This is a genomic window from Paenarthrobacter sp. AR 02 (genome assembly GCF_021538675.1).
Classification (GTDB): domain Bacteria; phylum Actinomycetota; class Actinomycetes; order Actinomycetales; family Micrococcaceae; genus Arthrobacter.
In genome coordinates, this window is record NZ_JAJUKH010000002.1 from 628711 (window position 1) to 684070 (window position 55360).

Genomic DNA, 55360 nt, shown 5'->3' on the forward strand with positions numbered 1-55360 from the left:
CCCATCCGTTGCCAGGGAGATGCGTTTGACGTCGTCAAGGGTGCGGAGGAAGGGATGGGTTGCCTGGGAGGCGAAATTGAAGGGGATGTGGGTGATGACGTTGTCCGGGGTCTGTTCGCCCTTGTTGGCGCTGACCTGGATGGACCTCATGGCGATGGCCGCGTCCTGCCAGTCCACGCCGCCGTCCGCGTTGGCATCTGCTGTGATTGCCACCCGGGTCCACGGCAGTTCCTCTGTACGCTCGGAGCCGTCGGCCCGGTAGAGCCATTGTCCGCTCGCCAGGCCCATGGAAACCCCTCCGGCGCCGTCGCTCACTGCCTGGCGCCAAAAGCGTCCGCGGTCTTTGGCGCCCGGCCCGGACGATGTGTCGTAGAGGGCGTTGGATTCAACGGCCGCGCCCAGCGATGCGGTGTTGGCCAGCGCATATGCGGAGCTCTTGGCCGCAGCATCAAGAGGGGTCGAGGCCGTGATGGGTGTGAACTCATCGCCGGTGACGCTCCGGTCCACGGAAAGGTTTGCCGTGGACACCTGGGCGCCTGGCTGCGTGGAGCTGACGGTCACCAGGTTCAGCCGGGGGAGTTGCAGTGTTTTTACTTGGTGCTCCGCCGTGTCCTTGATCTCCGTGACGTTGAACGAGACCACGTTCTTCTTCACGGACAGCCGGGCTTTGATCACGGTATTGCCGAACCCGGGCACGGTGAGGACGTAGTCCCTTGCATCTTTGCCGGAGGCGGTCGAGGTGCCGCTGACGCTGTACTCCGTGCCGTTGATGGTGATGGAGGCAAGCCGTGTGGTGGTTCCGTCCAGGCGGGCCTTGGTGGCTGTGTCGGTGTAGCCGAGGACTTGAGGAAAGGTGGTGGCCACGTCCACCCGGAGTTGTCCGGAGGTGATGGTGGTGGTGTCGGACGCGCTGATGGTTTCGGCGGGTTGGGTGGTGGCAGAGGCCGCTGCGGGTGGGAGGGCCATGAGGCCCAGCGATGATGAGGCGACGACGCACGCCAAACTGAGCGAGGCGAGCCGTCCGGGGGATGACAAGCGGGGCATGATGCTCCTTCTTGATTTTTCCAAGCTATTAACAGTCATGTTCTTGCGGACTCAACCAAGACTGCTGCATCGGACAGAAGTTGACAAGAGTTAACAGGTAGTTAACTAAAATGCACACGAAACCACATGATTTTCGTTGTCCGACACACATCGCACCAATGCGCGGTTCATGAGCAGTCTTCTCCCATGGATGATCCTTGTGAGATCGAAAATGATCGTTTAGTGTTTCTATAGATCAGAAAACGTCATTAACTTGAGCGGGAACGGGAACACGATGAGCGAGAACACACTGGGCGCCTTCATGGAGGAAGAGCTGGTTTCCCAGCCCGACGTTTGGCAGCGGGCCGTTGAACAGGCGGGATCGGAGCAACTGCTCCCCGCCGACGGCCAGCGCATCGCCGTCATCGGCTGTGGAACATCCTGGTTCATGGCCCAGAGCTACGCGGCTGCCCGCGAATCTGCCGGCAAGGGCGTGACCGATGCGTTCGCTGCCTCCGAGGCTTTCCTGAACCACAACAGCGCCGATCGCCAGTACGACGCCGTTGTGGCCATTACGCGTTCCGGCACCACCACTGAGGTACTTGAGATCCTGGCCGATTTGAAGGGGATCGTTCCCACCGTCGCGATCATTGGTGACACGACGTCTCCGATCATTGACTTGGCAGACACTGTGATTGGCCTGCAGTACGCCGATGAGCGTTCCGTGGTCCAGACCCGCTTCGCCACCACGGCTTTGGTCTACCTGCTCAGCAGCCTCGGGATCGACGTGCAGCAGGCCATCGAGGACGCCCGCGACGCCGTCAGCGCCCCTGTCTCCCAGGAACTGTTGGACGCGGAGCAGTTCACCTTCCTTGGCACTGGCTGGACAGTAGGCCTCGCCCACGAGGCCGGTTTGAAAATGCGCGAGGCAGTCCAGGGCTGGACCGAGTCGTACCCCGCCATGGAGTACCGCCACGGCCCCATCTCCATCGCTGCCCCCGGTCGTGTCACCTGGTTGTTCGGTGCCCAGCCCGAAGGCCTTGACCACGACATGGCAGTAACCGGAGCCCTGTACGTCCACACGGACAAGCACCCCCTGGCCGAATTGGCCCGCGTGCACAAAGTCACCCTGGAACGCGCACGCGTCCGCGGACTCAATCCGGATCTGCCCAGGAACCTGACACGCTCCGTCATTCTCGACGCCTCAGCCTAGGTACCCAGCATGGTTCTCGGAGCCGCGGAATCACCCGTCCTGTCCTTCGACGTTGGCGGGACCGACATCAAAGCTGGTTTGGTGGATGCACGGGGTGAAGTCCTTGGCATGCGCCGGGTCCCGACGCCACTGGACTCCTCCCGGCCGGGCGAGGCAGTGCTGGACCGGCTCGCGGAGCTTGCTGCCGAGTTGGCTACCGAGTTCCCGGGATCACCCGCCCGGGCAGCCGGCATCATTGTTCCCGGCATTGTCGACTCGGTGGCCGGTGTTGGTGTCTACTCCGCAAACCTTGGGTGGCGTGACTTCCCGTTCACAGCCGAAGCCGAGAGGCGGCTGGGCATCCCGGTCGCTTTCGATCACGACGTCCGCTCCGCCGCCGCCGTAGAACACAGCCTGGGTGGGTCCAGGGAGTTCAATGACGTTGTGGTGATGGTAGTGGGAACCGGCATTGCCGCCGCTGTCTTCTCCGGCGGCAAGCCCGTGACAGCGGGCGGGTTCGCAGGGGAGCTGGGCCACGCCCAGGTCCCGGACCCTGATGCCGCCCCTGGCACCGCGGGCTCCACGATCCTCGAAGCCGTCGGCTCGGCAGGGGCCATCGCCAAGCGCTACCACCGCGCCTCGGGCAACAGGGTGAACGGCGCCCGCGGTGTTCTGCTCCGTGCAAACGACGGCGACCAGCTGGCGGCCCGCATCTGGGCCGACGCCGTGGACGCCCTTGCCTTCACCATCTGCCAATGCGTCAACATCATCGGAACCGAAGCCGTCGTGATCGGCGGTGGGCTCGCCGAAGCGGGCGAGGAGCTGCTGGAGCCCCTCCGCGCCCGAGTTGACCACATCCTCGATTTCCAGCGACGTCCACAACTGATCCGAGCCCAGTTGGGACAGGACGCCGGCCTGTTGGGTGCGGCCTTGAACGCCAGGGCTCTCCTGGGAGGCAAACAGTGAACCGAGCCGCCGTGAACCGCATCATTACCGTCACGCCCAACCCGGCCATCGACATGACCTACACCGTGCAGGGCATCACCGAGGGTGCCAGCCACCGCGTCCCGACCCCCTTGAGCAGGGCAGGAGGCAAAGGCATCAACGTGGCCCGCGTGACCCACCAGCTCGGATATCCGGTCCTCGCGATCGCCCCGACCGGCGGTGCGGCGGGGCAAACCCTCGCCGCTGAACTCTGGACCAGCGGGGTTCCGCACACCCTTGTGGGAGTTGCCGCCGAGACGCGGCGAAGCATCGCACTGGTGGACACCGTCGCCGGGGAAACCTCGATCTTCAATGAGGAGGGCCAAGCTCTGCTGCCCGACGATTGGCGCTCGCTCCGGATTGCGGTGGTGGAAGCCGTGAGTGGCAACCGAAACCTTCCCGCCTCGGTGCTGGTCGGCTCGGGGAGCCTGCCGCCGGGCGCGCCTGCTGATTTCTACCCGGAGTTGGTGCGGTTGGCCCACGACGCCGGTATACCGGCCATCATCGACACCTCCGGTCCCGGGATCATCGCTGCCGCCAAAGCAGGCGCCGACATCCTGAAACCGAATCACCACGAACTTGCCGAAGCGACCGGCGAGTCCAGCCTTGAAGCGGCTGCCCTGTCGCTGATTGCCATGGGTGCCCGCACGGTGCTGGTCAGCGCCGGCGCGGACGGCATGCTCGCCTTCGACCATGCGGCCCCGGGCGGCTACTGGAGCGCCCGCTTGCCTGAGGCGCTCAGCGGCAACCCCACAGGGGCGGGCGACGCCGGTGTGGCGGCGGCCGCCGTCGCACTCGCCGAAGGCGTCACTGAACCACGCGAAATCCTTCGGCGGGCCACCGCCTGGTCCGCCGCGGCGGTGCTCATGCCCGCAGCGGGCGAAATTTCGCCGCGCTACCAGGAACTTCAAGACCAACTGATCGTGACATGGAAGGAGACCCGGTGACCCTGGTCAACACACGGGAGCTGATGGACTCAGCCGCAGCCAACGGCACAGGCCAAGGCGCGTTCAACATCATCCACATCGAGACAGCCGAGGGCCTGGTTGCCGGCGCGGAAGCGGCGGGGGTCCCGCTCATCCTGCAGATTTCCGAAAACTGCGCGAAGTATCACGGCGGCTTGGAGCCCATCGCGACGGCGGCCCTTGCGATCGCACGCGCCGCTTCCGTTCCCGTCGCCCTCCACCTGGACCACGCCGAATCCGAGGACCTCGCGCTCGCCGCCGTCGACCTTGGCTTCGGTTCGGTGATGTACGACGGCGCGCACCTCCCGTATGAGTGGAATGTCGAAGTTACCCAGCGTGTTGCCGAATACGCCCACGCAAAGGGCGTCTACGTTGAGGCCGAGCTCGGTAAGGTCGGGGGCAAGGACGGAGCCCACGCGCCAGGCGTCCGGACCGACCCTGCGGAAGCCCAGGCATTCGTTGAAGCTACGGGTGTGGATGCCCTGGCAGTGGCTGTTGGCTCGTCCCATGCCATGACCGAACGCAGCGCCGCCCTGGACCTGCATCTGATCTCCCGATTGAAGTCAGCGGTAGGTAAACCATTGGTCCTCCACGGCTCCTCCGGTGTCACAGACGAGGTGCTCGTAGCCGCTATCGCCTCGGGTATGACTAAAATCAACGTATCCACACATTTGAACGGGTTCTTTACCCGCGCCGTCCGTGAGTACCTCGATGCCAACCCTGCAGTGGTGGATTCCCGGAAGTACATCAAGGCCGGCCGGGATGCCCTGGTGCTGGAGTCCGCACGTATGCTGACGCTGTTCGCCAAAGCGAAATAGCAAGGAACCCGCGAAAGGCTCGTCATGACCCGCACCGATCGGCTGACCGCCATCCTCGATCTCCTGGCCGAGTCCGGCCATGTGGAAGTCGAGGACATCGTGACGCGTTTGGGCGTGTCGCCTGCAACGGCCCGGCGGGATCTCGACAGCCTAGCCAAGCAGCGGCTGCTCAGCCGAACCAGGGGAGGCGCCACCACCGGGTCCGTTGCCTACGACCTCCCCGGGCGGTACAACCGGGACGATCACGCCGAGGCCAAGCAGGAAATCGCATTGGCCGCGTCGTCGTTGATCCGCCCCGGTGCCGTGATCGGCCTGAGTGGCGGAACCACCAACACGGCCCTGGCCCAGCTTCTCTCCACCCGTGAGGACCTCAACGCGCCGTCAAACAGGCCTACGTTGACCGTCGTGACCAACGCCATCAACATCGCCTCCCAACTGGCAGTCCGGCCCAATATCAAGATCATGGTGACCGGCGGGATCCTGAATCCCCGTTCCTACGAACTTGTGGGCCCCTACACCGATGTCATCATGCAGAAGGTGGCGCTGGACATCGCCTTCATCGGCGTCAACGGCGTGGATCCGGACCTAGGCCCCACCATCACCGATGAAGGCGAAGCCATGGTCAACACGGTGATGGCTCGCCGGGCCACGGAGTCCTACGTCGTGGCGGACTCCTCCAAAGTGGGCAGGCGCTCTTTCGCGGCCATGTCCGGCTACGATTTCCGGCACCTCATCACCGATTCGGGCATCAGTGCCGAGCACAAAGCCGCGTTTGAGGCCAAGGGCACCGAAGTCATCGTCGCGCCTGCCGGCTAGGGTCTGCTGCTAGAACCGCATCCTTGGCGCGTGCAGTACCGAATCGTCCACGTCCCTGGGCACCCACTGGGTGAACGGCAGGTCCAAACTGTACTGGTCGTCGTCGTTCTTGATCAGCGTGCGTAACTCGGCGTTCTCCGGGTTGTTCAGCGACTCGAAGTACTCCACCGTCCAGTGGAACCAGCGCATGCAAAACAGGCGCATTGTCAGGCCGTGCGTCACGAGCAGCGTGTTCGGTGCATAGGTGGGCTTCTGCCAATGGCGGTACAACGTTTCCATGAACGAGGACACGCGGTCGTACACGTCCGAGCCTGACTCACCCTCGCGGAAGCGATAGAAGAAATGGCCGTAGAGGTTGCGGAGCTCCTTTTGGTCCTCGATGTCTCCGGCTATCTGGAAGTTGGCCCAGTCCTGTTCCCGCAGCCGGGGCTCCTCGACCACCCGCTCCACCAGTGAACCAAGGTTCATGGCTTCAAGAGTCTGATACGCCCGCAGGTACGGTGAAACGTAGACGCAGACCTGCTCGCCGTCGAGCCTCCGGCGAAGGTCCTCACCGGCGATCCGTGCCTCCTGCAGACCTTGGTCCGTCAGGGGGATCCGATAGTCCGGCACACGGTTGTAGATGGACGTGTCGGCATTCGCGGCGGACTGGCCGTGCCGAATCATGAAAATTCTCCCAGGGGCACCCATCCCACCAAGCATAGGGCGGCGGTTCCCGGCAAAGTGGCAGGAACTGCAGGCAAGATAGGTACATGTTCCTTGCCTCCCAACGCCGGCTGCGCGCCGAAGTGCTGATTGTGCTTGGTCTTTCCCTGGGGCAGTCGGCCGTCTATTCGGTGGTGCAGCTGCTGGACAAGATGACCCGGGCGCCGTTGGCGGATGCGACCTCGACCTTGAACAGGTCCCAAAGCACCCGCGAATACTTCGACCTCACGTACCAGTTGCTGGACATCGTGTTCGCCCTGGTGCCTGTGGCGCTGGTGTTCTACTTCCTGTCCACGCATGTCCAGGCAAACCGGAACGGCGACAACGGATCAGCGTTCGCCCGGCTGGGGTTCAATTTCGCCCGGCCCGGCAAGGACCTGCTCCACGGACTGGGACTGGCTGCAGCCATCGGTATCCCTTCGTTGGGCCTTTACACGGCAGGAAGGGCACTGGGCATCACCACGGCGATTGTACCCAGTGGCCTGGACGCGTACTGGTGGACGGTGCCTGTGCTGATCCTGTCCGCGATCCGGCACGGGATCGTGGAGGAAGTGATCGTGGTCGGTTACCTGATGGACCGCTTCGGCAAATTCGGGTGGAGCACGCCGGTGGCCATCGCTGTCAGCGCAGTCCTGCGCGGGAGTTACCACCTTTACCAGGGCTTTGGGCCCTTCATTGGCAACGTCGTGATGGGCCTGGTCTTCGCCTGGATCTACACCAGGACCAAGCGGGTGATGCCCTTGGTCATCGCCCATGCGTTGCTGGACATCGTGGCGTTCGTTGGGTTCAGCCTCTTCGGGAAGGCAGTGGGGCTGGGGTAGGCGGCCGTTAAAAATATCCGGCCGCCATCGGTGCGTGACGTCATTGGCACCCGCTGATGGCGGCCGAAGCTTTTGTGGAACGGTCAGATGGTAACGGCCCCGGAGGCTGTTTCGAAGGTCACAGCCATGATGCCCGGAGTACCCCGCGGTGCGATCCACTGGACGGCTACGTCCTCCAGCGGCTTTTCCACGGGTTCGCCCAACCACTCGGTCACACGTTCCGCCGAGCCCGCAATGGTGAGGCTGGACATCTTCACGTCACTTTCGTAGACCTTTGAAGGATGCAGGGTGGGGTCGCCCTCCCACTTGAGGAGGTAGGGGACCTGGGGATCGGCGATCAGGCCAAGGATGCCGATCTGCTGCCACACCAGCTCGCGGCCGTCAGGGAACTTGCGGTTACCGGGTACGGCGGCACGGCCGAGGCGCTCCTCGAAGGGGGCGAGGTCGTCAACGGCGACGCACCAGCCCATCCAGCCGCCACCGGCAGCCGAGCGTGCACGCACTGCCTGGCCAAAGGGGGCTTTGTCGGAAGCCGGGTGGTCCAGGACCTCCACGACTTCCAGGTACTTGTTATCCGCGAGGGGAATGATCATGTTCCGGGTTCCGAAGCGCGGGTGCACTCCGCCCCGGACTGCGTCCACTCCCAATGCCGCGGAAATTCGTTCGGTAGTGGCCAAAAGGCCATCTCGTTCACAGGCGTAAGAGACGTGATCCATGCGCATGGCATCATCTTGGCACTTTGTGATCGGCGTCTCAGCTAAGCCAAGCCTTACCAACATGGGATGTTATGGCACAAGGGTGCAACAGTGTCACAAACGTACGCCGGGGGACCGAATCATTCCACCGGCGTCACAAAGCTGTCCAAGGCCCGCAGGGTGTTCCTAGACTGGCCCCAGTTCACACCACTCCATCAATTCCGTTGAAACCATGTGCCACGAACAGGAGAACTCCATGTCCCAAGGATGGTCTTTCGAAACCCGCCAGATCCATGCAGGCCAAGAGCCTGACGCCGCCACCGGTGCTCGTTCGCTGCCGATCTACCAGACCACGTCCTTCGTGTTCCCCAGCGCCGAAAGCGCAGCCAACCGCTTCGCACTGGCCGAGCTCGCGCCGATCTACACGCGCATCGGAAACCCCACCCAGGATGCCGTTGAACAGCGGATCGCCAGCCTTGAAGGGGGCCTCGGCGCGCTCCTGCTCAGCTCCGGACAAGCGGCGGAGACGTTCGCCATCCTGAACATCGCCGAGGCGGGCGACCACGTTGTGGCCAGCCCCAGCCTCTACGGCGGGACCTACAACCTGCTCGCGCACACCCTGAAGAAGTTCGGTATTTCGGTCACCTTCGTCGCGGACCCGGACAACCTGGACCAGTGGCGTGACGCAGTGCAGCCGAATACCAAGCTCTTCTTCGGCGAAGTAGTGTCCAACCCGCGCCAGGACGTCCTGGACATCGAAGGTATCGCAGGGGTCGCGCACCAGGCCGGGGTGCCGCTCATTGTCGACAACACCCTGTCCACTCCCTACCTGATCCGTCCCATCGAATGGGGCGCCGACATCGTGGTGCACTCCGCCACCAAGTACCTCGGCGGACACGGCTCGGCAATTGCCGGGGTGATCGTGGATTCGGGGAACTTCGACTTCGGCAAGGACCCCGAGCGGTTCCCGGGCTTCAACACCCCCGATCTCAGCTACAACGGCCTGGTCTACGCCCGCGACCTCGGCAAGGACGGGGCGCTCGGCGCAAACCTCTCCTACATCCTCAAGGCCCGCGTCCAGTTGCTCCGGGACCTGGGCTCCGCCGTCGCGCCTTTCAATGCCTTCCTGATCGCCCAGGGGCTGGAAACCTTGAGCCTTCGCGTGGAACGCCACGTCGCCAACGCCACCAAAGTGGCGGAGTGGCTTGAAGCGCACGACGACGTCGAATCGGTCGCCTACGCGGGTCTGCCGTCCAGCCCGTGGTACCAGCGCGGCAAGAAGTATGGCCCCAACGGCACCGGCGCCATCGTCGCGTTCAACATCAAGGGCGGCGTCGAAGCCGGCAAGCGCTTCGTGGACGGGCTGGAGCTTCACTCACACGTGGCAAACATCGGCGATGTGCGTTCGCTGGTCATCCACCCGGCCTCCACCACGCACAGCCAGTTGACCGCGGAGCAGCAGGAGATCGCCGGCGTCAAACCAGGCCTGGTGCGCCTGTCTGTTGGCATCGAGCACGTGGACGACATCATCGCCGACCTCGAAGCAGGCTTCAGGGCGGCCAAGGGCGCTTAGTAGCCCGCCTGATCCAGTAACGAACACCCTTTGTGGGGCGCCGCCCCGCGCCGTCGAATATTCGAAGGGCGGCGCTCCACAGCGTCCACTCGCGAACGATGTGACCCGAAACCGTCACAGTGTTGTCATATTCTTCGCCAGAGCGGCCCTGTTTTTCCTACACTCTTTCTATAGGTCACGAGTGCCAGCATGTAGCCCCGGCTTGCTGGCCGGCAACCCTCCTCCGCGGTGGGGTGCCCCGGGTGAAGACCTGGCCCGTTCGCGCGCAAGGCGACGGGCAAGCGCGAGGAATAGGTGTCAAAGGAATGACCATCACTGCAACAGCCATACCCACAGCCGAGGAAGCGGACGGCACGGTTAGGTACGCCAGCATCGGTTCGCTCGAACTCGAGGCCGGTGGTTTCCTTCCGGACGTTGTCCTGGCCTACGAAACGTGGGGCCGGCTCAATGCGGATGCCTCCAACGCCGTGCTCATCGAGCATGCGCTCACGGGCAGCACCCATGTGGCCCGCGGAGCAACCGACGAGGAAGGATGGTGGGAACAACTCGTCGGACCTGGCGCCACCATCGATACCACCAAGTACTTCGTGGTCTCCATCAACATCGTGGGCGGCTGTTACGGAAGCACGGGCCCGTCCTCCGAAGCACCGGACGGCCAGCCCTGGGGCTCCCGGTTCCCGCTGATCACGCTGCGCGACAGCACTGAGGCTGAAGCGCGACTCGCAGACACCTTGGGAATCAAGGCCTGGCATGCCGTACTGGGCGGATCCATGGGAGGTGCCAGGGCCCTGGAATGGGCCGTGACATTTCCCGAACGGGTTGAACGGTGCGCTGTGATTTCGGTCGGCGCCTACAGCACGGCCGAGCAGATTGCGTTCGCGCAGGCCCAAACCCTTGCCATCCGGCAGGACCCGAACTTCAATAACGGTGACTACTACGGCGGCCCAGCCCCGGAAGAGGGCCTGGCATTGGCCCGCCGGATTGCGCACATCACCTACCGCTCGGCCCTGGAACTGGATTACCGGTTTGGCCGGGAGCCGCAGCACCAGGAAACGCCGCTTGCTGCCGCCGTCCTCGCGGAGCGGGGCCGATACCAAGTGGAGAGCTACCTGGACCACCAAGGGAACAAGCTTGTCCGCCGCTTTGACGCGAACAGCTACGTTGCCATCACCGAAGCCCTGATGTCCCACGACGTGACCAGGGGGCGTGGCTCACTCCGAGACGCACTGTCCCGGACCACTGCGCAGTTCTTCATTGCGGCGGTGGACAGTGACAGGCTTTACTTCCCCGCACAATCGCGGGAATTGGCGGCCGCGCTTCCCGGGAAGGTTCCGGTCCACGTCATCGAAGCCCCGATTGGCCACGACGGCTTCCTGACCGAAATCGGCCAACTGTCCGCGCAACTCCACCAGGCCTTCTTTTCCCAGTCCGCCTCCTGAAGCGGCATTTAGCCGTTCATGATGTCGCCGCGCTGCTTCATGTAATCCTCCATGGCGATTTCGCCGTTGCTGAACTTCGCGTCAAGCTCGGCCAGCTTCCGTGCCCTAAAGCCATGCGGCTCCGAAGGGGTGGGTGGGGGTGTTGGCATCGGGGATGAAGGGCTCGACGGCGGAGCCGCCTGCGGTGCCTGATCAGCCGGGCGGATGACGGCCGGGTCGGTGGGGTACCCAGGGTAGCCCTGCTGCGGATAGCCCTGGGGTGGATATCCGGTGCCGGGGAGGTTCTGCTGCGGATAGCCCTGGGGTGGATATCCGGTGCCGGGGAGGTTCTGCGGCGGGTAGCCCTGGGGTGGATATCCCGGCCCGCGGAAGCTATTGTCCTGGAGCCTGCGGGCGCGCGAGCGGTTGTACATGCGGATCCCAAAGGGAATCACCCACGAGCAGACGATGATCCAGAAGATCAGATTGTTCACGGTTCAGGCCTCCTAGGTCTGATCCCAGCTTAGCCCTGACGCCTCATGCCCTTTTGGTCGGGAGGCCAAGGAAGCGTCCGTATCGCTCCACTTCGGCGTCCAGGGCGGTTTGCTCATCCGGCGTCGTGGGCCGGTCCATCCTGATGTCGAGTTCGCAGACGCCGTTGATGAATCCGTGCCGCCACCACCCTGCCAATCGTCCGTCCACCAGCACAACGTGCAGGGGGCTGTTGTCCGTGGAAAGGTACGGTGCCGTTCCGCCGAGGTAATGCCGTGACTGGGAGTAACCCATCACGTACTCGTCATAGCACTGGATGAGGTCAACGCGTGGGAGTGCCGCCTCGTGGCGCGGCCCGGAAAGCCCCTCGACTTCTTCGGAGGCGAGGTGAAATTCCAACCCATCGAAAGAGGCCGACCCGAGCGTTCCGGGAGCGAGCTCTCGGGCAACATCGAGCCCCAGCTTTACGTCCTTCATGGTGAGCCCGGACCAGGCTGCGCAGTCCTTCACGGTGGCAGGTCCGCGGCTGGCGAAGTACCGCAGGGCCAGCTGCCCGAGGGCCTGTTCACGGTCCGTGCCGGTCAGTGGCCCGCCCGTGGAACCCGTGATCCGTTCGTCGAACAGGGCATAGGTCTGTTTCAGCGCACCACCCGAGGATCGGACGGGGGTGCCGCTGACCAGTATCCGGCTGATTTCCGCGTGCATGAGTTGATAGATGAAGGGCAGCCCCTTGTTGGGTAAACCGGCGGCACCGAGGATCGTGGCGAGTTCTTCGCGGGTTTTGTGGGCCCCGCCTTCCACCGCTTGTGCCAGGATCTGCCCGCTCCGTGCTGTGGCTTCCTGGTCAAGGCCGGTTTGCCGGTACATCCCCTTGTTTCCCTGATGGAGCCGATCGGCGGACAGCCCCATCAGCCAGCCGAGATCGTCCCGGTGAACAAAATGCCAGGTGGGACGGAGGATGTGGGTGCGCAGGATGGCGCCGTCCGCCACCGCCTGCTCGACATCGGCTGCGGTGGCGGCCGCGTGGGGTTGGCACCTTTGGGCGAGCGTCCACCGCGCGTAGGGAAATTCCTGTGACTGGACTGCCAGCAGGTTGCGGAGGGCTTCGGCCGGCGAACCGGCATGGGGAGCACGTAGCTGCTGCCGCCTCAGGCGCAACTGCCGGACCTTTCCCGTCAGGGGAGAACCGTCATCTGACATTGGGGTCCTCCCCGGACGCGAGCCGCACGTCAGTTGCGCGGCAGCAAGGTGCCGTCGGCGCCGAAGACGGGACCCGGCGTCGGGCGCTTTGGCGTTATGCCGTCGCCGGAAGACTGGTGCCGAAGCCTGCGCAAGACCCACGGGACAAAGTACTCACGTGCCCAGACGAGGTCCGAAGAGCGGGCTTCACGCCAGGTCCGCGGCGGGAGGGCTTTGGGCATCAATGGCTCAAGGGTGTGCTCGACGTTGAGGGCGTCCAGGACCATCATGGCGATGGTGTGGTGGCCCAAGGGGGAGAAGTGCAGCCGGTCCACATCCCACATCTGGGAATCCGACAGCTGACGAAGGGACCACATATCGGCGATGATGGCGTCGTGCCGAGCGGCCACTGTCCGGAGGTTCTCGTTGTAGATCGCCACCTTTCCCCGGATCCGGCCCAGGACAGAGGACGCAGTGTCGGGGCCGTTGAACAGGACAACCGTGGCACCGCCGGAACTGAGCTTAGCCACGGCGGCGTCAAGCTTTTCGGCCAGCAGGTCGGGGTCGCCGCCTGGCCGGATGAGGTCGTTGCCGCCGGCGGAAATCGAGACAAGATCGGGCTGGAGCTCAAGGCAGGGGCCCACTTGTTCGTCGACGATCTGCTGCAGCAGCCGGCCCCTGATGGCGAGGTTGGCGTAGGCGAAGTCGTCGTGGCCGCGGCCCAGCTCTTCGGCCACGCGGTCCGCCCAGCCGCGGTAACCTCCGGGGTTGAGGGGCTCGGGATCGCCGATGCCCTCCGTGAAGGAATCGCCCAGCGCCACGTAACGGCTCCAGGGGTGGTTTTGTGCCGGGGCTCCCGGCTTCAGCAAAGGATTGTTCTCACTCACGCTCATATCCTGCCTCGTGTCCCCCACCCTACGCGACCGTAAGTTGTTACTTGTGGGTAACTGCAAGAATAGACCCATGACTGAAGCTCCCGCATTCCCCGCGCCCGTTGTCCTGTGGTCCCACGACGAAGCCGACCGTGCCGGCAAGCCTTTGCTGGTCCTGCTGCATGGCTACGGTTCCAACGAGGAAGACCTCTTCAGCCTTGCCGGGATGCTGCCGGACGGTTTCGTGGTGGCGGCCCTCCGCGCCCCCATGCCGACAGGGCCCGGCTATACCTGGTTCCCGCTCACGGCGTCCATCGACTACTCCATCGATGCCGTCAAGCTTGCTGCCGAGTACGCCTTGGAGTGGCTCGACTCAGTCAAGGCCAACCACTCCTCAGTGACGCTCCTGGGGTTCTCCATGGGCATGGCCATGGCGACCACGATGCTCCGGTACCGGCCCGCGGACTTCGCGGCCGTCGTCGGGCTTTCCGGTTTTGTCATCGACGCCGGCGCTGACGCGGCCTTCCGCGACGACGAACTGGACGGAACCCTGCCGATGTTCTGGGGCCGCGACCAGCAGGATCCCGTCATCACCCCGGACAAGATCGACTACACCATGGGCTGGGTGCGCAAGCACGTGGACCTCACCAAAGTGCTTTATACCGGGATGTGGCACGGGATCAACCAGCAGGAAATCGGGCATGTGGGGGAGTTCCTCACCCACAAAGTGCTGACGGCTTAAGTTTTTGTACAAAAACCCCCGGGCTAGGCGGCGGTGATCTTCACAGTCTGACCGTTGACCGTCACGGTATCGCCGGGGTGGAGTTGGCGGCCGCGGCGTTCGTCGATCTCACCGTTGACCTTGACCAGGCCGTTCTTGATGAGCTCCGCGGCCTCCACGCCGTCCTCCACCAGGCTGGCAAGCTTCAGCAGCTGGCCAAGGCGGATCATGTCGTCGCGGATAGGGATCTCTTCGGTTTCCGGGTTGCTCATACAGCAATGATGCCTGAAGTAGTGTGGTGACAGTGCCGCAGCCTTCTTCCCGTTCCGCCTTTCCGCTTGCCCTTGGGCTCCCGATTGCAGTAGCAACGGGCCTGGTCATTCCGCTTCAAGGAAGGATCAATGGTGCCCTTGGCGCCACACTGAACGACGGCATAGCAGCTGCCGTGGTGAGCTTCACCACAGGCCTGATTCTCATCAGCGCGATTTCGTTGGCGACCCCCAAAGGCAGGGCCGGTCTTCAGCGCATCGTCCCAGCGATCCGGAACCGCAGCTTTCCCCGTTTTTACGTGATGGCAGGCGCCATCGGTGCGCTGTTCGTTTTTGCCCAGTCGTTCACGGTGGCACTCCTCGGCGTGGCACTGTTTACTGTTGCCGCAGTGACGGGGCAGACCCTCAGTGGACTGCTCGTGGACCGCATGGGCATCGGGCCCGGCGGGAAACGCGCCATTACCGGCGTCCGCGTCCTGGGCAGTGTCCTGACCGTCGCCGCCGTCGCGTGGGCTGTTTCGCCGCGGTTCGGGGCTGACGCGGATGTTGCCTCGCTGCTGTTGCCCGTGCTGCTTCCGCTGGCCGCCGGATTCCTGATGAGCTTCCAGCAAGCGATGAACGGAACCGCGACCGTCCACTACGGGACGCCCGTCGCCGCCACGTTGGTCAATTTCATCGCCGGCTCCGCGATTCTTTGGATCGCCTGGCTCATCAAACTGGCAGTCGCCGGTCCCGGAAATCCGCTTCCGTCGGAGTGGTGGTACTACCTCGGTGGTCCCATGGGCTGCCTTTTCATTGGCCTGGCAGCGCTGCTGGTCCGCAGCCTCGGGGTACTGATCACCGGGCTGGGCATGATTGCGGGCCAGTTGGTGGGCTCTCTGGTGCTCGACGTCGTGATCCCCAGTCCCGGCGCGGTGGTCGCCTTGCCCACGGTGCTGGGAACCGTGCTGACGCTTGCCGCGATCATCGTGGCCACCCTGCCTTGGCCCAGGGGAGCTTTCGCACGAAGGGGTGCGGCCAAAGGCCGGTAGGGTAGGAGACAGCAATTTCCCCAACCTCCCCGCCGGACAACCACGTCCGGAATCCGGGGCTAACCACCGCGGACCGCACCCAGCGGCCCTGTAGAACAAATGGAGTTACCCATGGCAGCAAAATCCGTCCTTGACCAGGTCATTTCCCTCTCCAAGCGGAGGGGCTTTGTCTTCCAGGCCGGTGAAATCTATGGTGGCTCCCGTTCCGCGTGGGATTACGGCCCCTTGGGTGCGGAGTTGAAGGAAAACATCAAGCGCCAGTGGTGGCAGAGCATGGTCCGCGGCCGTGAAGACGTAGTGGGCCTGGACTCCTCGGTCATCCTGCCCCGCCAGGTCTGGGAAGCCTCCGGCCACGTCGAGGTGTTCTCCGACCCGCTGGTGGAATGCCTGTCCTGCCACAAGCGCTACCGCGCCGACCACCTCCTTGAAGAGTTCGAGGAAAAGAAGGGCCGCCCCGCCGAGAACGGCCTCGCGGACATCGTCTGCGCCAACTGCGGCACCCGCGGCCAGTGGACCGAACCCCAGGAATTCTCCGGCCTGCTGAAAACCTTCCTGGGCCCGGTGGCCAGCGAGGAAGGCATGCACTACCTGCGTCCGGAAACCGCGCAGGGTATTTTCGTGAACTTCAACAACGTGCTGACCACTTCCCGGAAGAAGCCGCCGTTCGGCATCGGCCAGATCGGCAAGTCCTTCCGCAACGAGATCACCCCGGGCAACTTCATCTTCCGTACCCGCGAGTTCGAGCAGATGGAAATGGAATTCTTCGTCGAGCCAGGCACGGATGAAGAATGGCACCAGTACTGGATGAAGGAGCGCATGTCCTGGTACACCAACCTGGGCATCCGTGAGGAGAACCTGCGTTTCTTCGAGCACCCGCTGGAGAAGCTCAGCCACTACTCCAAGGGCACCACGGACATCGAATACCGCTTCGGTTTCCAGGGCTCCGAGTGGGGCGAGCTTGAGGGCATCGCCAACCGCACCGACTTTGACCTCTCCACCCACGCCAAGGCTTCCGGCACGGACCTGAGCTACTTCAACCAGGCCACCAACGAGCGGTACACCCCGTACGTTATTGAGCCGGCCGCTGGTTTGACCCGTTCCTTCATGGCCTTCCTGATCGATGCGTACACCGAGGACGAGGCCCCCAACGCCAAGGGTGGCGTGGACGTGCGCACCGTGCTGAAGCTTGACCCCCGCCTCGCGCCGGTCAAGGCCGCCGTCCTGCCGCTGAGCCGCAACGAGGACCTTTCCCCGAAGGCCAAGGCCCTGGGCGCGCAGCTGCGCCAGAACTGGAACATCGACTTCGACGACGCCGGCGCCATCGGCCGCCGTTACCGTCGCCAGGACGAAATCGGTACCCCGTTCTGCATCACCGTGGACTTCGACACCCTCGAAGACCAGGCCGTCACCATCCGCGAGCGCGACACCATGAGCCAGGAACGTGTGTCCCTGGACAAGGTTGAGGGCTACCTGGCCGCACGCCTGATCGGCGCCTGACCGTGGCTCTGGAATACCGCGAATGGAAGGAGGGCGACGACCTCGCCCTCCTGGAGATCTGGGGTGGTCCGGAAACCCTGCCCGCTGAGCAGTTCCGGGCGGCCCTGGCCCCGTCCAGCAACCAGCCATGGCGGCGTTGCATCGTGGCCGAAGACGTCGTGGACGGTGGGCGCATTCCCGTTGCCGCCGGCGTCGTCCATGAAGCTTCGCTGCACCCGGAACGCCTCTGGGCGTACATCGAGGTTGCCAAGGACCATCGGCGCAGCGGCGTTGGTTCCACCCTCCTGGCCATGCTGCGCCGCGAAGCCGGGGACTCGCCGTCGGGCGTTTCAAAGCTTCGCAGCAAAGTGGAACCGGATACTCCCGGCGCGGCATTTGCCGCTGCAGCGGGACTTGCCCCCATCCAGCGTTCGCAACTGGTTGTGGTGGAACCCGAGCCGCTGAAGCTGCCGCGTTTCGGGGATGGTTCCGAGGAAGCGGCGTCGGAGCGCGTGGAGGACCTGGCAACAGGTTCGGTGGAGCTCAGCGACGTGGTGGGTAAGTACTACTCGCATGTCCACCACTGGGACAGCCCGGGGGAGCTTAGCATCGCGACGGTCCAGCGCTTGTTCTTGCATGACCTCGCGGGCGCCCACGGTGCGATCGTCCTGCGGGCGCCGAAAGCCAGTGCCTTTGGCCAGGGCGTTCCGGCGAGCCGCAAGGGCAAAATCCAGGCGTTTGCCGTCAGCTACGCCCAGGGCAACTCCGATGAACCATCGGATGTCTTCCTGGGACACGATCCCAGTCTTTCCGATGGGGACGCGGAAGCGGCAGTGCGTGACCTCCTGGCTCTGATCGCCTACCAGCACCCTGTGCTGCTGGAAGTCGACGAATCGATGACGGCGCTGCGCTCGGTCCTGGGACCACTGTTCGAGTCCGGGAAAGCCCACGTTCGTGGTGCAGATACGTTGATCGTGAGCGACTGACCGGAATCCACGTACGACTTTGGAGCACTGCGAATCCTGTCTGGCCCTGTTTCCAGGGGCAGGCAGGATTCGTTGTTTTCTGGTCCTTATCAGAGGTTCTTGACGCGGCCGAGGCTCAGAAGTAGGTCCATCGAAGTAAGCCCCCACGCCGTCACATCCGGGAGGAGAGGCGTGTGGAAAGTCCGGTCTCACGTCTGAATCGATGGTATGCACTATGAACAAGATCGCCCTCGACGGCTGCGGGAACAGTTGCGTGGGCAACTCGTCACTCCTGAAGATCCTGACTACGACGCGGCACGCGCCGTTTTCAACGCGATGGTGGACAAACGTCCTGCCGGGGTCATCCATGTAGCGCAGGTCTCCGACGTCATCGCCGGCGTGAACTTTGCCCGCGAGAGCTCCATGCCGCTGGCCATCAGGGGCGGCGGGCACAGCGCTCCTGGTTTCGGGACGTGGGACGACGCTCTGGTGTTGGACTTCGTTAATCGCACGGGGGTCCGGGTGGATCCCCAGAAGTCCAGGGCCCGGGCCGAAGGCGGTACGACCTGGGCCGACTTCAACCACGCCACGCACGCTTTCGGGCTTGCGACCACCGGTGGAATCGTTTGATCCACGGGTGTGGCGGGCCTGACCTTGGGCGGCGGGATCGGGTACCTCGCAAGGAAGTACGGACTCTCCTGCGACAAACCTTGTCCCGGCAGATGTCGTGACGGCAAACGGCAAGTTCCTGATCGCCAGCGAGGAACAGAATGAAGACTTGTTCTGGGCGATCCGGGGCAGGGGAGGCAACTTCGGGGTGGTGACATCCCTTGAGTTCGCACTCCTTCCTGTGGATATTGTCCATGCGGGCATCATCATTTACGGCGCGGAGAACATTCCCGCAGTGGCCAGGTTCTACCGTGACTACATAGCTTCCGCACCCGAAGAGTTCGGGGCATTCCTGGGCTTCCATCAAGGGCCGCCTGTGCCTTTCCTTCCGGAGGAATGGCACGGAAAGGCCGTACCCGGCGCTGAACGTCGCCTTCGACGGGCTTAATCCAAAGGGCATGCAGGGGTATTGGAAGGCCAACTTCCTGCGCGAACTCAACGACGGCGCGATCGCCGCCCACACCCAATTCGGGGCCACCGTGACCAGCATGAACACCGCCGTTCACATCTATCCCATCGATGGCGCTGTGTCCCGGGTAGCCGTAGAGGACACTGCCTTCGCCCACCGGGACATGAAGTTCTCTCCGGTCATTGCGACCCAGTGGCCCGATCCTGCAGATAACGAAGCCAACATCGCCTGGGCCCGCGCGTACGCGGCCGCATTGGCACCGCACTCGGAGGCTGGTGGATACATCAACTTCATGGACTCGGAGGACCAGAACCGGGTCGCGGACAACTACGGACCCAACTGGGAGAAGTTGGTATCGGTCAAAGCCAAATACGACCCCGACAACCTCTTCCGCGTCAACCAGAACATCCCGCCACGCTGAGCCGGGAGTCCACCGGATCCACGTAGGCTTAAGCCCATGAGGTTTTGCAGCTGATGGGCCACAGTCACTCCCACGGTCATCCTGAGGGTTCGGAACCAACCCCGCAGGCGGTCGCTTCCCGTAAAAGGGCCAACTTGCTGCTGGCGGCAGTCCTGGTTCCCTTGGGCGTATTGACCCTTGTGGCGATGGTGCTCATGTGGCCCTCGGGCAGCCGGGAGGGGATCAACTTTTCAAGTCCCTACCAGGCTGCCCCGGGGGTCACGTTCGACACCGGCAAGATACAAAGCGTTGTGGTGGAAAGCTGCACCCAGACGGGGCAGTCAGACACGGGTCAACCCACCACAGGTCAGCCCAGCACAGGCCAGAACCAGGCCGGCGGCTCCCAGTGCACCTTCGCTTTCACTGTGCCGGACAAGGGCGGTGAGGCGGTCAAAGTCGTCATCAACCCTGATGTCGCGATGTCCCATGGCGTGGACGTTGGTGACTCCATCCGGTACCTGAATCTTTCGGGCGTGCAAGGCAACACGGCTGGCAGTGGCGCGCCGTCGTACGTTTTCGTCGACTTCGTGCGCAACATCCCCATAGCGGCCCTGGCTGTGCTGTATGCCGTGGTGGTGATTGCGGTGGCCCGCTGGCGCGGTTTCCGTGCGCTCCTGGGCCTGGTGGGAGCCTACTTTGTCCTGGTCAGCTTCATCCTGCCCGGTCTGGTGGAGGGCAAGCCGCCGCTCTTGTTGGCGCTGGTGGGGTCCACGGTGATCATGATCGGGGTCCTGTACTTTGCCCATGGATTCTCGGCGAGGACGTCCACGGCCTTGCTGGGAACCATTTTCGGGCTGGCGATCACGGCGCTCCTGGCGGCGTGGGCCACTGACGCGGCCAACCTGGCCGGCGTGGGCAACCATGATGCTTCCACGCTGGTGAACATGTCACCCCAGATTTCCATTTCCGGAATCATCCTTTGTGGCCTCATCATTTCCGGCCTGGGCGTCCTCAACGACGTCACCATCACCCAATCGTCGGCGGTGTGGGAGCTGTACGAGCTGGCACCCAACACCAGCGCCCGGAAGCTGTTTACTTCTGCCATGAGGATTGGGCGGGACCACATCGCCTCGACGGTCTACACCATCGCGTTTGCCTACGCCGGTGCGGCACTTCCCATTCTGATCATTGTGATGTTGTACGACCGCCCGTTGGCAGAGGCTCTCACCAGCGCTGAATTGTCCGAGGAAGTCATCCGCACCCTGGTGGGCTCCATCGGGCTGGTCCTAGCGATTCCGGTCACTACCCTCATCGGTGTCCTGGTGGTCAAAGCCACCGGCATGAAGCGCCTTGCCGCTGCCGGGGGACCGGCCGTAAGTGCCGACGGCCTTGAGGATACCGGCGCGCTGGCCGCGGCCGCCGTCGTCGTCGGTTCCGGGCAGGACGAAACGAACGACGCCGGCGTCCGGCAAGGCGCCACCCCGGAACCGGCTGCCGGTGCCAGGACCGCCCGGCCAGGGAGTCGTCGGGCGCAGCGCGAAGCGGAGCGCCGAAGCAGCGATTGACCGGATGACATTTGTCATGCTGAACCGATGACACCCGCTACGGGTGCGCGGAAGGTTCCCCGGCTTGTATGGGTGTACAAGACCTATTCCAGGGAGAGCAATGACAACACCCGGAGTGCCGGCCGTTCGCGCCGCCGGACTGCATAAGAATTTTGGCAAGGTCCAGGCGGTGCGCGGCCTGGACCTGACCGTGGAGCAAGGCGAAGTGGTGGCTTTCCTGGGCCCGAACGGCGCCGGCAAGACCACCACCATCGACATGATCCTGGGCCTCAGCGCTCCGGACGCCGGGGAGGTGTCCATCTTCGGGCATGCGCCCCGGGGAGCCATAGCCCGTGGGCAAGTAGCGGCCGTCATGCAGACCGGAGGCCTGCTGCGGGACATCAGCGTCAGGGAAACAGTGCAGCTAACGGCGGCCATGTTCGATTCGGCCCGGCCCGTGGACGAGGTCCTGACCCGCGCAGGGATTCTGGACATCGCCGATCGCAGGGTTGAAAAATGCTCCGGCGGCCAACAGCAAAGGCTACGTTTCGCCATGGCGCTGGTCTCGGACCCCGGGCTTCTGATCCTGGATGAGCCAACCACCGGAATGGACGTCGCCGGACGCCGCGACTTCTGGTCAGCCATCCGCGACGACGCTTCGAGGGGGCGAACAGTCATTTTTGCTACGCACTACCTCGAAGAAGCAGACGCCTACGCTGACCGGATCGTGCTGGTGCGCCAAGGGAAAGTGGTTGCCGACGGCACCGCAGCCCAGATCAAGAACCTGGCTTCCGGAAGAACCGTCCGGGCATCACTTCCCGCAGATGACCGAGTCTTGCTGGCAGGCCTGCCTGCGGCGGATCAGGTGGAGTTCGACGGCGGTCGGGTCACCGTCCGCTCTGCCGACTCGGATTCCGTGGTCCGTTTCCTGCTCACCAATACCGGCGCCCACGACCTTGAGGTCGTCGCGAACAACCTTGAGGAAGCCTTCGTGGCCCTCACCGCAGACGAGGCCGGGCCGGCCACGGCCCCCACAGCCATGGAAGGGGACCGGATATGAGCCAGGGAACAGCAATTCAGGACCGCAAGCCCTCCGCGGGCGGCGTCAACGCCACATTCCTCTGGATTGAGATTAAACGCATGCTCCGCAACCGGCGGACCATCATGTTCACGGTGCTCATGCCGGCGATCTTCTTTTTCATCTTCGGCTTGTCCAATAAGAACCAGCAACTGCCCAATGGACACAGCTACGGTCAGTACATCCTGATCAGCCTCACCGTCTATGCGGCCATGACAGCAGCCACGGGTGCGGGCAGCCAGGTGGCCGTGGAACGTGCCCAGGGCTGGAGCAGGCAGTTGCGCCTCACACCCCTGTTGCCCGGTGCGTACATAGCCGTCAAGGCCGCGGCCGCGCTGACCCTCTCCTTGGTTGCAGTGATCGCCCAGTTCGTGATCGGTGCCCTCGCCGGGGTAACCATGGACGCCCAGACATGGCTGACCGCCGGCCTGGTGGCCTGGGTGGGTTCCTTGGTATTCGCCGCACTCGGTCTCTTCGTGGGTTACCTCATGCCAAGCCAGAACGTCATGCAGATCCTGGGCCCGGCCCTGGCCATTCTGGCCATGCTCGGAGGGCTCTTCATGCCGATTGAGATCATGGGCGATACTTTTGGTGCCATCGCCAAATTCACCCCGGCCTACGGGATCGGACAGCTGGCACGAAGCCCCATCACCGGGGAGTTCGATGCCCTGTGGATCGTGAACGTCCTGGTCTGGCTGGCGATATTCGTGGGCGGGGCAGCCATGGCCTTCCGTCGCGACACCAACCGTGTCTGAGCCGCTGGGCCGTGACTAAGGTGGGATCCATGAGCAGCCCGTCCTTGTGGGAAACACTCCGCGGTCCAGGTCCCCGAAAATGGTTCATCGGCGCTGCGTTCTCCATCGTGTTGTGGGCCTGGCCCACCTGGAACCTCGTATGGTCCGTGGACGAGCCCGTGAGCTGGAAGGTTCTCGCCTCGGCGTCGTTGGTGGCTTTCTTTGCGGCTTACGCCCTCCTGCCCATGATCAGCCGGGGAAGGAACGCCCGGACGGGTTTGGCCTGCGTCACGATCCTCCTGGCCCTGAACGGACTCGTCATCCTGCTGGTGGGCAAGGAAGCACTGTGGACCTGGCCATTCCTTGCATGCGCCATTGGAATGACCACGCTGCCGCCCCGCGTCGACTTCGCCTTGATCATGGCACTGTCCGGTATCTCCCTGGCCTCCGAACTGGCAGAGGGCAGCCCGGAGCAGGCATTCTTCCAGCCGGCGCTGATCCTGTCCCTCGGCTTCATGATGTCCTCTTTCGCGCGCCTGATCCGCCAGACAACAGCGCTGCGGGCCGCCCAAACAGAACTCGCAGACGCCGCTGTGGCGGCCGAACGCAGCCGCGTAGCCCGGGACATGCACGACATCCTGGGACATTCCCTCACCGTCATTGCCGTCAAAGCGGAACTGGCAGGCCGATTGATGGAAGCCATCCCCGGCGGCCCGGCAAAGGACAGGGCAGCAGGGGAGATCAGTGAAGTCCAGGAGCTTGCCCGTGGTGCGCTCGCCGACGTCCGGGCCACGGTGGCCGGATACCGCTGGGTCAACGTCCTTGCCGAACTTGCGGCGGCGAGGACCGCCTTGGAATCGGCCGGCATCCAAGCCGACCTTCCCCGGACAGTGGAGCAGGTGCCGGCCAAGTATCGGGAACTGTTCGGCTGGGTGCTGCGGGAAGGCGTCACGAACGTTGTGCGGCATTCAGGCGCCGTCCAGTGCCGGGTCCGGTTGACGGCGTCGACCGTCTTGGTGGAGGACGACGGCGTGGGGCCGGGGCCGGGCGTCCCCGGCAGCGGGTTGGCAGGGATCCGGGAGCGTGCCGCCACGGCCGGCGGAACGGTAAGTATTGGTGCGAGCGACCTGGGAGGGTTCAGATTGGCAGTTGACGTATGAGCATTCGGTTGGTGATCGCGGACGACCAAGCCTTGGTCCGGGGTGCCCTCGCTGCCTTGTTGGGCCTTGAAGCGGACATCGAAGTAGTGGCTGAGCTGGGGGATGGGACCGGTGTGGTTGCGGCCGTGGTGGAGCATGCGGCTGACGTGGCCATGCTGGATGTCGAAATGCCGGGCCTGGACGGTATTTCCGCAGCGGCCGCCGTTCGCCGTGCGGCACCGTCGTGCCACGTCCTGATGGTCACGACGTTCGGCAGGCCGGGATATCTCAGGAGGGCCATGCAGGCCGGAGCGTCCGGGTTCGTGGTCAAGGACACCCCGGCGCGGCAGCTGGCCGAGGCGGTTCGGCGGGTGCACCAAGGGCTGCGGGTGGTGGACCCTTCGCTCGCAGCCGAGTCGTTGATGTCGGGAGACAGTCCGTTGACCGAACGCGAGGCGGAGGTGCTGAAGGCGGCGTCCGACGGCGGTACGGTGGCCGATATTTCCAAGGCCGCGATGCTTTCCGAAGGCACGGTCCGAAACTATCTCTCGGCGGCCATGGCCAAGACCGGTGGGCGGACGCGGGCCGAAGCCGTGCGGTTGGCCCATGAGAACGGGTGGCTTCTCTAAGGGCCCGCCTCCCCGATTTGCCCGCGTTTGCAACAATGGATGGGTGACTGTAGTAGCAACGCCCCCCGCACCGAAGCTCGAGCTCCCGCCTTTGAAGCTCGGCGGGATCACCGTCGACACCCCGGTGATCCTTGCCCCGATGGCCGGGATCACCAACTCAGCCTTCCGCAGGCTCTGCCGTGAATACGGCGGCGGCCTGTATGTGGCAGAGATGGTGACCTCGCGTGCCCTGGTGGAACGGACACCGGAATCGTTGCGCATCATTTCCCACGATGATGACGAGAAGGTCCGCTCCGTACAGCTGTACGGGGTGGATCCTGTGACAGTGGGCGCGGCGGTGCGGATGCTGGTGGAGGAAGACCGCGCCGACCACATCGACCTCAATTTTGGCTGCCCGGTTCCCAAGGTCACCCGGCGAGGCGGCGGTTCCGCCCTGCCCTGGAAAATTGATCTCTTCACGTCCATCGTCCAGACGGCGGTCCGGGAAGCGTCAAAGGGAGATATTCCGCTCACCATCAAGATGCGCAAGGGCATCGATGATGACCACCTGACGTACCTCGACGCCGGCCGCATCGCCCGCGATTCGGGCGTGGCTGCCGTTGCCCTGCACGGGCGCACCGCCGCCCAGTTCTACTCCGGACAGGCCGACTGGTCAGCCATCGCCCGGCTCCGCGAAGCGCTTCCCGACATCCCGGTCCTGGGCAATGGCGACATCTGGTCAGCGGAAGACGCCGTTCGCATGGTCCGTGAAACGGGAGTCGACGGCGTGGTGGTGGGTCGTGGTTGCCAGGGCCGGCCCTGGCTCTTCGGTGATCTGCAGGCAGCCTTTGAGGGCAGCGAAGAGCGGCACCGCCCTGGACTGCGCGAAGTTGCCGAGGGTGTGTACCGGCACGCCGAACTGATGGTTGAGACGTTCGGCAACGACGAATACAAGGCCCTGCGCGAGATCCGCAAGCACATGGCCTGGTACTTCAAGGGATATGTGGTGGGCAGCGAACTGCGCACCAAACTCGCCACCGTCCCCACCCTTGAAGTCCTCCGCGGATACCTCGACGAACTGGACATGGACTCGCCTTATCCTGGCGTCGATTCCGAGGGCCCCCGAGGCCGGGCAGGCTCGCCCAAGAAGCCCGCACTCCCCAAGGATTGGCTGGAAAGCCGTCAGCTGAACGCTGAACAGAGCGCCGATATCTCGGCTGCGGAGCTGGACGTGTCGGGCGGCTAGCCTCACACGTGTAAGACTGGCCCAAGAAGCACCACACCCGGCGCTTGAAGGAGGCAGATACCCATGGGAACCGAAGCGATGGTCGGCCACAACGGAACCGCACACGATTACGTGCAGGCAATTCCCGGCTACGTCGACGCCGATTCCGCGCGTTGGGTCGAAGAACCCCGCAAGAGCAATTACCGCTCGGACTTCGAACGGGACCGGGCCAGGGTCCTGCATTCCTCGGCCCTGCGCAGGCTCGGAGCCAAGACCCAGGTCGTGGCTCCTGACACTGACGACTTTGTGCGCACCAGGCTGACCCATAGCCTTGAAGTGGCCCAGGTGGGCCGGGAGCTGGGGCGTTCCCTGGGCTGCGACCCCGACGTCGTGGACACCGCGTGCCTCAGCCACGACCTTGGCCACCCGCCCTTCGGCCACAACGGCGAGTCCGCCCTCAACGAAGTGGCGCACACCATCGGCGGGTTCGAAGGCAATGCGCAGACGCTGCGGTTACTGACCCGGTTGGAACCCAAGGTACTGGCCGAGGACGGCCGCCCAGCGGGCCTGAACCTCACCCGCGCAAGCCTGGACGCGGCGTCCAAATACCCGTGGTCAGCCGTGGACGCCCCCGTCATCCACGGGCACCGCACCAGCAAATTTGGCGCCTACGAGGACGACCTTCCTGTGTTCGAATGGCTCCGTGAGGGTGCGCCCGGAAACCGTTCCTGCATCGAAGCGCAGGTCATGGACCTGGCAGACGACATCTCCTACTCGGTGCACGATGTGGAAGACGCGATCGTTGCCGGCCACTTCCAGTTGAAGTGGATGGAGAACCCTGACCACCGTGCCCGCGTGGTGGGCTACACCAAGCAGTGGTACTTGCCGCACCACGATCCTGCGGAAATCGATGCCGCCCTTGCCCGGCTCGAAGCCACCAAGGTCTGGGTCCGTGAAGCCGATGGCAGCCGGAAGTCGATGGCGGCGCTGAAGGACATGACCAGCCAGCTGATTGGCCGCTTCTGCCAGAGCGCCATGGAGACAACCCGCGGACATTTCGGGCCCGCCAACCTGACCCGGTACGACGCCGAACTCATGGTCCCGGATGAAACGGTGGCGGAGATCGCTGTCCTCAAGGGCCTGGCCACCACTTTCGTTATTTCCACGGACCACCGCCAGCCGGTGTACGAGCGTCAACGCGAGGTCCTCCACGCGCTGGTGGGCGTCCTGAACGCGACAGGCGACCGTCACCTGGAGCCGATGTTCGCGTCCGACTGGCGTGACGCCGTCGACGACGGCGCCCGGCTTCGTGTGGTGGTCGACCAGGTTGCCTCACTGACCGATGCCTCTGCCTTGGCCATGTACGAGCGCCTGGTGGGCAGCCTGCCGTCACTCTGGTGAAGCCGGGAGCCCACGGCCGAGCGACTAGGATGGTGACGTGGCTGGCCTGATCAAACGTGAAGATATCGACGAAGTACGCCAGCGCACGGATATCAAGGAAGTCGTTGACGGTTACGTCACCTTGAAGGGCGCCGGGCTGGGCAGTTTCAAGGGACTGTGCCCCTTCCACGATGAACGTTCGCCCTCCTTCACAGTCCGACCGCAAGTGGGCCGGTACCACTGCTTCGGCTGCGGCGAGGACGGCGACGCCATTTCCTTCATCCAGAAGATGGACCACAGCTCGTTCCATGAAGCTGTTGAGAAACTCGCTGCCAGGATCGGGTACGAGCTTCGCTACGAAGACGGCGGAACAGGGCCCAGCCGCGAGGAAGTCGGCAAGCGGCAACGGTTGCTGGACGCCCACAAGATCGCTGACGAGTTCTTCCGTGCCCAACTGTTGACGCCCGGGGCGGCCGAGGGCCGCAACTTCCTGGACGGCCGCGGCTTCGACCGTGCCGCTGCTGAGCACTTTGGCGTCGGGTACGCCCCTCAGGGTTGGGACGCGCTGCTGAAACATTTGCGTGGCCGGGGCTTCACCGATGCGGAGCTGAAACTTACCGGCATGTTTTCCGAGGGTAACCGCGGTATTTATGACCGCTTCCGCGGGCGGCTGATCTGGCCAATCCGCGATATCGCGGGGGACACCATCGGCTTTGGTGCGCGCAAGCTCTACGAAGACGACCAGGGCCCCAAGTACCTGAACACACCCGAAACCGCGCTCTACAAGAAATCCCAGGTCCTGTACGGCATCGACATCGCCAAGAAGAATGTCGCCAAGGAACGGCAACTGGTGGTGGTGGAAGGCTACACAGACGTCATGGCCTGCCACCTGTCAGGAGTAGCGACGGCGGTGGCCACCTGCGGTACTGCTTTCGGTACCGAGCACATCAAGATCGCACGTCGCCTGATTTCCGACGACGGGACCGGCGGGGAAGTGGTCTTCACTTTCGACGGCGACGCGGCCGGACAGAAAGCGGCGCTGCGGGCCTTCGAAGAGGACCAGCGGTTCCAGGCCCAGACGTACGTGGCGGTTGAGCCCAGCGGCGCCGACCCCTGCGACCTGCGCCAGCTCAAGGGCGACGCCGCTGTCAGGGATTTGATCCTTAGCCGCAAGCCACTCTTCGAATTCGCCATCAAGGCATCCTTGCGCCGGCACAACCTCGACACCGTCGAGGGCCGCGTGGCAGCACTGCGGGAGGCTGCTCCGGTGGTCGCGCAGATCCGCGACTCCGCCACGAGGCCCGGCTACACCCGCGAACTTGCGGGCTGGCTCGGAATGCCCATCGAGGAGGTCAGCCGGTACGTTGGTGCCGCCATCAAGCGCGGTGGACCTGTCAGTGGCGCGCCAGGCGGCAACGAACAACCGACGACGGCGGCAGCCCCGCCGTCGTCCGGTCCTGTTTTCCAGCGTCCCGACCCGCGGGACCCCGTTGCCGGCATGGAGCGCCAGGCCTTGGAGGTCGTCCTCCAGGATCCCGCCGTACTGGGCGGCGGAGCCTGGGAACGTTTCGAGGCTTCGCACTTCTCCACCCCTGCCTACGGGGCGGTCCATGCGGCCATCAGGGCCACAGGCCTGGCGCACGCAGGGGATCCTGTGGCGTGGGTGGAGCAGATCCGCCAGGAAGTTCCCGAGCCGCTGCGGTCGCTGGTCTCGGAACTGGCAGTAACACCGTTGCCGGCCAGCACTCCGGAGGCCATGCAGCGGTATTGCCGGGACATCCTGGCCCGGCTCTTTGAACTCCAGATCACCCGGATCAAAGCGGACAAGATGGGGCAGCTCCAACGGCTCGATGCCGCGTCCAACCCCGAGGAGTTCCAGCGCCTGAACCGGGAGCTGATGCAGCTGGAGATGGAGCGCAGGGCGCTCCGGGCGGACGGCTGAGGGCTCGATTTCGTTTTCCAGCGAGGCCCTGTTAAGCTAGTAACCGCTTCATTCCTCCGTAGCTCAATTGGCAGAGCATTCGACTGTTAATCGAAGGGTTACTGGTTCAAGTCCAGTCGGAGGAGCGCGCAATACCCTCGTTCCGGTCGGCCGGAACGGGGGTATTTTTTATACCCCGGGTGGGTATCTTGCGCCGATTTCGCATTGGGTAAAACCTTTGCTAAAGTCATAGGCGCTTCATTCCTCCGTAGCTCAATTGGCAGAGCATTCGACTGTTAATCGAAGGGTTACTGGTTCAAGTCCAGTCGGAGGAGCATCAGGACCCCGTGCCGGCTTATAGCTGGTGCGGGGTCCGCCTTTTTTTCAGACGAAATCCATTTCCACTTGCAGGAAGCGCGCAGCTTCCGCCACGGCCGCCACAAAAGATTCCTGCTCGGTGGGCGGGGTCCTGGGTTCGCGGGGATGCCATTCGTGGGGAGCGGAATAGACGCGGGTGAAGCCCCCTCCAGAAGGCGCATAGAAGATGCCGAACCTTTGGACAGGCCACTCAGGCGAGGTTTCAGGAGCAACGAGCAACGCGGCGTCGGTTACCGGGTTGTACCACTGGGCAATGGGTCTCCGGCGATCGTCCGTGAAGAGTCCCGCAGCGTAAAGGGCTGCCGACTGCGGACTGGTCACTGAACACAGGCGATCCCACCACAGGGGCAGGATGCGGTCATCCCGCCGCTGCCATGGTGCCGGAAGCGGCTGCAGTTCTTGCCAATGTGGCACATCTCAATTTTATCGTCCGGGAGGTGCCCGGAAAAGGGCTAACGGGACAGCCCGAGTCGGGGATAGAGGACTTCGAAGCCCTTGGCGAGGCCCTCGTTCAGGGCCATTCCCACGTGTCCGCCATTAGGCACCTCGTAGTAGGTGACAGACATCCCGGAAGCCTGGGCCGCAGCGGAGACGGCCTTGGCCGCCGCCACATAGTTCAGGTCATCGGAGCCGGCCGTGAAGACCGCTGTCGTATCCGGAAATTTCTTGCCGTTCATGATGTTGATGGGCTTCTGTGCCTCATAGTCGGCCTGGTTGCCGCCGAAGATCTCAGCCAGGTTGCCGGCAGGGTCCTCGGCCCCGGGAAACTCTTCGCCTGAAATGTCCACGACGTTGCCCCAGATGCCGGGGTACTTGAGCGCGAAGGAGATGGCGCACTGGCCTCCGTTGGAGTACCCGGCAATGGTCCAATGGTCGCGGTCGGTAAGGATGTTCAGGTTGGCCTTGGCCCAATTGACGACATCCTCGTTGATGTACTTCTGGACGTTCCCGTACTTGGCGGTATCCAGGCAGAGCGTGTCATCCTGATCCGGGCCGATTTGGTCCGCAACGATGGCGATCGGAGCCAGGCCGTTGTTCTGTGCAGCGAACTCGTCCAAGGCCGCAGCGACGTATTGCGGATCAGGGAGCCCCGGTTGACCCATCATCAGGACAAACAGGGGCAGCTTGGGCGGATTCTTTGTCAAAGCTGCAGGAGGCAGGTAGATCCCCGCCGGACGTGCGTTGAATCCCGACGCCGTGGCGGGGATGACCTCGGTGCCGACTTTGCCCTGGGCGGGCATGTCTGCCGGTGGTTTCCAGTTTTGCCACAGGGGACCGGCCGGATTGGAGGCGTCCGGGTCGGGTTTGCTCAGGTGGATAGCGCCTTCGGTGGAAATACCCAGCGCCGAGCCCAACGTTTTGTTCAGGCCGAACTCGGTATTGATGCCCAGCGCCGCCACCAAGGCGAACACGGGGATGGATACAGCTGCCACCGCCTTGCGCCAGGGCCGGCTATGACGGAAGTTCACGGCGGCCAGGCCCAGCCCGCCGAAGCAAGCCAGAGCCCAGAACCATACCCGTGGCGTGAGTCCAACGTGGAAGACATCCATGACGTCCTCCACGATCCAGACCGTCAACCAGCCCACCAGGACGGCGACGGCGACAGCGAGCACCGCAGTTAGCGCCCACCGGGCCGATGGCTTGAGGAAAAGTACCAGGAAAAAGGCAAAGCCGATCAGCGCAGCCGTTGTCATCACAACAGGACCGCTGATTTCGATCTTCAGGATGGTATTCATGTTCGTGCTGCCTGCCTCAACGTCATGCTACTGGCTCCCTTGCCACCATTTGGCGGAGAAGACCCGCGCTTTGGGTGGGGGAAAGTCCCGGGAGGTAAGCCGAGCCGACGGCGATGCCGATGGCCGGCAGAGCCAGCGTGTCCGGGTAGTACATATACAAAGTCCGGTGGTGGGGCTGGAACCTGGACTTGAAAGCGGCCAACGACTTGAAGCCGTACATGGGTTCCAGTGCATTTCCCAGCAGCGCAAGGACCCGGTCCAGCGCGCTGTGGTCGCCGTCGTCCGTGCCCGCGCCGCTGTTGGCGAGGGGCGACCCGGACAGCGAAATGCTGGGGACGTTCTCCTTGAAATGGGTAACTGCAGAGGCGATGAGGAACTCCATGACGCCCTTGAACCCCGTGGTGCGGCGCCGCATGAAGTCCAGGGTCCACCCGGAGATGGAACCGTTGCTGAACACCGGCAGCCAGCTGGTCACTCCATGGACCAGTCCGTCGTCGTCCACGGCTACGCAGCAGAGGACTTCCGGATCCTTGAGTTCGTTCAGGCCGCCAAGGGTAAAGCCCATCTCGGGGAGGGCTTTGTCGGCAACCCATTCCTCGGAGATCTCTGCCAGTTGTGCCCTGATCCCGGGAGGCATGTCCCGGTAGTGGTACCAATAATCCTTAATGGACAGCTTGTCCGCGCGGTTCAGTGCCGTGCGGACGTTTTGCCACTCTTTGCCTTTGAAGGTCATGGCCTGCACGTTGAGCAGCGTCTCCTCCGCCACGTCCAGTTTTTTGAAGCCCTGCGGCAAAAGCGCTGCGTCCAGTTCATCCGTTGCCGAGTAGAAGCAGGGGATCAGCCCCAGCCTGGAGCAATGGCCCAGGAATCCCGCGGCTGCCTCCACATGATGTTCCGGGGCTCCGATCGGACCTGCTACCGTCAGGGCGACCCCGTTATGGACCTGGTAGGCCACTCCTGCGCGCCGATCCGGAGTGAACCAGTACTGGTTGTTGTCCCACAGGGTCATCCACGACAGGGTCCCGCCACCGGCATGCAACAGCTCACGGGCATGGCCCAGATCCGCGGCAGGATCAGTGGCTATGTCCCGGAACCGCCGGAAGTTGTTCAGGACCAGCACCAGGATGCACAACCAAATGATGACTCCGCCCAAGCCGTAGAGCACGGTGCTCAGCAGTCCCTGGGGCAAGTCAACAACGAAGGGCACGGGAAACGGAACCAGGATATGGGTCAGTTGCCCGGCCAGGTCCAGCAGGGTGGAACGGCCAGGGTTGCCCTCCAGGAACCAAAAAACGACGTACAGCACGACGGCGGCGACCGCCAGGGCCAGCGAGGTCCGCCCCAGGGTGCGGTATCCGGCATCGCTGGACTCCACCCGGAACTTGTGCCGGTTTCCCACGAGCAGCGTCAGGATGATGACCGGGGCCAGAACCGCCGGTACGGCGTACAGCAGCAGGTAACCGAAGTCCTCATCGCCCAGGGTGACATCGGGATCGGTCACGTATTGAAGAATCGACAGGACGGTGACAGCGGCCAGGTATGCCTGGATGACCAACGTCAGCCGGTAGGCGAGCCGACGGCCACGCCTGAGCCCTTCAGCGCAGACCAGCAGAAGCAGGACCGGGATCAGGGTCAGGATGGCTGCGCCGAAGCTTCGGACCCCCACGATTCCCTGGAGGGTCACACAGTTGGGATCGTTCCCGCAGGCTTCCTGGACTTCGTCTGCGTCCGGGCTTGCCTGAAGCATGACTTCTGCGACCACTGAGAGCGGCCCGACCTCCCAGGTACCGGTCAGTTGCGTCAGTAAAGGCCCGACGGCGAAGACCCCCACCACAGTGCCGACCAGGAACCGGGTTTCCCGAAGGCTGGACGAATGAAACGATCCCTCCCTCCGGCGGCGCGCCAGGGACTGGATGGCCCAGCCGGCCAGAATGCCAATCACGGCACCCGCAAGGGCCTGGAGGGTCTGGGCGACGCCAACAAAAAGCACGAACATCAGCGTGGCGGCCAGCAACCACGTCCGGAGCCGCCGACGCCACAGGGAGCCCAGGGGCGCCGTCGAACATCCCAAGGCAGCGGCAGCCCCGCCATAGGCGCCCACCGCGTATTCACCGCCGAGGAAGCTCAGCCACTGGTCGCTGGAGTCGGTACCGAAGGTCACCAGCCCCACCAGCACCAAAGCGCTGAGGGCCGAACCCGCAACGAACGCTGCAAGGGCGAGCCACGGTCCCATGACGCGCTCGGCGATTCCTACGCCCAGCAGGATCGCGGCTGTGCAGGCAACGTAATCAAGCAGGGATGAGGCAAAGAACCCGGACGTAAACACGGACCACCAGGGACCGGGCTCCACGGCCAATCCGAGACCCACCTGCTTCAGGAGGTCAACGCTGGGCCCGTTGAGCAGGCTCCCAGTAGCGATACCCACGAGCCAGGGCAAGGCTGCGAGAGCCAACGTCAGTGGCAACCTGCGCACAGCGGTCACGCCGCGAAGGCTACCCCTGAATGCCCCAGCCGTGCTCATGTAGTGTCCCCTTCACCGGTCAGGCACCGGTTAAGCCCGGTTCGCCACCATTCTGCCTTGCGGGAAGGCGCAGGGGGAGAGGGAGGGGTGTCGGGGCCGGTGGTTATCGGGTCTAGTCACGCTTCCACGGGCCCGGATTGACGCGGTACAGCACGGCAGCGCCGATGACTGCCCCGAGGATCGCGCCGAACAGCGGGCTACCGGCGGCGCGCCCGAGGAGCGCACCAGCGACTGCGCCAAGCATCGCGCCGAGGAAAAGGCCACGGCCGTTACGGTGCGGTTTCTTGGTCATGCTCACAGCCTACGGTCTCATTGCCAGTGGAGGGCTCGTTGTTAGTGGATGGCTTGTTGTTAGTGAATGGAGGGGACCGTGCGGGGACGGACCACAAGCCATAGGGCGGCAGTGGATAAGCTGAGGCACACCGCCATCACCGATCCCATGGGCACAGCGGAGCCCACACCGAGCCAGCCGACGATGGGTGGGACAATTCCCGCCATCATGAACTGCGAGGCCCCCAGGAGCGAAGCTGCCGTTCCGGCCCGGGCGCCGTGGTTGGCCAAGGACAGCACCTGGACGCAGGGGAACATGAAACCAGTTGCGCAGATATAGAACCACAGCGGTATCAGGATGCCCCACAGGCCAACGTGGGACAGATCAAGGACGATGATCACACCGGCCATCAACACCATGAAGAGGGTTGCTCCGGCCACAATCCACTGCGGAGCCACCCGTCGAATGAGGCGCGAGCTGATCTGGACACCTGCAACGATGCCCAAGGAGTTGATGCCGAACAGCAGGCCGTACTCCTGCGGGGAAAAGCCGTAGACATTCTGGAACAGGAAAGTGGAGGCCGACAGATACGCGAAGAGGCCACCGAAGTTCAGGCTTCCCACCATCACCATGCCCACGAAGATCCTGTCGCCCAGGACCGATTTGTAGCGCTGGAACACGGTGGTGCTGGACTTACCCCGCTGCTCTGCCGGGAGCGTCTCACGGATGAAGAAGATCGATGCCAGGATCACCAGGAGGCCGTAACACGCGAGGAAGTAGAAAATCCCCGGCCACGGAAATGCCAACAGCAGCTGGGAGCCGATAACGGGCGCGAGGATGGGGGCCAATCCGTTGACCAGGGACATCCGCGAAAACATCTTCACCATTGAATAGCCGTGGAAAAGGTCGCGGACCATGGCCATGGCCACGACGCCGCCGCCGGCGGCACCTATTCCCATCAGGACGCGGAACAGTGACAGCATCCCGATGTCCGTCGACAAGGCGGCACCCAGGGATGAACCAATATGGACGGCCGTTGCCAGGATCAGCGGCAGGCGGCGTCCCACCTTGTCGCTGAAAGGGCCCACCACCAACTGGCCAAGGCCAAAACCCACAGTGGTTCCGGTCAGGGTGAGCTGGATGGCAGCTGCTGAGACGTCAAAGCTCTTTTCGAGGGCGGGGAAAGCCGGGAGATAGAGATCGATCGTGAAAGGGCCCAAGGCGGTCAGGGCACCCAGCAGGAGAATGTAGACGAGTTTTTCGCGTCGGCTCAGAGAATCGCCCGGAGCTGTTGGAGGGGTCACGATCATCAATCCTATGGCCAAGATCATATTTATTGGGCCTATCTCAGGCGCGCCGTATCGCGCTCCGAAAGTTGAGCAGGAACCTGAATGATAGTTTTGTGGACAGGTGCGCGCGGCGATCCTTATCCGGCCGCGTTCGCCCTCACGATGCCCAGAGGAAGCAGTTAGGCGGAACCCATGAGTGGACGTCACACCGGCCGGACCAGTCAAGGACCAGCCATTCGTACTTTGCCGAAGACCCTCAAGCTCGTTGCGCGGTTGGCCCCACGGCAAATAAATGACGAAATTGCCCTGGCCAAGGTGGAACTCAAGCGCAAGGCCACGCAGGTCGGCGTCGCAGGTGCCTTCTTTGGTGTGGCGCTGGTTTTCCTGGCCCTGTTGGTGATCGCGCTGGTGGTCGCTGCGATTCTGGGCCTGGCCACCATCATGCCCGGTTGGCTCGCCGCCCTGATCGTCGCTGCGTTCTTCCTGGTGGTCATTGCCATTGCATCCTTGATCGGCATCGCCAAGTTTAAGAAGGCCATGCCGTTGGTGCCTGAAGACACCATCCGCGGCATCAAGCATGATCTCGGTATCGCCAAGGAAGGCTCGGATTTCGACGAGTCCATCCTGGACCCGAACTCCCCGGCAGCAAAGGCTGCCAAGGCCGAGAAGGAAGCCGCCGCGCAGAAGGCCAAGGCAGAAAAGGCGGCCAAGGAAGCTGCCAAGGAAGCCGACGCCGTCAAGGCTCCCACGGAGGCCGAACTTCGTTCCCGCCTCAACAAGCGCCGTCAGCACCTGACGGGTGTACGCGACGAGCTGGGCGAGCAGTTGGACGTCAAAAAGCAGGCCCAGGCCTTGCTGGAAAGCGCCAACGGCAAATTCCAGGAGGGCAGGGAATTCGCTGCTGCCAAGTTCGCGGACATCAACGCCTCAATACCGGAGAGCCTGGGCGAACGGTTCGCCGCACGCTGGAAGGACCTCGCAGCGTTCGCCGCGGCCGCCGTGGTGTTCGTCGTTGCACTGCGGAAGTTGCGGCAGAAATAGCAGCAGCCGGCAGCGCTGAACACTGGACATGAGGAAAGGGGGACAGGATGAAATTGATCGGTGCTGGCTCGCACCCGGATCGACCCCAAGTCGACCACGATTCCATCGTCACCGTCCCCAACATCGTCACTGTCCTGCGTTTCATGGGTGTGCCCCTGTTCGTGTGGCTTGTCCTCTCCGAACAGGAATACGGCTTCGCTGTCCTCGTGCTGGTGATCATGGGCAGCACGGACTGGGTGGACGGCTACATTGCCCGGCGCTTCGACCAAACGTCAAAGCTGGGCAGGATCCTCGATCCCATGGCGGACCGGGCCGCGCTCCTGGCCGTCGCTTTGACTTTGGTAATCGCGGGCGTCGTGCAGTGGTGGTACCTCGCGGCGTTGCTGATTCCCGACGCGATATTGGCTACTGTGTCGCTGATCTATTTCCGCAGCCACCCCGACCTGCCAGTCAGCATCATCGGGAAGATCCGAACGGCACTGTTGTTGGTTGGAACGCCGCTGCTGGTCCTGTCCAAGCTGCCTGTCCCGTACACGGAGGTCTACCTCGTGGGGGCGTGGACGTTCCTGGGCCTCGGACTGGCAGGTCACTGGATTGCTGCTTACAACTACTTTTGGGCCATCTTGCGTAAGGGTAAAGAACTGAAAACCAACGACGGCGGACACGGCTGATGGTGTGGCTTGCCGTTTTCCTGGCGGTACTCGGCGCATTCTTCCTGGCCATTGGTGCCCAGAGGCAGGGCAGCGCGGTCAAGGCCGATACTGGCGGCCTGGCCCTCAGTTCCAACGGCTTCCTGAGGCTCCTGCGCAACCCACGCTGGATGTTGGGCCTGCTGTTCCTTGCCCTGGGTATGGTGATGAATGCGATAGCGCTGGTATCCGCGCCGCTGACGGTGGTCCAGCCGATCGGTGCCATCGCGCTGGTCATCACCACGGTGGTCAACGCCAAAGACCAGGGCCTCACCATCAACCGTGCCACCGTGGTTGCCATCAGCGCATGCGTCACCGGTTCCGCGCTCTTCGTGTTGCTCGCGGTTAACGTCACCCAGGAAAACCATCACGTGAACTCCGAGGACGAGCTCACGATCGTCCTGCTGCTTGCATTGGCGGTGGGCATCTTCGGAACGCTCGCCGTGTTGTTCAAGCACCGTATGAACGCCTTTGTCTACATCCTGGGCGCCGGTGTGCTTTTCGGGTTCGTGGCCGTGCTGACCCGCATCATCGGCAAGCACCTGCTGGATCCGAACGGACTCTTCCTGCTCAACGTCCAGTGGTACACGCTGATCGCTATCGCTGCGGCCGGTGGCCTGGGCTCATGGTTCGTCCAAAGCGCATACTCCGGAGGACCGCCGGACCTGGTGATCGCAGGGCTGACTGTAATTGACCCCATGGTGGGCATCGCCATTGGCATTGTGATCCTTGGTGAGCTTCGTCCCGACGTGCACGCCGTAATGGCGATAGCCATGGCTGCAGCGGCAACGCTTGCTATCGTTGGGGTTATTGCCCTGAGCAGGCACCATCCGGAAGTCACCAAACGCAAGAAGGACGCGAAGGCGGCGGGCAACCGGAAGGCTTAGGGCAACGTCTTACCCTTGCGCCACCGCTTTTGCGGGCGGCAACCCGGCGACACCGCAGCATTGCCACAAGCAACGCTGTCCGCACCGTGACCATCAGGAGTTCTCCACGTGACCATTCCCGACACCAGCAAACCCCTTACGATCTTGATCGCGGCAGACACCTATCCGCCGCACGTCAACGGCGCCGCCCAATTCGGCTACCGCCTGGCCAAGGGAATGACGGCACGAGGACACAACGTACACGTGCTGGCCTGCCGGCAGGACAAGGGCAAGAGCTTCACGGAGTTCCGTGATGAGGCAACGGTGCACCGGCTTCGCTCCCACGGCGTCTTCACCCACGAGTACTTCCGCATCTGCTTCCCGTGGGAAATCAAGAAGGAAATCAGCCTGCTGTTCGATAAGGTGCAGCCGGACGTGGTCCACATCCAAAGCCACTACATGATCGGCGAGCACGTCCTGTATGAGGCCGTGAAACGTGGCATCCGCATCGTAGCGACCAACCACTTCATGCCCGAAAACCTGAACCCGTTCCTGCCCTTTCCGCAGTGGTTCAAGGATATTGTGGGGCGAATCTCCTGGAAGGACATGGGCAAGGTCATGGGGCAGGCCGACGTCGTCACCACGCCCACGCCGCTTGCCGCCAAGGCCATGCACCAGCACGCCTTCCTCCGCAAGGTCCTGCCCCTGTCCAACGGCATCGACTCGACCGCCTACGAACTCCAGCCTGGCGAATCGATTGAACGGAACAGCTACCCCACGGTCCTCTTCGCAGGGCGCCTGGCCGAGGAAAAGCACGTTGATGTACTGATTGACGCCGTAGCAAAGACGCCCCGCGAGCTCGATGTGCACCTGGAGATCGTTGGCGGCGGCGAGGTGCGCCCGGCGCTCGAAGCGCAAGTGGCCAGGCTTGGGCTGGGGGACAGGGTGAAATTCCTTGGGCTTGCCAGCGACGAGGACCTGCGCGAGGCCTACATCAAGGCCGACATCTTCTGCATGCCCGGGACAGCCGAACTCCAATCGCTCGTTACGCTCGAGGCCATGTCCGCCTCCACGCCAGTGCTCCTGGCCAACGCCATGGCACTGCCGCACCTGGTCCGCGACGGCGAAAACGGCTACCTCTTTACGCCCCACGACAGTGGCGAGCTCGCAGCCAAAATCACCAAGCTCCTGCAACTGCCTGAAGACCAACTGAAGGCGATGGGCAAGCTCAGCCGCGAGATGGTGGAGCCCCACAGCCTCAATGGCACCCTCCAGACGTTCGAGGACCTCTACCGGGGTGCTTCGTACGAGGACATGGTGGTGTGACCAAAGCACACCCTGGCACCTATTAGAATTGCTGGAGTGCTTTGCCCGGAGCGGTCGTTTATTGGCGGCCGCGTTCGGGTTCCACGGGGCTATAGCTCAGCTGGTTAGAGCGCGGGACTCATAATCCTAAGGTCCTCGGTTCAAGTCCGAGTAGCCCTACATTTGCACTGAAGCCGTGGCCCACAATCCTGGATTGTGGGCCACGGCCTTTTAACGCCCTCCTTGGCGTGGGCGTGACTGGCGGCCGTTGAGATATCCAAGTCCGTGAGGTAAGTTACTGCTCAGTAACTTATTACCCGCCGGTAACATGGCCGCCCAGCCTAGCTCTGGAGCCCACGGCCTCGCCGGAATCCAGACGTGGTCGCAAGTGACCACCTTGAAGGAGCGCACATGTCCAACGCTGCATTCGACGCCACCACCCTTCCGTACGCCGATGGTGACTTCTACGCCTTTGAGCAGATGCTGACCGGCAAGGAGCAGGACCGTCTCGCTGAGGTCCGCGATTTCCTGGCCCGCGAGGTAAAGCCCATCGCGGTTGACTGCTGGAACCGCGGTGAATTCCCCATGGACCTGATTCCGAAGCTTGGTGAGCTCGACTTGGTGAGCCCGGTTCGACGCCAGGGCTACTCCAACCTGTTTGCCGGTATGCTCCATGCGGAGGTGACACGTGCGGACGCCTCCATTGCCACGTTCATGGGTGTCCACGACGGGCTCTTCACAGGGTCCATTGAGGCGCTGGCCTCGCAGGAGCAGAAGGACGCTTGGCTGCCGGATATCTATTCCCTGAAGAAGATTGGTGCCTTCGGCCTGACTGAGCCCCTGGGTGGTTCGGATGTGGCCGGTGGAACCCGCACCACCGCCCGGCGCGACGGCGATCACTGGATCCTCAACGGTGCCAAGCGCTGGATTGGCAACGCCACGTTCTCTGATTGGGTGGTCATCTACGCCAAGGATGTGGCCGACAACCAGGTCAAGGCTTTCCTGGTGGACACCACCCTGCCCGGCTACTCAGCCAGCAAGATCGAGAACAAAATCTCCCTCCGCACCGTGCAGAATGCGGATATCACCCTGGACAACGTAGTGGTTCCGGATTTCTTCAAGCTGGCCAACGGAAACAGCTTCCGGGACACCAACAAGGTCCTGAAAGTCACCCGCCTGGCTGTCGCCTGGCAGGCAGTGGGACTCCAGATGGCAGCATTCGATGTCGCGCGCAGCTACGCCGTGGAGCGCCAGCAGTTCGGCCGCCCGTTGGCTGCGTTCCAGCTGGTGCAGAATCAACTGGTCCAAATTCTCGGCAACACCGTGGCCTCCATGGGCATGATGGTTCGCCTGGCGCAGCTTGAGGACGCCGGGGTGGCCAAGGACGAACAATCCGCTTTGGCCAAGGCCTTCGCCACCGCCCGCATGCGCGAAAGCGTTGCTTTGGGGCGGAGCATCCTGGGCGGCAATGGCATCGTCACTGACTACGGCATGGCCAAGATCTTCTCTGACGCCGAGGCCATCTACTCCTATGAAGGAACCCACGAAATCAACACCCTGGTGACCGGCAGGGCAATTACCGGCGTCTCGGCCATCGTCTAAGCAACTCAAAGAGGCGGTGGGGGCTCATTCCAGCGGCAGCAGGATTGATGGCCGCATGTCCTGCACGAAGTCCAGTGGATTGACGTAATCCTCGCCGCGCCGCACGCCCCAGTGCAGGCAGGTGACGGCGCCGCAGTGGCCGGGCTCCAGGGTGCCAAGGGGCTGGCCCCTGCGGACAGCATCGCCAGGCTTCAACCCGCTGGCCATGGGCTCGAAGCTGCTGCGCAATCCGTCCCCGTGATCGATCGTCAGGACAGGCCTGTCGACCACTGTGCCGGCAAAGGTCACCACGCCGTCCTCCGGCGCGGTGACGTTGCCGCCGTCGGGCGCTGGGCCCAAATCCACGCCACGGTGCCCGCTCATCCATGGTTTGTCCGGCGGGTCGAACGTCCGCAGGACGGACGGTTTGGGGGAGAGCGGCCAGCTCCACTGTCCCTTGACCGTGGGGGCGGCGACCGTGGGTGCGGCGGCGCTGGTTCCGCCCGAAAGGGCGATGGCCAGGATTGCGGACAGTGTGAGCTTTAAGGACAGTGTGAGCTTCAAAAGGGTCATGGATCAAGCCTTCCGTGGCGACGTGGGCTGGTCGATCCCCGGGGTGGCCTATGTGGACAACCGATGTGATCGGCGGTCAAAGTTGCGGGGTCCCTGTAGTACACTTGGTGGAGCAGTTTGCTGTGCCCTCAAGCTTGTTCAGGAGCATGTCTCATTCAGATATGTGGGGGTCCCAGGCTGACTACGCGTATCCAGCCCACCACCAGCGAAGCCGTTCGGCTTTAGTCTGTGGAGGATTGTGCCTCTTGCGGTCCGCTGAAGCCTCTCGGCTTGAGTCGGATGAGAAGTGCAATGGATGCCAGGAGCCAGGCCCGTCCGGGCCACAGGCTAAACAACCGTCAACTATTGGCAGGGTAAGAGCAGCCCCATGGGCTCTCTCATGAATGACCTGCCGGAAGGAGCGTCGGCATGCCCGTCGTAACCATGCGCCAGCTGCTTGACAGCGGCGTCCACTTTGGACACCAGACCCGTCGTTGGAACCCGAAGATGAAGCGCTTCATCTTCACGGAGCGCAACGGCATCTACATCATTGACCTCCAGCAGTCGCTGTCCTACATCGACCGCGCCTACGAGTTCGTCAAGGCTACTGTCGCCCACGGCGGCACCGTCCTGTTCGTCGGCACCAAGAAGCAGGCTCAGGAAGCAATTGCCGAGCAGGCTACCCGTGTTGGCCAGCCGTACGTCAACCAGCGTTGGTTGGGCGGTATGCTCACCAACTTCCAGACCGTCGCCAAGCGTATCCAGCGCATGAAGGAACTCGAAGAGATCAACTTCGACGACGTCGCAGGCTCGGCCTACACCAAGAAGGAGCTCCTGCTCCTCAAGCGTGAACTCACCAAGCTCGAGTCCAACCTCGGCGGTATCCGCAACCTAACCAAGGCTCCCTCGGTCCTGTGGGTTGTTGACACCAAGAAGGAACACCTTGCTGTTGACGAAGCCAAGAAGCTGAACATCCCCGTTGTTGCCATCCTGGACACCAACTGCGATCCCGACGAAGTCGACTTCCCGATCCCGGGTAACGACGACGCCATCCGCTCCGTCAACCTGCTCACCCGCGTTGTTGCCGATGCCGTAGCTGAGGGCCTCATCGCCCGTAACCAGCGCGCAACCGGTACCACCGAAGCTCCGGAAGAGCCGCTGGCCGAGTGGGAGCGCGAGCTCCTCGAAGGCAGCAAGGCCGAAGAAGCCGCAGCAGCAGAGGCTCCCGCTGAAGAAGCTCCGGCAGCCGAGGCTCCCGCAGCAACTGAAGCTGCAGACGGCGAAGCCGAAGCAGCCAAGTAAATCTGGACCTTCCCTGATGTTGGAAACAGCCTCGGGGGCAACTGACAGGATGGCAGCTCACGCGGTGGGCTGCCGTCCTGTCAGTCCGTAAACACACAAATTTCTAGACAGAGGGGTTCACATGGCGAACTACACTGCTGCTGACATCAAGGCCCTGCGCGAGCGCACCGGCGCCGGCATGATGGACGTCAAGAAGGCTCTTGACGAAGCCAACGGTGACGCCGAAAAGGCCATCGAGATCATCCGCATCAAGGGCCTCAAGGGCGCTACCAAGCGCGAAGGCCGCTCCACCGCTGAAGGCCTGGTTGCTGCCAAGGTCAACGGTGGCGTTGGCGTAATGATCGAGGTCAACTGCGAGACCGACTTCGTTGCCAAGTCTGACAAGTTCATCCAGCTGGCCGACAAGGTCCTCAACGTTGCAGTCGAGTCCGGCGCAGCCGACCTCGAAACCCTGCTGGCCACCGAGGTCGACGGCAAGCCGTTGTCCGAGGTTGTCGTCGAAGAGGGCGCTGTCCTCGGCGAAAAGGTTGTTGTCCGCCGCATCTCCCGCGTTGAGGGAACCACGGTTGACGCCTACCTGCACAAGACCTCCAAGGACCTCCCGGCCCAGGTCGGCGTCCTGTTCGCTGTTGACGGTGAAGGCGAAGCCGCTGCAACCGCAGCACACGACATCGCTGTCCACGTTGCAGCCATGGCTCCGAACTACCTGACCCGCGAAGACGTCCCGGCCGAACTGGTCGAGTCCGAGCGTCGTATCGCCGAAGAGACCGCAAAGGCTGAAGGCAAGCCCGAAGCTGCTCTTTCGAAGATCGTGGAAGGCCGCGTGACGGGCTTCTACAAGGGTGAAGTTCTGGTTGACCAGGCATTCGCCAAGGATTCCAAGAAGACTGTTGCACAGGTCCTCGAAGAAGCCGGCGTCAAGGCAACCGCAGTAACCCGTTTCCGCGTAGGAAACTAGTAATTCATGAAAAGGGGTGGTCACTTCGGTGGCCGCCCCTTTTTCATGCACCCGTCCGGGTAGTACCTGCGCGGACCCACAGCACGATAATCTAGCCAGAGTCCACCAACGGGAAGGCACCATGGAAACCGTCAACACTGCAATCCAGCCCGAGAAGACCCGCCGACGTGTACTTCTGAAGCTTTCCGGCGAGGTCATCGGCGGAGGCAAGCTCGGCGTCGATCCTGAAACCGTCCGGGCTATCGCCAAGCAGATCGCGGCAGCCGTATCCGACGTCGAAGTTGCGATCGTCGTGGGCGGTGGCAACTTCTTCCGGGGCGCCGAACTGTCACAGAGCGGCATGGACCGTTCCCGCGCCGACTACATGGGCATGCTGGGCACGGTCATGAACTGCCTCGCCCTCCAGGACTTCCTGGAACAGGCCGGCGTGGAGACCCGCGTCCAGAGCGCCATAACCATGGGCCAGGTAGCGGAGGCCTACATCCCGCGCCGGGCCATCCGACACATGGAAAAGGGCCGTGTGGTCATCTTCGGTGCCGGAGCAGGCCTGCCGTATTTCTCCACCGACACTGTCGCTGCCCAGCGTGCCCTCGAGGTTCACGCTGATGTGGTCCTCATGGCCAAGAGCGGCGTGGACGGCGTCTACACCGCAGATCCCAAGAAGGACCCCTCAGCAGAGAAGCTCGACGTGCTCAGCTATGACGATGCCCTGCGCCGCGACATCCGGGTCATGGACCAGACGGCCATGACCATGTGCAAGGACAACCAGCTCTCCATGGTGGTCTTCGGCATGGAAGGCGAAGGCAACGTTACCCGGGCCATCCTCGGCGAAACGCTGGGAACCCTGGTTACTCCGTAGCAAGGGCTAGGATATTTCTAGGACCGTCCGCCCCACGTGGCGGATCTTTACTATGCATTTCTTTACCGTGCATTGCCGCCTGACGTTGGGCAGCAACTACTTTCTGAGGAGAAACCCGTGATCGAAGAGACCTTGCTCGAAGCCGGCGAGAAGATGGACAAGGCGGTTGAGGTAGCCAAGGACGATTTCGCCACGATCCGCACCGGCCGGGCCAACCCCGGTCTGTACAACAAGGTGATCGTCGAGTACTACGGCACACCCACTCCGCTCCAGCAGTTGGCTTCCTTCGGTGTACCCGACGCCCGCACCATCCTCATCACGCCCTACGACAAGACCGCACTGCGTGACATCGAAAAGGCACTGAGCGACTCCGAGGTGGGCGCCAACCCCTCCAACGACGGCAATGTCATCCGTGTGACCATCCCGGAGCTCACCAAGGAGCGCCGCAAGGAGTACGTGAAGATCGTCAAGGGCAAGGGTGAGGACGCCAAGGTCTCCATCCGCAGCATCCGCCGCAAGGCGAAGGACAGCCTGGACAAGCTCGTCAAGGATGGCGAAGCCGGTGAAGACGAGGGTGCCCGCGCTGAGAAGGAGCTCGACGCCCTGACCAAGCAGCACGTCGACAGCATTGACGAACTGCTCAAGCGCAAGGAAGCCGAGCTGCTCGAGGTCTGATGAACCAGGCAGAGCCGGCGCCCGCTGAGCGGGTCCCGACACGCGACACTCCCAAACGCGCCAGGCGTGTGCGGGCGAACCCCACTCCGAAGGCAGGGCGAAACCTTCCGGCGGCCATCGGCGTCGGGCTTGCCATGCTGTTGGCCGTTCTGGGCGGCCTGCTGTTCCTTCCGCTCGGATTCGTCCTCCTGACCACGGCGTTTGCGGTCCTGGGTGTCTGGGAAGTTTTCCGGGCACTCGAAGCACAGGGCACCCGGATGCCGATCATCCCAGTGATGGTCGGCAGCCTGGTGATGCCGGTCTCTGCTTATTTCGGTGGCCTTGAAGGGCTGCTGTTCACCATGACGGCGAGCTCCGTGGCCGTCCTGCTGTGGCGTTCCATCGAAAGCGCAGCGGGGGCACCGCGCAGCGTGTTCGCTGGAGTTTTCACCCTCGCCTGGATTCCGTTTCTGATCAGCTTTGCTGCGCTGCCGTTGCACGCAACAGGCGGGGCAACTCCGGTGGGTTTCTGGCCCAACGGCATCCCGGACGGCGCGTGGCAGATCGCCTCGATGTTGTTGTTGGTCGTTTCCAACGACACGTTCGGTTACATCGTCGGGGCGTCCTTCGGGAAGCACCCCATGGCGCCGAAAATCAGCCCCAAGAAGTCCTGGGAGGGTTTTGCCGGATCGGTTGGCGGGGCCATGGTGATCGGTGTCCTGGCCTGCATCTTCATCCTTGACAGGCCGTGGTGGGTGGGGCTCATCCTTGCTCTTGGCATGGTGGCCGCAGCCACTGCCGGAGACCTCGCCGAGTCCATGGTCAAGCGCGAGCTTGGCGTCAAGGATATGAGCAGCATCCTGCCCGGCCACGGCGGCGTCATGGACCGTTTGGACTCCATCGTGTTCGCGGCCCCTGTAGCCTATGTTTTGTTCGCGCTGCTGAGCGGCGTCTGAAAAACCAATGAAGGAAAAGTAGTGTCAGTGGATATTCGACGCCAGATTCCCGCAACGTTCGAACGTGTTGAGCGCAGCAAGTTCGGCTACAACGCCAAGCAGGTGGATGAGTTCCTCCAACGGGCCAGGAAGTCGTTCGAGAGTCCCGTAGGCGCCGCGGACCAGATAGCCAGTGGTGACGTCCGTAATGTGGCGTTCGATCCCGTCAAGGGTGGGTACGACGCACACAGCGTCGACGCTGCCCTGGATCGCCTGGAGGACGCTTTCGCCCGCCGCGAGCGTGACGACCTCATTAACCAGCAGGGTGAGGAGGCCTGGCTCCGCCAGATCGGCAAGCTCTCCGGCATCCTCCGGGGCAGACTGCACCGGCCCGACGGCGAAAGGTTCCGTCGCCCGTCCAAGAAGCGTGCCCGCAGCTACAACGTCCAGGACGTCGACGCCCTGTGCGCTGAACTCATTGGTTACCTGGAGCACGACCAGACGCTCAGCGTGGACACTGTCCGCCGGGCTGTCTTCCGTGCAGCCAAGGGCGACGAAGGTTATGAAGAAGCGCAGGTGGACGCGTTCCTGGCGCGTGTCGTGGAACTCATGGCTGCGATCGACTAGGCCCTTTTTTCGGGAGATCGCGAGACCGGCGGGTTGTTTTTCCAGACCTCAAGGTACCTGCGATGTCCCCTGGCCAGTGAGGTCACGAAGAAGGCCAGGGCGGCTAGTACTGCAATGCCAACGGACAGGGCCACCGGTAATCCGCCGACCAGCATCGCGGACCCCAGCAGCAGTGCGATGAGGGCGGAGTTGACCGTCCCCATGAACACCATGCTGCTCCCGGCCACTTGGCTGAAGTCGCGGCGGCCACCGAAGAAGTAGTAGGTCCGCTTGGCCCCTTCTTCGTCGTCGTGAAAGCTGGCCATGAGGTAGGGCGCCACCCCTGGGTCGAGGTCCACGTACGCGGCGCGGAGCCTGTTCATGGCGATGACGTACATCAGGTCTTCCATGCCCACGCTCATCACGCGCACGTGTGTGAGCAGTCCAACCACTACGTCGATGCTGAGTATGGTCAGCGCAAAGGCCCTGAACGCATCCGAAAACTGGGTGGCGTTACCCACCAGCGCCACGCTGAGCAGGCTGGCTGAGGTAAAGGTGAGGAACATACTGATGCGGGTGAGGACCTCGCCTTGGGTGGTGCTCCTGGAAGCGAGCAGGCTCCAATGCTCGGTGGCCAACAACTGCGCCCGGACAGCGGGCGGAAACTCGGTCGCTGTAGCCGGCGGATCGTAGCTGACCGGCCGTGGTTCCTCGGACATGGCGTCATTGTCCACCTTGAACGATCCTCGAACAACAGGGTGGTGCTGCCTTACCGCTCAGTCACGACAGGGCGTTCGGGCACGTGCAGCCGTGACATGATGCGGTCCACCGAGGACGGAACACGGCCCTTGGTCATGACGGACACAGCCACTGTCACGGCGAAGGCCGCCGGGACGGTCCATGCCGCCGGCTGGGCCAGCCAGGCCGGAGCGCTTCCACCGCCCATCACCGTGCCGGCCACCATGGCGCCCCCGCAGAGCAACGCGCCTGTCAGCATGCCCGCGATAGCCCCCGCATCGGTCAAGCCACGCCACCAGATTCCCAACAACAGCACCGGACAAATGGTGGAGGCCGTGAAGGCAAACACCAGGCCAACGCTTCCGGCCAGGGCAAGGCTGTCGGTCATGAAGGCAAAACCCAAAGGCACGACGGCGGCCAGTACTGCCGCGAGCCGGAACCCTTTGACGCTTCCACCGAAGAGGTCCTGGCTGATGACGCCGGACAAGGAAACCACCAGGCCCGACGTCGTGGACAGGAAGGCGGCGAAGGCTCCTGCGACGACCAGGGCCGAGAGGACATCACCAGCCGTTCCACCGATCAGCCTGCCTGGGAGCAGCAGGACCAGGGCGTCAGCTTGGCCGGACTGTGCGAGCTCGGGCGCGTACATTCGCCCGAGTGCGCCGGAAAGCGTAGGGAACAGGTAGAAAACGGAGAGTAGTCCCAGCACGATCAACGTGGTCCGCCGCGCTGACTGGCCGTCCGGGTTGGTATAGAACCTGACCAGCACGTGCGGCAACCCGAGGGTCCCGAAGAGCAGGGCTACCAGCAGGGAGATGTGTTGGTAGGCGCCTGCGGCAGCCTGGCTGGTCGGGTTGACTGTGAGGGGTGCTTGTGGAGCCGACCCATTACCGGCCAGCACCAAGAGGACGAACACGACCGGCACGGCCAGGGCCGTCAGCTTCAGCCAATACTGGAACGCCTGGACAAAGGTGATGGAGCGCATCCCGCCTGCCACCACCGTCAGGCACACCACCACAACCACCGCCGTCGAACCAACCCACGACGGCAGGCCCGTGGTGATCCTGATGGTGAGGGCGGCCCCGTGAAGTTGCGGGACGATGTACAACCACCCGACGGCTACCACCACCAGGCTCGTCACGCGTCGGACCAGCGCCGAGTCCAGCCGGGCTTGGGTGAAGTCCGGGATGGTGTAAGCGCCGGAGCGCCGTAGGGGAGCGGCCACGAAGAGCAAAAGCATCAGATAGCCGGCCGTGTACCCCACAGGGAACCAGAGTGCGTCGGTGCCTGAGAGCAGGATCAGTCCGGCAACTCCCAAAAAGCTTGCCGCGGAGAGATACTCGCCCCCGATCGCCGACGCGTTCCACCATGGTGGGACGGTGCGCGAGGCGACGTAGAAGTCGCCTGTCGTCCGGGAGATGCGTAAACCGTAGAAGCCGATGACCGCCGTCGTGATGGAAACGGCGAGGAACGCGACGAGGCTGACAACAGGGTTCACTTGTCCTCCACAAGGTCCCGGTAGCGGGCCTCGTTCCGGGCCGCGGCGCGGTTATAGAGCCAGGCGCTGAGCCCAATCACCGGGTAGACGCCCACTCCGAGGGCCAGCCAATCCAGGGGAACTCCCGCAATCCGGGTTTCAGCCACGCCCGGACCGTACACGAGGATCAATGCGAACACGGCCAGGATGACCAGGAACCCACAGGCCACCACCAACGCGAGGCGCAGCTGCGAGCGGATCAGCGAGCGGACAAACAGGCGGCCGGAGTCGGAGTCCTCCGCTATTTCACGGGGACTCGTCACCCGGCCCGGGGCCAGGGGAGCGGACTGCCGCGGCGCCGTGACGCGGACCCTGGTCATCCTTGCGGCCGGATACGCGTGGAGTGCAGTTTGTCCCTGACAGCGGGAAGGTGGCGCCGGCTGATGGGCAGCTCCGCGCCGGACACAGCCACACTGGGGCCGGTGGCCGAAAGCCTCAAGTGCTGTACGTGGCTGAGGGCGATGAGGTACGAACGATGGATGCGGATGAAGCCGGCTTCCGCCCATTTCTGCTCCAGGTCGCTCAAGGGCACCCGGATGAGGTAGCTTGCCTCGCTGGTGTGCAGCCGGGCGTAGTCGCCTTGGGCCTGGACGTAGGTCACGTCGTCACGCCGGATCATGCGTGTGGTGCTGCCAAGATCAACCGTGATCATTTCCGGCGCCGGTGTGCCGTCCTTGATCAGCTCGCTGATCCGGTCCACGGATCGGGTCAGCCTCTCGGCCCGCAGCGGCTTCAGCAGGTAGTCGACCGCGGCCAAGTCGAAAGCCTCAAGGGCACAATCCTCGTCCGCGGTGACGAACACGACGGCGGGCGGGTTGCTGGTGCGCGAAATGGCCCGCGCGATGTCCAGGCCCGACAAGGCCGGCATATGGATGTCGAGGAAAACTGCGTCTACAAGTTCCGTTTCAAGAGTCCTCAGGGCCTCGGCCCCCGATGATGCCCGGTGGATGGCCCCAATCCGCTCATCCCGTCCCAGGAGGAAGGCGAGTTCTTCGACGGCGGGCAGTTCGTCGTCGGCGACGAGCACGTTGATCATCCTTATAGATTAGTCCGCGGTTCAGGCGTCGTGGCCCGGTTGCGACTTGGGTACACGCAGGGTGATCAGCGTCCCTTCGCCGGGTGCCGTCTCGATAACCAAACCGTGTTCGTCCCCGTAAACCTGCCGAAGCCGGGCATCCACATTCCGCAAACCCACGTGATCGCCATCCGTGTGCCCGGCCAGTACCGACCTGAGATGTTCGGGGTCCATGCCAACGCCGTCGTCCTCGATGGTGACTTCGGCGAACGCTCCGGAGTCATTGGCGCAGATAGTGATGTGGCCTGGGCCCTCCTTTGCTTCAAGGCCATGCCGCACTGCATTTTCCACCAGGGGCTGCAGGCTGAGGAACGGGATGACCGTGCTCAGTACCTCCGGCGCAATCCGCAGGCTGACCTGGACCCGCTCGCCGAACCGGGCCCTTTCCAGGAGCAAGTAGCGGTCGATGCAGCGCAGTTCCTCCGCTACCGTGGTGAAATCACCGTGCCGCCGGAATGAATACCGGGTGAAGTCGGCGAACTCCACCACGAGTTCCCTGGCCCTGGCGGGATCGGTGTTGATGAACGAGGCAATGGCGTTCAGTGAGTTGTAGATGAAATGTGGGCTGATTTGTGCCCTCAACGCCCTGACCTCTGCTTCCATCAGGAGGGTCCGGGACGCTTCGAGTTCCGCGAGTTCCAGTTGGGCGGCAATCCAATCAGCCACTTCGCTCGTGGCGCGGACCAACCCTGCCCCTGCGGCGGGTGCCAGGGCGGCCACCGCTCCGACCACCCTGGACCCGGCCCGGATAGGCGCAATGACAGCGCTGAAGTCCTGCCCCGGTTTTTCGATGCCGGCATCGCGTGCGTGGGGGACCACCACCGTCCTGCCCGTGCTCAGCACGTCAGCCGCGAGGCGCATCAGCGACGGCCGGAGCTCTTCCCCGGCACCGTCCCATGCAAGGACGGCGTCAGTATCCGTGATGGCCAGGGCATCGCAACCCAGCAGCACCCGCAGTTGTTTACTGGCCTTGGCTGCTCCCGCGGGTTGGAGGCCGCCCCGAAGGTGCTGCCCGGCCCTCGATGCGGCGTGCAGCGTGTTGTACGTGGCACGCTCGGCGTCGGTGCCAAGGTCGCGGAACGATCGGATCACCTTCAAGCCAACACCCACGACGACGGCGACGGCCAGCACGATCACAGCGATGGCGGCGAGGCTGAAAAGCGGAGAGTCGGGCATACAGCCAGCGTAGTCAATGAATTTGCCAGCATCCTGCCGTTCGGCGCAGCGGTGCGACCGTTGAGCGACGCCGCACGGCTCACTACTGGAAGAGACCGCGTGCCGCGTTCGATAGTGATTGCAGTCACATCAGCGCCGAGGGTGGAGCTGATGTGGGCACATCACAACCAGGAGGAACCAATGGGTAATGAGGCCCACCCCCACGACGCTGCGGCGTCCGTGGACTTCCAGGAAGTCCAACAAACGGAACAGTTCAGGACACTGCGCAAGCGGCATCGCAGCTTTGTCTTCCCCATGGCCGTCATATTCCTGCTGTGGTACTTCGCGTACGTCCTGCTGGCCGCCTACGCCGTCGAGTTCATGTCCACAAAGGTCTGGGGCAACATCAACGTCGGCCTGATCCTGGGGCTGCTCCAGTTCGTCACCACGTTTGGCATCACGGCCTGGTACGTGAGCTACTCCAACAGGAAGCTCGACCCGATCGCTGCGGAGATCCGCATTGGGATCGAAGGCCACCAGTTCGATAAGGATGGAAACATGATCCAAGGGGAGGCCAAGTGAACGTCACCATGGTCCCGGCAGTCGAGGTCGCTGCCCTGAAGGACACCACGCTGTTGAACATGGGGATCTTTGCCTTGTTCGTCGCAGTCACCATGGTCATCGTGTTCCGGGCAAGCCGGAACAACAAGACGGCCGCCGACTACTACGCTGCCGGCCGCTCCTTCACTGGCTCCCAAAACGGAACGGCCATCGCAGGCGACTACCTGTCGGCGGCGTCGTTCCTTGGCATCACCGGCGCAATCGCCATCAACGGGTACGACGGCTTCCTGTACTCCATCGGCTTCCTGGTCGCCTGGCTCGTGGCCCTGCTGCTGGTGGCCGAACTGCTCCGCAACACGGGCAAGTTCACCATGGCAGATGTCCTCTCCTTCCGGTTGCGTCAACGCCCTGTCCGGATCGCGGCTGCGCTATCCACCCTCGCGGTCTGCTTCTTCTACCTCCTGGCCCAAATGGCCGGCGCGGGCAGCCTGATATCGCTCCTGCTGGGGATCAGCGACTGGGGCGGGCAAGCGCTGGTGATTATCGTCGTCGGCGCGTTGATGATCATGTATGTGCTCATCGGCGGCATGAAGGGCACCACCTGGGTGCAGATCATCAAGGCGATCCTCCTGATCGCCGGCGCCGCAGTCATGACAGCCATGGTGCTGGCGATCTACGGCTTCAACCTCTCCAGCCTGCTGGGATCGGCTGCAGAGGCTGCCAACAACCCGGCCGTCCTTAACCCCGGCCTGCAGTACGGCAAGACCGAAACGTCCAAGTTGGACTTCATGTCACTGGGGCTGGCTTTGGTCCTCGGTACAGCAGCCCTGCCGCACGTCCTTATGCGCTTCTACACCGTTCCCACCGCAAAAGAAGCGCGCAAGTCCGTGGTGTGGGCCATCTGGCTGATCGGCCTGTTCTACCTCTTCACCCTGGTGCTGGGTTACGGAGCAGCAGCCCTGGTGGGCGCGGAAACCATCAAGTCGGCACCCGGCGGCGTCAACTCTGCAGCACCTCTGCTGGCCTTCCACTTGGGCGGTCCGCTGCTTCTGGGCTTCATCTCAGCTGTCGCGTTCGCCACGATCCTGGCAGTGGTGGCCGGCCTGACCATCACCGCAGCCGCGTCCTTCGCCCACGACATCTACGCGAACGTTATTTCCAAGGGCAAAGCCGACGCTACTGCAGAGGTGAAAGTTGCCCGGCGCACTGTTGTGGTGATCGGCGTCCTGGCCATCCTCGGTGGCATCTTCGCCAACGGCCAGAACGTGGCATTCCTGGTGGCATTGGCCTTCGCGGTCGCGGCATCAGCCAACCTCCCCACCATTGTCTACTCGCTGTTCTGGAAGAAGTTCACCACCCAAGGCGCCGTATGGAGCATGTATGGCGGCCTCGCCGCGGCAATCCTGCTCATCGCGTTCTCACCCGTGGTTTCGGGTGCCAAGACCTCCATGATCCAGGGCGCCAACTTCGCGATCTTCCCGCTCAGCAACCCGGGCATCGTCTCCATCCCGTTGGCCTTCTTCCTGGGCTGGCTCGGAACGGTGCTGGACAAGCGGCGCGAAGACCCGGCCAAGCAGGCAGAGATGGAGGTGCGCTCGCTGACCGGAATCGGAGCCGAGAAGGCGGTGGACCACTAAGTCCACTCCCGCGGTAACCATGAAGGGCCCCTCCTGGCGCAACAGGAGGGGCCCTTCAGTGCGGGGTCACTTCTTGAGGCTGAGCCATTCAGTCAGTTGTTCCAACGGCCATGTGGTGACGATCCGTTCCTTCGGTACACCCAGGGCTTCCGCTCGCGCAGCCCCATACTGCAGGAAGTCGAGCTGGCCGGGAGCGTGCGCGTCGCTGTCGATGCTGAACAGGCACCCGGCGTCGAGGGCCATTTTGATGAGGTTGTCCGGCGGGTCCTGCCGTTCGGGGCGGGAATTGATTTCCACTGCCACGCCCCACTCTGCGCACTCGCTGAATACCTTGGCGGCATCGAACTCGGACTCAGGCCGGGTGCCGCGGGATCCCTGGACGAGCCGTCCCGTGCAGTGGCCCAGGACATTGGTGTGTGGGTCGCTGATGCCGCCGAGCATCCTTGCGGTCATGGTTTTCTTGTCTGAGCGAAGCTTTGAATGGACGCTTGCCACCACCACGTGCAGGCGGTCCAGCATGTGCGGTGCCTGGTCCAGGGTTCCGTCCTCCAGGATGTCCACCTCAATGCCCTTGAGTAAGCGGAATCCGTCCTGTGAGGCATTGATGTCTTCCACCAGGCCCAACTGGTCTTCGAGACGTTCGATGCTCAGGCCGTTGGCAATGGTGAGGTTGGGGGAGTGGTCCGTGAGAGCCAGGTATTCGCGGCCCAGAGTGCGTGCTGCCGCCACCATGGCTTCGATGGGAGATCCGCCGTCGGACCAGTTGCTGTGACTGTGAAGATCGCCGCGCAACGCGGCCCGAAGTGTTTCGCCGCCGGCGGCCAGGGCTTCGGTGCCACGCTCCCGCAGGTCGGCCAGGTACTCCGGCACCCTGTCCTCCAGCGCCTGGGTTATGACTTCCGCGCTCCGGTTGCCGACGCCCTTAAGGCTGGTGATCCTGCCGGCACCGACCAGCTTTGCGAGGTCGTCGGGCGCCAGCTGCCGGACGGCGTCGGCCGCTTTACGGAAGGCCTGGACCTTGAAGGTGGGTGCTTGGCTGCGTTCGAGCCAAAAGGAAATTTCGTCGAGCGCCTCGATGGGATCCATGGCTCCATGATCCACGAACCAAGCGCACCATCAACAGTGGGCAGTGTCGATGGTGCGCCGGTCCGGTCACTACCTAGTGGTGGTGACCCTGCTCCAGGGCGGGATTGGAGCCCTGGCTGTGCTCTCCGTGTGGCACGGCGTGCTGTCCCGCCATCGACGCCGCCAGTCCCGGAGTTGCAACTGTTGCAACAACGACGGCGGCTCCGAACGCGGCTGCCAGAAGCCGCCCGGTCCTTGGCTGGCCGTGGGTGCCGCCGTCGTTGGTCTTGCGCTGCCGCCTCAGCCAGCCCGCTCCGGCGAGCGCCATCAGGGTCAGGCCGAGGGCGGCAAAGTGGCTCACATCCAAAGAGCGTTGGATGCTGATTCCGCTCGCCACCACGGCGAGGTGCGCTACACCGGCTGCGGCCAAGGCCGGAAGCGCATAGCGGGCGAAGACCAGGGAGTTGCGGTGCAGTCCCCACAGCGACCACGCCAGGAAGGCAAGGCCGGCCAGGAGAGTCACGACACCCGAGACCATGAGTCCCGGTGCCGTGGCTCCAGCTCCGGCGATGTAGCCGGCGGCCACGGAGAGCTCGACCATTCCCGCAGCCATGGCGGCGAAATAAACGAACAACAACGTCGCTGCGCTTAGCGTGGGGTGGTTTTTGTTCTCCATGGTCGTAGCTCCTCGCTCTCCGGAGTCGGTGATCAACTGTTCGGTCATCAGCCCGTGGGTGACGTGGCGCTGTGCTTAGGCGCGGGCGGAGGCTACGACGGCCTTGTCCTGCGAGAGGGCAACGCCGAGCAGGACTACGGCGCTCGCGAGGTGCAGCACGTTGTCAGCGCCGTTGAGGGCGATGATGTTCAGTGAGCTGCCGACGAGGAAGAGCCCGACGATACCTACCAGCAGGTAGACCCCACCAACCG

General features: G+C 63.4%; 57 protein-coding genes, 3 tRNA genes and 1 riboswitch (2 of these 61 running past the window's edge). Of the genes, 39 read left to right on the plus strand and 21 right to left on the minus strand.

Going from position 1 to position 55360, the window contains the following annotated elements; all coding sequences use genetic code 11:
• A protein-coding gene (locus LRQ04_RS08950; RefSeq protein WP_235519599.1) for an endo-alpha-N-acetylgalactosaminidase family protein crosses the window boundary here: on the minus strand, nt 1–1044 show its start. 3339 nt of this gene lie to the left of the window's left edge; only the first 1044 of its 4383 coding nucleotides appear in the window; the start codon lies at nt 1042–1044; its stop codon lies off the left edge, out of view.
• Nucleotides 1045–1318: 274 nt separating this feature from the next.
• Here LRQ04_RS08950 and LRQ04_RS08955 point away from each other — a divergent pair, with 274 nt between their 5' ends.
• From LRQ04_RS08955 to LRQ04_RS08975, 5 genes are read left to right on the plus strand one after another with little or no spacing between them, the layout of a single operon-like run.
• Complete coding sequence (locus LRQ04_RS08955; RefSeq protein ID WP_235519602.1) at nt 1319–2236, plus strand: SIS domain-containing protein; 918 nt, start codon at nt 1319–1321, stop codon at nt 2234–2236.
• A 9-nt stretch (nt 2237–2245) separates the two neighbouring features.
• Nucleotides 2246–3181: an ROK family protein gene (locus tag LRQ04_RS08960; RefSeq protein ID WP_235519604.1), complete on the plus strand. Its 936-nt coding sequence runs from the start codon at nt 2246–2248 to the stop codon at nt 3179–3181.
• Nucleotides 3178–4146, plus strand: a complete 969-nt coding sequence (locus LRQ04_RS08965; RefSeq protein ID WP_235519606.1) for a 1-phosphofructokinase family hexose kinase — start codon at nt 3178–3180, stop codon at nt 4144–4146. The genes LRQ04_RS08960 and LRQ04_RS08965 overlap by 4 nt, the downstream gene beginning before the upstream one ends.
• A complete protein-coding gene (locus LRQ04_RS08970) occupies nt 4128–4982 on the plus strand; it encodes a class II fructose-bisphosphate aldolase (RefSeq protein ID WP_235519609.1) in 855 nt (284 codons plus the stop codon). Before LRQ04_RS08965 ends, LRQ04_RS08970 begins: the two co-directional genes overlap by 19 nt.
• Before the next feature lie 24 nt (nt 4983–5006).
• Nucleotides 5007–5798 carry a DeoR/GlpR family DNA-binding transcription regulator gene (locus tag LRQ04_RS08975; protein WP_235519611.1) on the plus strand — a complete coding sequence of 264 codons (792 nt, stop codon included), beginning with the start codon at nt 5007–5009 and terminating at the stop codon, nt 5796–5798.
• A gap of 9 nt (nt 5799–5807) precedes the next feature.
• Here the strand turns inward: LRQ04_RS08975 and LRQ04_RS08980 are convergent, their stop codons facing one another.
• Nucleotides 5808–6464 carry a histidine phosphatase family protein gene (locus tag LRQ04_RS08980; RefSeq protein ID WP_235519612.1) on the minus strand — a complete coding sequence of 219 codons (657 nt, stop codon included), beginning with the start codon at nt 6462–6464 and terminating at the stop codon, nt 5808–5810.
• Between the two features lie 86 nt (nt 6465–6550).
• Here LRQ04_RS08980 and LRQ04_RS08985 point away from each other — a divergent pair, with 86 nt between their 5' ends.
• Nucleotides 6551–7324 (plus strand): CPBP family intramembrane glutamic endopeptidase, encoded by a 774-nt coding sequence (locus tag LRQ04_RS08985; protein WP_235519613.1) that lies wholly within the window; start codon nt 6551–6553, stop codon nt 7322–7324.
• Nucleotides 7325–7407: 83 nt separating this feature from the next.
• Here the strand turns inward: LRQ04_RS08985 and LRQ04_RS08990 are convergent, their stop codons facing one another.
• Nucleotides 7408–8046: a VOC family protein gene (locus LRQ04_RS08990; protein WP_211711634.1), complete on the minus strand. Its 639-nt coding sequence runs from the start codon at nt 8044–8046 to the stop codon at nt 7408–7410.
• A gap of 205 nt (nt 8047–8251) precedes the next feature.
• Here LRQ04_RS08990 and LRQ04_RS08995 point away from each other — a divergent pair, with 205 nt between their 5' ends.
• Nucleotides 8252–9592 carry a bifunctional o-acetylhomoserine/o-acetylserine sulfhydrylase gene (locus tag LRQ04_RS08995; RefSeq protein ID WP_255773985.1) on the plus strand — a complete coding sequence of 447 codons (1341 nt, stop codon included), beginning with the start codon at nt 8252–8254 and terminating at the stop codon, nt 9590–9592.
• 173 nt (nt 9593–9765) lie between these two features.
• Nucleotides 9766–9882: riboswitch (SAM riboswitch) on the plus strand.
• 15 nt (nt 9883–9897) lie between these two features.
• Nucleotides 9898–11031: a homoserine O-acetyltransferase gene (locus LRQ04_RS09000; RefSeq protein WP_235519621.1), complete on the plus strand. Its 1134-nt coding sequence runs from the start codon at nt 9898–9900 to the stop codon at nt 11029–11031.
• An 8-nt stretch (nt 11032–11039) separates the two neighbouring features.
• Here LRQ04_RS09000 and LRQ04_RS09005 read toward each other — a convergent pair whose 3' ends face one another.
• Genes LRQ04_RS09005 through LRQ04_RS09015 form a run of 3 tightly spaced genes read right to left on the minus strand, consistent with a single transcriptional unit; the run spans nt 11040 to nt 13574 of the window.
• A complete protein-coding gene (locus tag LRQ04_RS09005; RefSeq protein ID WP_235519754.1) occupies nt 11040–11504 on the minus strand; it encodes a hypothetical protein in 465 nt (154 codons plus the stop codon).
• Between the two features lie 43 nt (nt 11505–11547).
• A complete protein-coding gene (locus LRQ04_RS09010) occupies nt 11548–12702 on the minus strand; it encodes a winged helix DNA-binding domain-containing protein (protein ID WP_235519622.1) in 1155 nt (384 codons plus the stop codon).
• 29 nt (nt 12703–12731) lie between these two features.
• A complete protein-coding gene (locus tag LRQ04_RS09015; RefSeq protein WP_235519623.1) occupies nt 12732–13574 on the minus strand; it encodes an SGNH/GDSL hydrolase family protein in 843 nt (280 codons plus the stop codon).
• Between the two features lie 70 nt (nt 13575–13644).
• On the opposite strand from LRQ04_RS09015, the gene LRQ04_RS09020 reads away from it, so the two are divergent.
• Entirely contained in the window at nt 13645–14295 is a 651-nt protein-coding gene (locus LRQ04_RS09020; protein ID WP_235519624.1) for an alpha/beta hydrolase, read from the plus strand.
• Between the two features lie 23 nt (nt 14296–14318).
• Here the strand turns inward: LRQ04_RS09020 and LRQ04_RS09025 are convergent, their stop codons facing one another.
• Nucleotides 14319–14546 carry an RNA-binding S4 domain-containing protein gene (locus LRQ04_RS09025; RefSeq protein ID WP_235519626.1) on the minus strand — a complete coding sequence of 76 codons (228 nt, stop codon included), beginning with the start codon at nt 14544–14546 and terminating at the stop codon, nt 14319–14321.
• A gap of 23 nt (nt 14547–14569) precedes the next feature.
• On the opposite strand from LRQ04_RS09025, the gene LRQ04_RS09030 reads away from it, so the two are divergent.
• The 16 genes from LRQ04_RS09030 to LRQ04_RS09105 all read left to right on the plus strand — a co-directional run bounded on the left by LRQ04_RS09030 (nt 14570) and on the right by LRQ04_RS09105 (nt 29457).
• Entirely contained in the window at nt 14570–15574 is a 1005-nt protein-coding gene (locus LRQ04_RS09030; RefSeq protein ID WP_235519628.1) for a DMT family transporter, read from the plus strand.
• A 111-nt stretch (nt 15575–15685) separates the two neighbouring features.
• On the plus strand, nt 15686–17071 hold the full coding sequence (locus LRQ04_RS09035) for a glycine--tRNA ligase (RefSeq protein ID WP_235519629.1): 1386 nt from the start codon (nt 15686–15688) through the stop codon (nt 17069–17071).
• A 2-nt stretch (nt 17072–17073) separates the two neighbouring features.
• Entirely contained in the window at nt 17074–18036 is a 963-nt protein-coding gene (locus LRQ04_RS09040; protein ID WP_235519631.1) for a GNAT family N-acetyltransferase, read from the plus strand.
• A 207-nt stretch (nt 18037–18243) separates the two neighbouring features.
• On the plus strand, nt 18244–18645 hold the full coding sequence (locus LRQ04_RS09045; RefSeq protein ID WP_235519632.1) for an FAD-binding oxidoreductase: 402 nt from the start codon (nt 18244–18246) through the stop codon (nt 18643–18645).
• Between the two features lie 97 nt (nt 18646–18742).
• Complete coding sequence (locus LRQ04_RS09050; protein ID WP_235519634.1) at nt 18743–19072, plus strand: hypothetical protein; 330 nt, start codon at nt 18743–18745, stop codon at nt 19070–19072.
• Between the two features lie 10 nt (nt 19073–19082).
• Complete coding sequence (locus LRQ04_RS09055) at nt 19083–19514, plus strand: BBE domain-containing protein (protein WP_235519636.1); 432 nt, start codon at nt 19083–19085, stop codon at nt 19512–19514.
• Nucleotides 19515–19567: 53 nt separating this feature from the next.
• On the plus strand, nt 19568–21058 hold the full coding sequence (locus tag LRQ04_RS09060) for a YibE/F family protein (protein WP_235519639.1): 1491 nt from the start codon (nt 19568–19570) through the stop codon (nt 21056–21058).
• A 100-nt stretch (nt 21059–21158) separates the two neighbouring features.
• On the plus strand, nt 21159–22097 hold the full coding sequence (locus LRQ04_RS09065; RefSeq protein WP_235519640.1) for an ABC transporter ATP-binding protein: 939 nt from the start codon (nt 21159–21161) through the stop codon (nt 22095–22097).
• Nucleotides 22094–22870, plus strand: a complete 777-nt coding sequence (locus LRQ04_RS09070) for an ABC transporter permease (protein WP_235519641.1) — start codon at nt 22094–22096, stop codon at nt 22868–22870. The genes LRQ04_RS09065 and LRQ04_RS09070 overlap by 4 nt, the downstream gene beginning before the upstream one ends.
• 29 nt (nt 22871–22899) lie before the next feature.
• The gene (locus LRQ04_RS09075) at nt 22900–24009 is read left to right on the plus strand and encodes a sensor histidine kinase (RefSeq protein ID WP_235519643.1); all 1110 of its coding nucleotides are present in this window, start codon (nt 22900–22902) and stop codon (nt 24007–24009) included.
• Entirely contained in the window at nt 24006–24617 is a 612-nt protein-coding gene (locus tag LRQ04_RS09080; RefSeq protein WP_235519644.1) for a response regulator, read from the plus strand. Before LRQ04_RS09075 ends, LRQ04_RS09080 begins: the two co-directional genes overlap by 4 nt.
• Before the next feature lie 43 nt (nt 24618–24660).
• Nucleotides 24661–25842 carry a tRNA dihydrouridine synthase DusB gene (gene dusB / locus LRQ04_RS09085; RefSeq protein WP_235519645.1) on the plus strand — a complete coding sequence of 394 codons (1182 nt, stop codon included), beginning with the start codon at nt 24661–24663 and terminating at the stop codon, nt 25840–25842.
• Between the two features lie 63 nt (nt 25843–25905).
• Nucleotides 25906–27222 carry a deoxyguanosinetriphosphate triphosphohydrolase gene (locus tag LRQ04_RS09090; RefSeq protein WP_235519647.1) on the plus strand — a complete coding sequence of 439 codons (1317 nt, stop codon included), beginning with the start codon at nt 25906–25908 and terminating at the stop codon, nt 27220–27222.
• 37 nt (nt 27223–27259) lie between these two features.
• Complete coding sequence (gene dnaG, locus LRQ04_RS09095) at nt 27260–29143, plus strand: DNA primase (RefSeq protein ID WP_235519651.1); 1884 nt, start codon at nt 27260–27262, stop codon at nt 29141–29143.
• 52 nt (nt 29144–29195) lie between these two features.
• A tRNA-Asn gene (locus tag LRQ04_RS09100) sits at nt 29196–29268 on the plus strand.
• A 116-nt stretch (nt 29269–29384) separates the two neighbouring features.
• Nucleotides 29385–29457 (plus strand) — tRNA-Asn (locus LRQ04_RS09105).
• Between the two features lie 49 nt (nt 29458–29506).
• Here the strand turns inward: LRQ04_RS09105 and LRQ04_RS09110 are convergent.
• The 5 genes from LRQ04_RS09110 to LRQ04_RS09130 form a co-directional block, all read right to left on the minus strand.
• Entirely contained in the window at nt 29507–29914 is a 408-nt protein-coding gene (locus LRQ04_RS09110) for a hypothetical protein (RefSeq protein WP_235519653.1), read from the minus strand.
• Nucleotides 29915–29952: 38 nt separating this feature from the next.
• Nucleotides 29953–31236 carry an esterase family protein gene (locus LRQ04_RS09115; RefSeq protein ID WP_235519655.1) on the minus strand — a complete coding sequence of 428 codons (1284 nt, stop codon included), beginning with the start codon at nt 31234–31236 and terminating at the stop codon, nt 29953–29955.
• A 22-nt stretch (nt 31237–31258) separates the two neighbouring features.
• Complete coding sequence (locus tag LRQ04_RS09120) at nt 31259–33757, minus strand: bifunctional lysylphosphatidylglycerol flippase/synthetase MprF (protein WP_235519657.1); 2499 nt, start codon at nt 33755–33757, stop codon at nt 31259–31261.
• Nucleotides 33758–33869: 112 nt separating this feature from the next.
• Nucleotides 33870–34049 (minus strand): glycine zipper domain-containing protein, encoded by a 180-nt coding sequence (locus LRQ04_RS09125; RefSeq protein WP_235519660.1) that lies wholly within the window; start codon nt 34047–34049, stop codon nt 33870–33872.
• Nucleotides 34050–34108: 59 nt separating this feature from the next.
• Nucleotides 34109–35338, minus strand: coding sequence for a multidrug effflux MFS transporter (locus tag LRQ04_RS09130; RefSeq protein WP_235519750.1), 1230 nt, complete (start codon nt 35336–35338; stop codon nt 34109–34111).
• A gap of 171 nt (nt 35339–35509) precedes the next feature.
• On the opposite strand from LRQ04_RS09130, the gene LRQ04_RS09135 reads away from it, so the two are divergent.
• The 6 genes from LRQ04_RS09135 (at nt 35510) to LRQ04_RS09160 (ending at nt 40820) form a co-directional block, all read left to right on the plus strand.
• The gene (locus LRQ04_RS09135; protein ID WP_235519662.1) at nt 35510–36358 is read left to right on the plus strand and encodes a phage holin family protein; all 849 of its coding nucleotides are present in this window, start codon (nt 35510–35512) and stop codon (nt 36356–36358) included.
• 47 nt (nt 36359–36405) lie between these two features.
• Complete coding sequence (locus LRQ04_RS09140) at nt 36406–37029, plus strand: CDP-alcohol phosphatidyltransferase family protein (protein ID WP_235519663.1); 624 nt, start codon at nt 36406–36408, stop codon at nt 37027–37029.
• A complete protein-coding gene (locus LRQ04_RS09145) occupies nt 37029–37934 on the plus strand; it encodes a DMT family transporter (protein WP_235519665.1) in 906 nt (301 codons plus the stop codon). The genes LRQ04_RS09140 and LRQ04_RS09145 overlap by 1 nt, the downstream gene beginning before the upstream one ends.
• Before the next feature lie 108 nt (nt 37935–38042).
• A complete protein-coding gene (locus LRQ04_RS09150; protein ID WP_235519667.1) occupies nt 38043–39239 on the plus strand; it encodes a glycosyltransferase in 1197 nt (398 codons plus the stop codon).
• A gap of 85 nt (nt 39240–39324) precedes the next feature.
• Nucleotides 39325–39398: transfer RNA gene (locus tag LRQ04_RS09155), tRNA-Ile, on the plus strand.
• A gap of 231 nt (nt 39399–39629) precedes the next feature.
• Nucleotides 39630–40820: an acyl-CoA dehydrogenase family protein gene (locus tag LRQ04_RS09160; protein ID WP_235519670.1), complete on the plus strand. Its 1191-nt coding sequence runs from the start codon at nt 39630–39632 to the stop codon at nt 40818–40820.
• Nucleotides 40821–40844: 24 nt separating this feature from the next.
• On the opposite strand, the gene LRQ04_RS09165 is transcribed toward LRQ04_RS09160, so the two are convergent.
• Nucleotides 40845–41372 carry a M23 family metallopeptidase gene (locus LRQ04_RS09165; RefSeq protein ID WP_235519672.1) on the minus strand — a complete coding sequence of 176 codons (528 nt, stop codon included), beginning with the start codon at nt 41370–41372 and terminating at the stop codon, nt 40845–40847.
• A gap of 408 nt (nt 41373–41780) precedes the next feature.
• Here LRQ04_RS09165 and rpsB point away from each other — a divergent pair, with 408 nt between their 5' ends.
• From rpsB to LRQ04_RS09195, 6 genes are all read left to right on the plus strand, one after another.
• Nucleotides 41781–42653, plus strand: a complete 873-nt coding sequence (gene rpsB, locus LRQ04_RS09170; RefSeq protein ID WP_211711727.1) for a 30S ribosomal protein S2 — start codon at nt 41781–41783, stop codon at nt 42651–42653.
• 121 nt (nt 42654–42774) lie between these two features.
• Nucleotides 42775–43611 carry a translation elongation factor Ts gene (gene tsf, locus LRQ04_RS09175; protein WP_211711728.1) on the plus strand — a complete coding sequence of 279 codons (837 nt, stop codon included), beginning with the start codon at nt 42775–42777 and terminating at the stop codon, nt 43609–43611.
• A 121-nt stretch (nt 43612–43732) separates the two neighbouring features.
• Nucleotides 43733–44470: a UMP kinase gene (gene pyrH, locus LRQ04_RS09180; RefSeq protein ID WP_235519676.1), complete on the plus strand. Its 738-nt coding sequence runs from the start codon at nt 43733–43735 to the stop codon at nt 44468–44470.
• A 117-nt stretch (nt 44471–44587) separates the two neighbouring features.
• A complete protein-coding gene (gene frr, locus LRQ04_RS09185; RefSeq protein ID WP_090819256.1) occupies nt 44588–45145 on the plus strand; it encodes a ribosome recycling factor in 558 nt (185 codons plus the stop codon).
• The gene (locus tag LRQ04_RS09190) at nt 45145–46080 is read left to right on the plus strand and encodes a phosphatidate cytidylyltransferase (protein WP_235519677.1); all 936 of its coding nucleotides are present in this window, start codon (nt 45145–45147) and stop codon (nt 46078–46080) included. The genes frr and LRQ04_RS09190 overlap by 1 nt, the downstream gene beginning before the upstream one ends.
• A 21-nt stretch (nt 46081–46101) precedes the next feature.
• A complete protein-coding gene (locus LRQ04_RS09195) occupies nt 46102–46686 on the plus strand; it encodes a DivIVA domain-containing protein (protein WP_235519679.1) in 585 nt (194 codons plus the stop codon).
• On the opposite strand, the gene LRQ04_RS09200 is transcribed toward LRQ04_RS09195, so the two are convergent.
• From LRQ04_RS09200 to LRQ04_RS09220, 5 genes are read right to left on the minus strand one after another with little or no spacing between them, the layout of a single operon-like run.
• Nucleotides 46683–47384 (minus strand): hypothetical protein, encoded by a 702-nt coding sequence (locus tag LRQ04_RS09200; protein ID WP_235519680.1) that lies wholly within the window; start codon nt 47382–47384, stop codon nt 46683–46685. The genes LRQ04_RS09195 and LRQ04_RS09200 overlap by 4 nt on opposite strands.
• A gap of 50 nt (nt 47385–47434) precedes the next feature.
• A complete protein-coding gene (locus LRQ04_RS09205; protein WP_235519682.1) occupies nt 47435–48901 on the minus strand; it encodes a cation acetate symporter in 1467 nt (488 codons plus the stop codon).
• Complete coding sequence (locus LRQ04_RS09210; RefSeq protein WP_235519684.1) at nt 48898–49260, minus strand: hypothetical protein; 363 nt, start codon at nt 49258–49260, stop codon at nt 48898–48900. The genes LRQ04_RS09205 and LRQ04_RS09210 overlap by 4 nt, the downstream gene beginning before the upstream one ends.
• Nucleotides 49257–49976, minus strand: coding sequence for a LytTR family DNA-binding domain-containing protein (locus tag LRQ04_RS09215; protein WP_235519686.1), 720 nt, complete (start codon nt 49974–49976; stop codon nt 49257–49259). Before LRQ04_RS09215 ends, LRQ04_RS09210 begins: the two co-directional genes overlap by 4 nt.
• A 21-nt stretch (nt 49977–49997) precedes the next feature.
• Nucleotides 49998–51191 carry a sensor histidine kinase gene (locus LRQ04_RS09220; RefSeq protein WP_235519690.1) on the minus strand — a complete coding sequence of 398 codons (1194 nt, stop codon included), beginning with the start codon at nt 51189–51191 and terminating at the stop codon, nt 49998–50000.
• A gap of 180 nt (nt 51192–51371) precedes the next feature.
• Between LRQ04_RS09220 and LRQ04_RS09225 the strand changes: the two genes are divergently transcribed.
• Together LRQ04_RS09225 and LRQ04_RS09230 are read left to right on the plus strand one after the other, a co-directional pair.
• Nucleotides 51372–51752, plus strand: coding sequence for a DUF485 domain-containing protein (locus LRQ04_RS09225; RefSeq protein ID WP_235519692.1), 381 nt, complete (start codon nt 51372–51374; stop codon nt 51750–51752).
• 8 nt (nt 51753–51760) lie between these two features.
• Entirely contained in the window at nt 51761–53368 is a 1608-nt protein-coding gene (locus LRQ04_RS09230; protein ID WP_235519752.1) for a cation acetate symporter, read from the plus strand.
• A gap of 66 nt (nt 53369–53434) precedes the next feature.
• On the opposite strand, the gene LRQ04_RS09235 is transcribed toward LRQ04_RS09230, so the two are convergent.
• From LRQ04_RS09235 to LRQ04_RS09245, 3 genes are all read right to left on the minus strand, one after another.
• Nucleotides 53435–54454 (minus strand): PHP domain-containing protein, encoded by a 1020-nt coding sequence (locus tag LRQ04_RS09235; protein ID WP_235519693.1) that lies wholly within the window; start codon nt 54452–54454, stop codon nt 53435–53437.
• A gap of 73 nt (nt 54455–54527) precedes the next feature.
• Nucleotides 54528–55157 (minus strand): hypothetical protein, encoded by a 630-nt coding sequence (locus LRQ04_RS09240; RefSeq protein WP_235519695.1) that lies wholly within the window; start codon nt 55155–55157, stop codon nt 54528–54530.
• Between the two features lie 27 nt (nt 55158–55184).
• Nucleotides 55185–55360: the 3' end of a DUF4383 domain-containing protein gene (locus LRQ04_RS09245; protein WP_235519697.1), read on the minus strand. 232 nt of this gene lie beyond the right edge of the window; the window shows 176 of its 408 coding nt (coding positions 233–408); its start codon lies off the right edge, out of view; it ends in the stop codon at nt 55185–55187.

What these genes read in the sequence shown, in the direction of transcription:
- LRQ04_RS08955 (WP_235519602.1), top strand. Translation starts at nt 1,319, where the DNA reads ATGAGCGAGAACACACTGGGCGCCTTCATGGAGGAAGAGCTGGTTTCC.
- LRQ04_RS08960 (WP_235519604.1), top strand. Translation starts at nt 2,246, where the DNA reads ATGGTTCTCGGAGCCGCGGAATCACCCGTCCTGTCCTTCGACGTTGGC.
- LRQ04_RS08970 (WP_235519609.1), top strand. Translation starts at nt 4,128, where the DNA reads ATGGAAGGAGACCCGGTGACCCTGGTCAACACACGGGAGCTGATGGAC.
- LRQ04_RS08975 (WP_235519611.1), top strand. Translation starts at nt 5,007, where the DNA reads ATGACCCGCACCGATCGGCTGACCGCCATCCTCGATCTCCTGGCCGAG.
- LRQ04_RS08980 (WP_235519612.1), bottom strand. Translation starts at nt 6,464, where the DNA reads ATGATTCGGCACGGCCAGTCCGCCGCGAATGCCGACACGTCCATCTAC.
- LRQ04_RS08985 (WP_235519613.1), top strand. Translation starts at nt 6,551, where the DNA reads ATGTTCCTTGCCTCCCAACGCCGGCTGCGCGCCGAAGTGCTGATTGTG.
- LRQ04_RS08990 (WP_211711634.1), bottom strand. Translation starts at nt 8,046, where the DNA reads ATGCGCATGGATCACGTCTCTTACGCCTGTGAACGAGATGGCCTTTTG.
- LRQ04_RS08995 (WP_255773985.1), top strand. Translation starts at nt 8,252, where the DNA reads ATGTGCCACGAACAGGAGAACTCCATGTCCCAAGGATGGTCTTTCGAA.
- LRQ04_RS09000 (WP_235519621.1), top strand. Translation starts at nt 9,898, where the DNA reads ATGACCATCACTGCAACAGCCATACCCACAGCCGAGGAAGCGGACGGC.
- LRQ04_RS09010 (WP_235519622.1), bottom strand. Translation starts at nt 12,702, where the DNA reads ATGTCAGATGACGGTTCTCCCCTGACGGGAAAGGTCCGGCAGTTGCGC.
- LRQ04_RS09015 (WP_235519623.1), bottom strand. Translation starts at nt 13,574, where the DNA reads ATGAGCGTGAGTGAGAACAATCCTTTGCTGAAGCCGGGAGCCCCGGCA.
- LRQ04_RS09020 (WP_235519624.1), top strand. Translation starts at nt 13,645, where the DNA reads ATGACTGAAGCTCCCGCATTCCCCGCGCCCGTTGTCCTGTGGTCCCAC.
- LRQ04_RS09025 (WP_235519626.1), bottom strand. Translation starts at nt 14,546, where the DNA reads ATGAGCAACCCGGAAACCGAAGAGATCCCTATCCGCGACGACATGATC.
- LRQ04_RS09035 (WP_235519629.1), top strand. Translation starts at nt 15,686, where the DNA reads ATGGCAGCAAAATCCGTCCTTGACCAGGTCATTTCCCTCTCCAAGCGG.
- LRQ04_RS09045 (WP_235519632.1), top strand. Translation starts at nt 18,244, where the DNA reads ATGCACTATGAACAAGATCGCCCTCGACGGCTGCGGGAACAGTTGCGT.
- LRQ04_RS09055 (WP_235519636.1), top strand. Translation starts at nt 19,083, where the DNA reads ATGCAGGGGTATTGGAAGGCCAACTTCCTGCGCGAACTCAACGACGGC.
- LRQ04_RS09060 (WP_235519639.1), top strand. Translation starts at nt 19,568, where the DNA reads ATGGGCCACAGTCACTCCCACGGTCATCCTGAGGGTTCGGAACCAACC.
- LRQ04_RS09065 (WP_235519640.1), top strand. Translation starts at nt 21,159, where the DNA reads ATGACAACACCCGGAGTGCCGGCCGTTCGCGCCGCCGGACTGCATAAG.
- LRQ04_RS09070 (WP_235519641.1), top strand. Translation starts at nt 22,094, where the DNA reads ATGAGCCAGGGAACAGCAATTCAGGACCGCAAGCCCTCCGCGGGCGGC.
- LRQ04_RS09075 (WP_235519643.1), top strand. Translation starts at nt 22,900, where the DNA reads ATGAGCAGCCCGTCCTTGTGGGAAACACTCCGCGGTCCAGGTCCCCGA.
- LRQ04_RS09080 (WP_235519644.1), top strand. Translation starts at nt 24,006, where the DNA reads ATGAGCATTCGGTTGGTGATCGCGGACGACCAAGCCTTGGTCCGGGGT.
- LRQ04_RS09090 (WP_235519647.1), top strand. Translation starts at nt 25,906, where the DNA reads ATGGGAACCGAAGCGATGGTCGGCCACAACGGAACCGCACACGATTAC.
- LRQ04_RS09115 (WP_235519655.1), bottom strand. Translation starts at nt 31,236, where the DNA reads ATGAATACCATCCTGAAGATCGAAATCAGCGGTCCTGTTGTGATGACA.
- LRQ04_RS09120 (WP_235519657.1), bottom strand. Translation starts at nt 33,757, where the DNA reads ATGAGCACGGCTGGGGCATTCAGGGGTAGCCTTCGCGGCGTGACCGCT.
- LRQ04_RS09125 (WP_235519660.1), bottom strand. Translation starts at nt 34,049, where the DNA reads ATGACCAAGAAACCGCACCGTAACGGCCGTGGCCTTTTCCTCGGCGCG.
- LRQ04_RS09130 (WP_235519750.1), bottom strand. Translation starts at nt 35,338, where the DNA reads ATGATCGTGACCCCTCCAACAGCTCCGGGCGATTCTCTGAGCCGACGC.
- LRQ04_RS09135 (WP_235519662.1), top strand. Translation starts at nt 35,510, where the DNA reads ATGAGTGGACGTCACACCGGCCGGACCAGTCAAGGACCAGCCATTCGT.
- LRQ04_RS09140 (WP_235519663.1), top strand. Translation starts at nt 36,406, where the DNA reads ATGAAATTGATCGGTGCTGGCTCGCACCCGGATCGACCCCAAGTCGAC.
- LRQ04_RS09145 (WP_235519665.1), top strand. Translation starts at nt 37,029, where the DNA reads ATGGTGTGGCTTGCCGTTTTCCTGGCGGTACTCGGCGCATTCTTCCTG.
- LRQ04_RS09160 (WP_235519670.1), top strand. Translation starts at nt 39,630, where the DNA reads ATGTCCAACGCTGCATTCGACGCCACCACCCTTCCGTACGCCGATGGT.
- LRQ04_RS09165 (WP_235519672.1), bottom strand. Translation starts at nt 41,372, where the DNA reads ATGACCCTTTTGAAGCTCACACTGTCCTTAAAGCTCACACTGTCCGCA.
- rpsB (WP_211711727.1), top strand. Translation starts at nt 41,781, where the DNA reads ATGCCCGTCGTAACCATGCGCCAGCTGCTTGACAGCGGCGTCCACTTT.
- tsf (WP_211711728.1), top strand. Translation starts at nt 42,775, where the DNA reads ATGGCGAACTACACTGCTGCTGACATCAAGGCCCTGCGCGAGCGCACC.
- pyrH (WP_235519676.1), top strand. Translation starts at nt 43,733, where the DNA reads ATGGAAACCGTCAACACTGCAATCCAGCCCGAGAAGACCCGCCGACGT.
- LRQ04_RS09190 (WP_235519677.1), top strand. Translation starts at nt 45,145, where the DNA reads ATGAACCAGGCAGAGCCGGCGCCCGCTGAGCGGGTCCCGACACGCGAC.
- LRQ04_RS09200 (WP_235519680.1), bottom strand. Translation starts at nt 47,384, where the DNA reads ATGTCCGAGGAACCACGGCCGGTCAGCTACGATCCGCCGGCTACAGCG.
- LRQ04_RS09210 (WP_235519684.1), bottom strand. Translation starts at nt 49,260, where the DNA reads ATGACCAGGGTCCGCGTCACGGCGCCGCGGCAGTCCGCTCCCCTGGCC.
- LRQ04_RS09215 (WP_235519686.1), bottom strand. Translation starts at nt 49,976, where the DNA reads ATGATCAACGTGCTCGTCGCCGACGACGAACTGCCCGCCGTCGAAGAA.
- LRQ04_RS09220 (WP_235519690.1), bottom strand. Translation starts at nt 51,191, where the DNA reads ATGCCCGACTCTCCGCTTTTCAGCCTCGCCGCCATCGCTGTGATCGTG.
- LRQ04_RS09225 (WP_235519692.1), top strand. Translation starts at nt 51,372, where the DNA reads ATGGGTAATGAGGCCCACCCCCACGACGCTGCGGCGTCCGTGGACTTC.
- LRQ04_RS09230 (WP_235519752.1), top strand. Translation starts at nt 51,761, where the DNA reads ATGGTCCCGGCAGTCGAGGTCGCTGCCCTGAAGGACACCACGCTGTTG.
- LRQ04_RS09235 (WP_235519693.1), bottom strand. Translation starts at nt 54,454, where the DNA reads ATGGATCCCATCGAGGCGCTCGACGAAATTTCCTTTTGGCTCGAACGC.
- LRQ04_RS09240 (WP_235519695.1), bottom strand. Translation starts at nt 55,157, where the DNA reads ATGACCGAACAGTTGATCACCGACTCCGGAGAGCGAGGAGCTACGACC.